This window comes from Pseudomonas sp. URIL14HWK12:I5, assembly GCF_900176445.1.
GTDB classification, from domain to species: domain Bacteria; phylum Pseudomonadota; class Gammaproteobacteria; order Pseudomonadales; family Pseudomonadaceae; genus Aquipseudomonas; species Aquipseudomonas monteilii.
Window position 1 is genome coordinate 167,769 of the sequence record NZ_FWXQ01000001.1, and the last position, 55,402, is coordinate 223,170.

Sequence of the window (55,402 nt, forward strand, 5' to 3'; positions counted from 1 at the left end):
CGATATCGGGGAGCTTGAGCTGGGTCATTTGGCTTTCCAGATAAAAAGAGGCATCAACGGCAACCGCCAATCAAGCTGCAATGCAGGTTGAAGCGCTGCCCGCTGGAGCTGGATACGCGGTTCAAAGTGGTCCAGCCAACACGGCGGCTGTGGCCCACCCAGGCCTCACCATCGCTGGCCAGGCCGGTGAAAAAGGTCAACGTGCCGTAGCGGCTGTTGGTTTGTGCCCATAGTCGCCGGGTGGCGTGGTCGTAGCCGCGCAGGTAGAACGTACTGCCGTCGGTGCGCACGCTGTAGTAACTACCTTTGCTGTCCTGGCAGGCGAGCAGTGTGGCGCTTCGCGTACAAAGCGCCAGCGTACTGGCTTGTGGCATGGCCAACAGCACGTTGGGCACAGCGAGCAGCAGCAACGCCATGGCGCGTGACAGATACATGTTTTATCCCCGGTAAGCACTCGTCCGTCGAGAACGGCTTGGCGAAATTGTATTGTTACTTTATAACATTGTGCAATGCATCGTTTCGAATGCGTCCGCCTGAAGAGGTTCGCCATGCCCAATCGTCTCCCCGTCACCGTGCTGTCCGGCTTTCTTGGCGCCGGCAAGAGCACTTTGCTCAACCATGTATTGCGTAACCGTGAGAACCTGCGGGTCGCGGTTATCGTCAACGACATGAGTGAAATCAACATTGATGCCAGCGAGGTGCAGCGCAATGTGAGCCTCAACCGCGCTGAAGAGAAACTGGTCGAAATGAGCAACGGCTGCATCTGCTGCACATTGCGTGAAGACTTGCTTGAGGAGGTGGCGCGGCTGGCCGAAGAAGGGCGTTTCGATTATTTGCTGATCGAGTCTACTGGCATCTCGGAGCCACTGCCGGTGGCAGAGACATTCACCTTCCGTGACGAACAGGGCCGTAGCCTGTCCGATATGGCGCGCCTGGACACCATGGTTACGGTGGTCGATGGCTTGAACTTCTTGCGCGATTACCAGGCAGCAGACAGCCTGGCCAGCCGTGGCGAAACGTTGGGTGAAGAAGACGAGCGGTCGATCAGTGACCTGCTGATCGAACAGGTCGAGTTCGCCGATGTGCTGTTGCTGAGCAAGATCGACTTGATCAGCCAGCATGAGCGTGAAGAACTCATCGCCATCTTGCGCAGCCTCAATGCACGGGCGCAGATCGTGCCCATGGTCATGGGCCAGGTACCGCTGGCGCGTATCCTCGACACTGGCCTGTTCGACTTTGACCAGGCAGCCCAAGCGCCGGGCTGGCTGCGGGAGCTGCGTGGTGAGCATGTGCCGGAAACCGAAGAGTATGGAATCGCGGCCATGACCTGGCAGGCCCGACGTCCGCTTCATCCACAGCGCTTTTTCGACTTTATCCACACGCAATGGAGCAATGGGCGGCTTTTGCGTTCCAAAGGTTTTTTCTGGCTGGCCAGCAAGTACCAGGAAGCCGGTAGCTGGTCGCAGGCGGGCGGAATGATGCGCCACGGTCTGGCTGGCCGCTGGTGGCGTTTCGTGCCTCGCGAGCAATGGCCGCAGGATGTGGATAACACTGGCGCGATCTTGAAACACTGGACGGCTGAGACCGGTGATTGCCGCCAAGAGTTGGTGTTCATCGGGCAAAACATCGACTTCGAAAAATTATCCACAGCCCTTGATGCCTGCCTGTTGACGGACCAGGAAATGGATTTGGGCCACATGGGCTGGTTGCGTTTGCCCGACCCGTTCGGCCCATGGCACGAAGAGGTGGCAGCATGAACTTGGCACACCGGCCTGTGGATATCTTTCAGGTGTTCGGCGAAACCCCGCAAGTGCTGACAGAAGTACTGCAGGATGGTGTGAACCTGGCCGTTTGGCGCCGACGGTTGCCGGCGCAGCTGGAAGACTTTGCGGACCTGTTGATAAGTCTTGGTCAGCCCTTGGCTGATCAACGGGTAATCGATGTGGATGAGCAGCAAACACCGGTATTGCCCGACCTGATGCGTGAAGCGGCAGATTTACACGGCTACGAGGCGTTCGTTGCTGATGTGACCTGGCTGGTGGCGGCTTACACCTGCCTGGTTGGCGCTCGACGGGTTGGCTTGCGTCTGCGGGTACTGGCTGGCCCCATGTGCCCGCGTTTCCATGTGGATAACGTGCCGTTGCGGTTGCTCACCACTTACGTCGGCCCAGGCAGCGAGTGGTTGCGAGAGCAGGAAAGCCCGCGTGGGGAGTTACACACAGCCCAAGTTCCTGTGGGTAACATTCAGCATCTGCACGCTGGCGAAGTGGCCATACTTAAAGGTGAGAAGTGGCAAGGTAACGAAGGCGCAGGGCTGGTGCATCGTTCGCCTTCGGGCCAGCAGGGGCGTCTGTTGCTCAGCCTTGACTGGCTTGCCTGACAGCGCATAGTGAGGCATCGCCACCGCTTGAAGCCATGCCATGCTGCAGAACATACCCACCCACGTGATAGCCGGCCCGCTGGGGGCCGGCAAAACCACCCTGATCCGTCATCTGCTGGCTCAGCGCCCAGCCCATGAGCGTTGGGCTGTATTAATCAATGAGTTTGGCCTGGTAGGGCTGGATGCGGCCTTGCTCAGCCGTGACGAAGATGGCATCGCCATCGGGGAAGTCGCAGGCGGCTGCCTGTGCTGTGTCAATGGCATGCCGTTTCAGGTGGGCTTGGGTCGGTTACTGCGCAAATCCCGGCCTGATCGGCTGTTTATCGAACCTTCCGGGCTGGGTCACCCATTGCAGTTGCTTGCTCAGCTGCAACAGGCTCCTTGGGCCGGAGTGCTGACAATCAAGCCATTCCTGATGGTGGTGGATGCGCAATCCATAGCGCGTGACGAGCCGCTTCCAGAGGCTCAACAGCAGGCTTTCGATGTGTCTGAAAGCGTGGTTTTCAACAAATCAGAAGTTGTGGATGAAAAATGTAAGTTGTTGATAACTAATAAATTTAAAGACAAGAAAATCATCTGGGCCGTGCAGGGGAAAGTGCCATTCTCAAGCCTACCCGGCAGCCCTGAGCAGATTGTCGACAGCCCATTTGAGGAGGACCGGATTGTCGACAATCTTGAGAGTAGCCCAGGAATATTGTGGACAGACCCAGGTCAGCCTATCTGTCTTGCCCAGCAGGGGGAGGGTGGTTGGAGTATTGGCTGGCGCTGGCACCCGGGCCAACAGTTTTATCCACAGCGGGTACAGGCGTTCTTGCGCGCATGGCCCTGGCGTCGCGCCAAGGGTGTTATCCACAGCGTGGATGGCTGGCAATCATTCAATGGGCTGAGGGGAGACATGCCCGCCTGGCAGCCTAGCGACTGGCGCAGGGACTCCCGTATCGAGCTGATTTTCGATCAGCCGCAATCGCAACCCGCACTGCAAGCCGGGTTGAGCGAGTCCCGCGTCAGTTGATCAATTGCGCCAGCGGTTGTGCTCCTGGCGCCACTGCTGCATTTCGATGACGTTGTCGGTGCGCGGTGGTGTCTTGATTTCGAACGGATAGGGTGCGAGTTCGATCTGCACACTGTGGGCGCCGAACTGGGTCACCGTGCCGGGATGGCGCTGCTCGCCGGTAACGGTGAACTCGAAGGCGTAGATGCGCGCCAGGCGCTTGCGGCCGTTGGCATCGCGCACAAAGGCGATACGCTTGAGCGCGACGGCGTCGTCGAGCAATTCGAGGTCAAGCTTGGCGCAATGCTGTTTCACCCGTTCCAGGGCTTTTTCGCGCAACCCATGGTTGTGCCACAACCAGGCGCCTGCCGTGGCTACCAGCATCAGGACGAAGAGGTTCTCCAGGGTCAACATTTGCATATGCTCCAAACAGGTAGATCCAGCTTAACTGCGTCCCTGGCCTGTCGTACAGGTGGCAATCGAGTTCATACTGCGCTGCGCACAATCCTTGAAACAGCTTTGGAAACCTCCCGCATGAAACGTACCCCGCACCTGCTCGCCATTCAGTCCCATGTGGTGTTCGGCCACGCCGGCAACAGTGCCGCGGTATTTCCCATGCAGCGTATCGGGGTCAATGTCTGGCCGCTCAATACCGTGCAGTTCTCCAATCACACTCAGTATGGCCAGTGGGCCGGCGAAGTGCTTGCTCCGGCGCAAATTCCTGCGCTGGTGGAAGGCATTTCCAACATCGGCGAACTGGGTCACTGCGATGCGGTGCTTTCCGGCTACCTGGGCAGTGCCGAACAAGGGCGAGCGATACTGGCCGGCGTCGAGCGGATCAAGGCAGTAAATCCGAAAGCGTTGTATGTGTGCGACCCGGTCATGGGGCACCCTGAGAAGGGCTGCATCGTGCCGCCGGAAGTCAGCGAGTTCCTGCTTGAGGAGGCGGCCGCCCGCGCGGATATCCTGTGCCCGAACCAGCTGGAGCTGGACAGCTTCTGTGGGCGCCGTGCGCAGTCGCTGGAAGACTGCGTGAATATGGCGCGCAGCCTGCTGCAGCGGGGGCCGCAGGTGGTGGTGGTCAAGCACCTGGCTTATCCAGGGCGTGCGGAGGACCAGTTCGAGATGCTGCTGGTGACTGCCGAGCACAGCTGGCTCCTGCGCCGCCCGCTGCTGGCGTTTCCACGTCAGCCGGTGGGGGTGGGCGACCTGACCTCGGGCTTGTTTCTGGCCCGCGTGCTGCTCGGCGACAGCTGGGTACAGGCACTCGAGTTCACCGCGGCGGCGGTGCATGAAGTGCTGCTGGAAACCCAGGCCTGCGCCAGCTACGAACTGCAACTGGTGCGGGCCCAGGACCGCATCGCCCACCCGCGGGTGCGCTTCGAGGCGCAATTGCTGGCGCTTTAAATGGCGTCGGTCTTCAGGTCCTGGTAGCGCTTTTCCAGCTCCTGGCGGATCTGCCGGCGCTGCTGGCCCTGCAGGAAGCGGCGCTTTTCTTCACTGCTTTGCGGCTGGCGCGGCGGCACCGCTACCGGGCGACGGTTGTCGTCGACCGCGACCATGGTGAAGAAGCAACTGTTGGAGTGGCGTACCGAGCGCTCACGGATGTTCTCGGTCACCACTTTGATGCCAACCTCCATCGACGTGTTGCCGGTGTAGTTGACCGACGCCAGGAAGGTCACCAGTTCACCCACGTGTACGGGTTCACGGAAGATTACCTGGTCGACCGACAGCGTCACCACATAGCTGCCGGCATAACGGCTGGCGCACGCATAGGCCACTTCGTCGAGGTATTTGAGCAGGGTGCCGCCATGTACGTTGCCAGAAAAGTTGGCCATGTCCGGGGTCATCAGGACGGTCATGCTCAGCTGGGCGTTTCCAGGTTCCATAGTGTGCTCACGGTGAGGTTGCGCTGAATCGGGCGAATGGGGGGCGTTATCTGCTGACACTTCTGTTCCCCTCTTTTGAATTTGCCTTGCTGATACGGGACGTTGCCTGACGCCCCGCCGTCACGCTGATCATGCCATCAGCGGCGCTTTTCCAGCCGATCTGTTTCTGCATATTGCACCGGCTTTTTGCGGCGGGGTGCGATGTTAACCTGAGTACGCCCATGCAACATGGGCATTCCTGCATTCAATACAGTATGTACTTGCTGCTCGCTCGGGTTTGCCTTGGCAGAGGAGCGGTCTGCCCAGGCATCCAGAAAACGACGAGAAAAGGAGTATCACGCCATGCATGCCATCAGTTTCATCCAGGACCTGGCAGTCATCATGCTGGTCGCTGGCGTGGTCACCATTCTTTTTCATCGTCTCAAGCAGCCGGTGGTGCTGGGCTACATCGTCGCCGGCTTCATCATTGGCCCGCACACTCCGCCGTTCGGCCTGATCCATGATGAAGACACCATCAAGACCCTCGCCGAGCTGGGGGTGATCTTCCTGATGTTCTGCCTGGGCCTCGAGTTCAGCCTGCGCAAGCTGTTCAAGGTGGGCGCGACGGCGTTTATCGCGGCGTTCCTGGAAATCGTGCTGATGATATGGATCGGCTTCGAAATCGGCCGCTGGTTCGGCTGGAGCACCATGGATTCGCTATTCCTTGGCGCTATCCTGGCCATTTCTTCGACCACCATCATCGTCAAGGCGCTCAACGACCTGAAGATGAAGAACGAGCGTTTCGCCCAGCTGATCTTCGGTGTGCTGATTGTGGAAGACATCCTCGGTATCGGCATCATCGCCCTGCTGTCGGGCATCGCTGTCAGTGGCACGGTCAGCTCCGGTGAAGTGTTCTCCACCGTCGGCAAGCTGTCGCTTTTCATGATCGTTGCCTTGGTCATCGGCATCCTGCTGGTGCCACGGCTGCTGGCCTATGTGGCCAAGTTCGAAAGCAACGAGATGTTGCTGATTACCGTGCTGGGCCTGTGCTTTGGCTTCTGCCTGCTGGTGGTAAAGCTGGAATACAGCATGGTGCTGGGCGCCTTCCTGATTGGCGCAATCATGGCTGAATCGCGCCAGTTGCTGAAGATCGAACGCTTGATCGAGCCGGTACGCGATCTGTTCAGCGCCATCTTCTTCGTAGCGATTGGCTTGATGATCGACCCGCAGGTTCTGATCGACTACGCCTGGCCGATCGTGGTCATTACCTTGGCGGTGGTATTGGGCAAGATGCTGTCCTGTGGCTTGGGGGCGTTCATTGCCGGCAATGACGGGCGCACGTCATTGCGGGTGGGCATGGGGCTTTCGCAGATTGGCGAGTTCTCGTTCATCATCGCCGCGCTGGGCATGACCCTGCAGGTGACCAGCGATTTCCTGTACCCGGTAGCGGTCGCGGTATCGGCAATCACCACGCTGCTGACACCGTACCTGATTCGCGCGGCCGACCCCTTGTCGCAGAAGCTGGGCAATGTGGTGCCTGGCCGCCTGGCGCGGGTACTTTCCTTGTATGGCGAGTGGTTACGCAACATTCAGCCGCAGGGCGAGGGTGCCATGCTGGCGGCGATGATTCGGCGCATCCTGTTGCAGGTGGGGGTGAACCTGGCGCTGGTGATCGCCATTTTCTTCAGCGGTGGTTACTTCGCAGGGCGTATTGGCAACTGGCTCAGTGAGTGGGTCAGCGATGCCAGCCAACAGAAGGCGCTTATCTGGGGGGCGGCGTTGTTGCTGTCGCTGCCTTTCCTGATCGCGGCCTATCGCAAGCTCAAGGCACTGTCGATGCTGCTGGCAGAGATGGGCGTCAAGCCGGAAATGGCCGGGCGGCATACCCAGCGGGTGCGGCGAGTGATCGCCGAGGTGATCCCGCTATTGTCGCTGTTGGTGATTTTCCTGCTGCTGTCGGCGCTTTCGGCAAGCATTCTGCCAACCAGCGAGTTGCTGCTGGTGATTGCCGTGGTGGCTGCGGTGGTGGTGGCCTTGCTGTGGCGCTGGTTTATCCGCGTGCACACGCGCATGCAGATTGCCTTGCTGGAGACACTGGAGAACAGCCGCGAGAATTCACACTGAGGGTCAATGCTCCCTGCGCAAGATTTCACCGTCGTCCGAGGGGATGGAGCGGTAGCGATGTCGCCAGGCGCAGAAAGCCTGGCGATTTTAACTGCATTGATGGCGCTAGGCCATTATTTTTCCTGTGCCGGTGGCATTCCAGCAACGGCTGGAATCAGCTCTCCAGCCAGACATCCCGCGCCCAGTGCCACACCGACTCCCAGCTGTCTTCGCCGACAATTTCGTCTTCCGCCTCCCACAGCACCACGGTGCCGTCTTCTTCGACGCAATAGTAGTTGTCGCCGTCCTGGCACAGCGGAATCAGGTCGCGCGGCACGCCGGCATCCCAAGCGTTGGCGGCGACGTCGGGCAGGTAGGTATGCGACTGTGGATCGGTGACAGTCACCGGTTCCAGCGAGCCGTACACCACGTCACTGACAGTCAGTAGAAACTCTTTGAACACGAACGGAATGTTGATGAACAGCTCTTCTTCGATCTCGACCAACTGGTCCTCGTCGGGAAGCTCAAGGGGCACCGGTACTGGCTGGTTGGCTTCACGGAGTTGTTCGATCACTTCTTCCACGGTTCACTTCCTCTGACCTAGATGACAACGCTGCGCGTTATACCCTAGTAGGCCACTCTGGCAAAAGCAAAAACCCCAGGACAGCGCCTGGGGTTTTTTGTGCAGCCTGCAGCGGTTAGCCGTTTTGACGGATACCGGCAACCAGCCAAGGCTGGTTTTCGCCCTGGGCGCGAACCATGTGCCAGCTTTCGCTGAACACTTCGCCCTGGTCGAAGCGCGAGTTCTTAGACACGCCACGGAAGGTCAGGGTGGCATCGGTGCGATCGCTGCGATCGTCTACACCGTCCAGCTGCACTTCGAGGTTATCGATGTAGGTGGACTGGAAGCCATCACCCAGTTCAGCGCGTTCACGCTTGAGGAACTCGAGCATTTGCGGGGTGACGAATTCGGCGATCTTGTCCATCTCGTTGGCATCCCAGTGCTGCTGCAGCGACTGGAAGTGGTTACGGGCAGCAGCCAGGAAGCTTTGCTCGTTGAACCAGGCCGGGGCATTGATCACCGGGGCAGCAGGTGCGGCCGAACCACCGAAGATCGAAGGCTGGGCAGGCTGAGCGTGAGCCTCACGCTGCATTGGCGCATGGCCTGGCATGGCCATTTGCGGCTGCTGCTGGCGGCGGCGAGCGGCGATGAAACGGAACACCAGGAAGGCGATAAGCGCCACGATCAGGAAGTCCATGATCTGGAAGCCTTCGAAACCGTCACCCATGAACATGGATGCCAGCAGACCACCGGCGGCCAGGCCTGCCAGTGGGCCCAACCAGCGCGAAGCACCGCTGGCGGCCGGGGCCGCACGACCAGGTGCGGCGGCCGGCGCGGCGGCAGGCGTGGTTGGCGTAGCCTGACGGGTCTGGTGGATAGGCGCGGAGCCCGAGCTCTTGCCGCCGCCGAAACGCTTGGCGTTGGCGTCCAGGCTCAGCGTCAGGCCGACGCAGAGCGCCAGAGCGATGCTAAGAAAACGTTGCATAAGTGGGATATCCCCTGTTGTGGATTGCACGCGCGTCATGTTGCACAGGTTCCCGTGCACATGACCAGCGACAGAGTGTTTCGAGCTTTTGCCTGAATGTTACAAGGCTGCTACAGGGCTTCGAGCTTGGCATACCCCAGCATCAGCCACTTGCTGCCTTCGGCAAAGTTCACCTGTACCCGCGCCTGCGCGCCGGATCCCTCGAAGTTGAGGATCACGCCTTCCCCGAATACCGCATGTTGCACACGCTGGCCCAGGTTGAACGCGGTCTGCGGAATGCTGGCATTGGCGAACAAGTTGCTATTGGTCGCCGTCTTGACCCCACTGAACGGCCGGCTGACGCTGTTGGACAGCCGCACCTCCTGGACCAGGCCCGCCGGAATTTCACGTACGAAACGCGACACCTTGTTGTAGGTCTCGCTGCCATACAGGCGACGTGTTTCAGCGTAGGTCATGACCAGCTGGCGCATGGCGCGGGTAATTCCCACATAGGCCAGGCGGCGTTCCTCTTCGAGGCGGCCGGGTTCTTCCAGGCTCATCTTGTGCGGGAACAGGCCTTCTTCCATGCCCACCAGGAACACGTAGGGGAACTCCAGGCCCTTGGCGCTGTGCAGGGTCATCAGCTGGATGCTGTCTTCGTGCTCGTCGGCCTGGGCATCGCCGGCTTCGAGCGAGGCATGGCCGAGGAAGGCCGATAAGGGCGAAAGGTCGGCGTCTTCGTCGGTGGATTCGAAGTTGCGCGCCGCACTGACCAGTTCCTCAAGGTTTTCTACCCGTGCCTGGCCCTTTTCACCTTTTTCTTCCTGGTGATAGATGATCAGCCCGGATTGCTCGATGGTGGTCTGGGTCATGGTATGCAGCGGCATGTCCACGACCTTGGCGGCCAACCCCTCGATCAGCTCGATGAAAGCCCCCAGCGCACTGGCGGCGCGGCCTTTGAGGGCCTTGGCGGCGAGCAGCTGGCACATGGCGTCCCACATCGATGCCTGGCTGTGGCGGGCATGCTCGCGGATGGCTTCGACGGTTTTTTCGCCAATGCCGCGTGGCGGTACGTTGATTACCCGCTCCAGGGCAGCATCGTTGCCGCGCCCTTCGATCAGCCGCAGGTAAGCCATGGCGTTCTTGATTTCGGCACGTTCGAAGAAGCGCTGGCCGCCATAGATACGGTAGGGAATACGCTCGCGCAGCAGGGCTTCTTCCAGCACGCGCGACTGGGCGTTGGAGCGGTACAGGATGGCGATTTCGTTGCGCGCATTGCCCTGCTTGACCAGGCTCTCGATGGTTTCCACCACGTAGCGCGCTTCGTCGTGCTCGTTGTAGGCCGCGTACAGGGTCAGCGGTTCGCCTTCGCCCATGTCGGTCCACAGCTCTTTACCCAGGCGATCGCTGTTGTTGGCAATCAGGGCGTTGGCCGCCTTGAGGATGCCGCCGGTAGAGCGGTAGTTCTGCTCCAGGCGGATCATTTCGGCGTCGGGGAAGTCGGCGGTGTACTGGTGAATGTTTTCGATCTTGGCACCGCGCCAGCCGTAGATCGACTGGTCGTCATCACCCACCGCCATCAGGCTGGCACCCCCGCGCGCCAGCAGGCGCAGCCAGGCGTACTGCACGGCGTTGGTGTCCTGGAACTCGTCTACCAGCACATGCTGGAAGCGCCGCTGGTAGTGCTCAAGCAGGCCCGGGTGGTCGCGCCACAGGTCCAGGGCACGCAGTAACAGTTCGGAGAAATCGATGACCCCGGCACGCTCACACGCCTGTTCATAGGCGGTATAGACGTCACGCATGGTCGCCAGGAACAGGTCGCCACCGGCCTGGATATGCTGCGGGCGCAGGCCTTCGTCCTTCTGCCCGTTGATGAACCACTGTGCCTGGCGTGCCGGCCATTTCTGTTCATCCAGGCCCAGCTCGCGCATCACCCGCTTGATCAGGCGCTGCTGGTCGTCACTGTCGAGAATCTGGAAGTTCTGCACCAGCCGCGCTTCCTGCCAGTGGGCCCGCAGCAAGCGATGGGCCAGGCCGTGGAAGGTCCCTACCCACATGCCCGCCGGGTTGATCCCCAGCAGTTGTTCGATTCGCTGGCGCATTTCTGCTGCAGCCTTGTTGGTGAAGGTCACCGACAGAATCGAGTGCGGCGATGCCTGCTCCACCTGGATCAGCCAGGCGATGCGGTGCACCAGCACGCGGGTTTTACCGGAACCGGCGCCGGCAAGCACCAGTTGACGCCCAAGCGTGGCCGCTACGGCCTGGCGTTGGGCATCGTTGAGGGAATTCAGCAGGAGGGAGAGGTCGTCTGTGTGCATCGGGCCATTCTAGGGCGCGGCAGGAAATGGGGCAAACCTCCACTGTATAAATATTCACCTTGGCGCATGGCCGTTCATCGACCCGATGACAGTGGGTCAGCCCTGCCAGTGCCTGCCATGACGCGCCAGCAGGCTGTTGGCTTGCTCTGGCCCGTTACTGCCCGCCGGGTAAGGGCGTGGCGCCTGAAAGTGCTCTTCGCAACCCCTGATGATCGGGTCGGTCCAGGCCCAGGCTGCTTCCACTTCATCGCGGCGCATGAACAGCGTCGAGTCGCCCTCCAGTACATCCAGCAGCAGGCGTTCGTAGGCTTCCCAGCGGCGGGTCTGGCTGAACACCTGGGCCAGGTTCAGGTCCAGGTCCACCGGTTCCAGGCGCATGCCCTTGCCCGGGCTTTTGGTCATCATGCGCAGGCTGATGCGTTCCTCCGGTTGCAACTGGATCAGCAACTGGTTGACCTGGCCACCGTTGAATAGCTCGTGGGGTACCGGTTTGAACTGAATGACGATCTGCGACGAGCGCCGTGCCATGCGCTTGCCGGTGCGCAGATAGAATGGCACGCCCGCCCAGCGCCAATTGTCGATGTGCGCTTCGATGGCGATGAAGGTTTCGGTATCGCTGTCGTTGTCGACATCCTTTTCGAAGTAGTAGGCCGGTACTTCCTGGCCGCCGATGTGCCCGGCGCCATACTGGCCGCGCACGGTCTTGTCCTGCACATCCTGGCCGGTGATCGGCTTGAGGGCGCGCAGGATCTTCACTTTTTCGTCGCGTACCGCTTCGGCCTCGAACTGGGCGGGGGGCTCCATGGCCACCAGGCACAGCAGCTGCAGCAGGTGGTTCTGCAGCATGTCGCGGATTGCCCCGGCGCGGTCGTAGTAGGCGCCCCGGTTCTCTACACCCAGCGTCTCGCAAACACTGATCTGTACGTGGTCGACCTGATTGTTGCGCCACACCGGCTCCAGCAGGGCATTGGCGAAGCGCAGGGCCATCAGGTTCTGCACGGTTTCCTTGCCCAGGTAGTGGTCGATCCGGAATACCTGGTTTTCCTCCAGCACTGCGCCAATCGCTTCGTTGATGGCGGTAGCCGATTCCAGCGAGTGGCCGATCGGCTTTTCCAGCACGATGCGCGCTTCGGCGTCGGCCAGGCCGGCGTTATGCAAGTGCTTGGCAATCGGTACGAACAGGTTGGGGGCGGTGGCCAGGTAGAAGATGCGCGTCAAGCCGCCGGGCTCGCCCAGGTAGCGCGCCAGGCGGCCAAAGTCGGCGCTTTGCGAAGCATCCATGGCGAAATAGTCGATCCGCGCGGAAAACCGCTGCCAGACCTCTTCTTCGAAGTCGTTGCGGGCGATCTGTGCCCGGCAATGGCGTTCGGCGAGCTTGAGATAATCGTTACGTGGCAAGTTGCGGCGCGCCAGCGCGATGATCCGCACGGCAGGGTCAAGACGGGCCTCGCGAAACAGGTGGTAGAGCGCCGGAAGCAACTTGTGCAGGGCCAGATCGCCGGTGCCGCCGAAGACCAGAATGTCGCAAGGAATAGTCAAACCGCCACTCTCCACGTTCGTTTAACTGGGCGGGTTGGCGTCCATGTAGTATAACTACAAGAAAGCTACAACCCGGCCAGCCGATCATAACCGAGTCCAGCCTGTGAATCTGTTGCAACATATCGCCCAATCGCGCCACCTGCTGCGCAAATCGGAACTCAAAGTGGCCGACCACGTGCTGCTCGACCCGGCTGCCGTCATGCACAGTTCCATGGCCGACCTGGCACACAGCGTGGGTATCAGCGAACCGACCATCGTGCGGTTCTGCCGGGCTATCGGTTGCTCGGGCTTTCAGGACCTCAAGCTGAAGCTGGCGCAGAGCCTGGCAGCGGGGGCCAGTTTCGGGCAGTTCGCCATTCATGAAGACGACTCGGTTGCCGACTACAGCCTGAAGATCTTCGACACCACCCTGCATACCCTGATGGAAGTGCGTGAGCACCTCGACCCGCAGGCGCTGCAGCAGGCGGTGAGTGCCATGGCCCAGGCGCAACGCGTGGAGTTCTATGGCTTTGGCGCGTCCGGTGCGGTGGCGGCCGATGCCCAGCACAAGTTCTTCCGCCTGTTGCTCAGCGCCGCCGCGTATTCCGACCCGCACATGCAGGCGATGTCGGCGGTTACCCTGAAACCGGGTGATGTGGCGGTGTGCATTTCCCAGTCGGGCCGCTCCAAGGACTTGCTGATCACCGCCAACCTGGTGCGTGAGAGCGGTGCCAACCTGATTACCCTGTGCCCCAGCCAGACACCTCTTGCCGAGTTGTCGACGGTCAACCTGGCGATCGACGTGCATGAAGACACCGAAATCTACACGCCGCTGACCTCGCGTATCGCTCACCTGGTGGTGATCGACGTGTTGGCCATGGGCGTGGCGATGGCGCGTGGGCCGAGCCTGGTCAACCACCTGAAAAGCGTTAAACGCAGCTTGCGCAGCCTGCGTTTGTCGCCCAAGTCGATCAAGGCTACAGACGACTGATCTGCATTGCCTGTACTGGCCCTGTCGCCGGCACAGGCAGTAAAAATTCATTGTTTTGTCACCATTCCACCGCCAAACCGTAAACCATCCAGGCCAGTCTGAAACTCCCGCATCCTATCTGGGAGACAGGCAATGGCACGCGACCACGAAGGTACTTACCAACCCAACGCCAAGGCTCGCAAACAGCAGGAAAAGGATCAGCGCCGCATGGAGTACCGCCGCGCGATCGAGGTCTATTGCGACCAACGCCAATTGCTCCGCGACCTGGCAGACTACCCCGAGCTGCAAGCGCTCACGGTATGGCAGACGTCGTCGGCAGCTTCCCCGAAAAACGTTCAACAAGCGCGCTGATCAACGCACGTTCGCTGCGGATGAACGCCAAAAACGCCAAGGCCACCGGCGACTGCCGCTTGGCCTTGGCCTGCACCACGCACCAGCTCCGGTATAGCGGCAGTTCTTCTACGGGTAGCTCCCTCAACACACCAGTGGCCAGCTCCAGGTTGACTGCATGGCGGGTCAGCAAGGCGACACCCAGGCCGGCGATCACGCATTCGCGCTGGGCATCGGCAGAGGCCACTTCCAGCGTCTGCGTAAAGTGTACGCGCTTGTCCTTGAAGTACTCCTCGCACGCCTTGCGTGTGCCCGAACCTTGCTCGCGGACCAGCAGGGTATGAGGCTCCAGGTCCTGCAGGCGCAACTGCTCCAGTTTGCACAGCGGATGTTCGGGCGGTGCCACCGCCACGATTGGGTTGTTGAGGAATGGCAGAAATTCCAGGCCCATGTCCTGCGGCACCATCGACATGATGATCAGGTCGTCGCGGTTATCCGAAAGGCGACGAATGGCCTGGGCGCGGTTGACCACCGTCAGGGTCAGGTTGACCTCCGGGTGACGCTGCTTGAAGGCGGCGAACAGGTGTGGCACGAAGTACTTGGCACTGGACTCGATCGCCAGTTTCAGCTGCCCCTGCAGTGAGCCCTGCATGTCCGACAGCTGCATGTCCAGGCTCTCCAGCCGCCCGAAGATGTCGCGGCTGGCGCGTTGCAAGGCTTCGGCCGCCTCGGTCAGGTACAGCTTCTTGCCTACGTACTCGAACAGTGGCTGGCCAATCAGCTCTTCGAGCTGGCGGATCTGTAGACTAACGGCGGGTTGCGTCAGTGCCATCTCTTCCGCCGCGCGGCTGTACGAGCGCAAATCGCACACCTCGTTGAAGATCTGCAATTGACGCAAAGTCATACGCATCAAGGACTTACGCATTTTTATCGACTCGTTGGCAACACCTTGTAACCGCACTATAAGCTTTTGCTAATACAGCCTCTAACAAATATTGATTTTTGTTTATCGACCTACAGCGCTAGGGTGAATACGCGACTGGCCAGCAACGTCTGGTCACGCGCCGACCGGTAGAACCGGCTCGACTGTTCCTACGGCTTTGGGAAGACTCCAGTGATAAAAAAAATCCTGATCGCCAACCGAGGTGAAATCGCAGTTCGGATCGTGCGTGCCTGCGCCGAGATGGGCATTCGCTCGGTAGCGATCTATTCCGACGCCGACCGTCACGCCTTGCACGTCAAGCGCGCCGATGAGGCACACAGCATTGGTGCCGAGCCGCTGGCTGGCTACCTGAACCCGCGCAAGCTGGTGAACCTGGCTGTGGAAACCGGCTGCGATGCCCTGCACCCAGGCTATGGTTTCCTGTCGGAAAACGCCGAACTGGCGGAGATCTGCGCAGAGCGCGGGATCAAGTTCATCGGCCCGGCTGCCGACGTGATTCGCCGCATGGGCGACAAGACCGAAGCGCGCCGCACCATGATCGCCGCCGGTGTGCCGGTAACCCCGGGTACCGAAGGCAACGTTGCCGATATTCATGAAGCCCTGAGCGAAGGTGACCGCATCGGTTACCCGGTGATGCTCAAGGCCACTTCCGGTGGTGGCGGCCGTGGTATCCGCCGCTGCAACAGCCGTGAAGAACTGGAACAGAACTTCCCACGGGTTATTTCCGAGGCCACCAAGGCCTTTGGTTCGGCCGAGGTGTTCCTGGAAAAGTGCATCGTCAACCCCAAGCACATCGAGGCGCAGATCCTCGGTGACAGCTTTGGCAACGTGGTGCACCTGTTCGAGCGCGACTGCTCGATCCAGCGCCGTAACCAGAAGCTCATCGAAATTGCCCCAAGCCCGCAGCTCACCCCCGAGCAGCGCGCCTACATCGGCGACCTGGCAGTGCGTGCGGCCAAGGCCGTGAACTACGAGAACGCCGGTACCGTGGAGTTCCTGCTCGCCGATGGCGAGGTGTACTTCATGGAAATGAACACCCGGGTGCAGGTGGAGCACACCATCACCGAGGAAATCACCGGTATCGACATCGTCCGTGAGCAGATCCGCATTGCTTCGGGCCTGCCGCTGTCGGTCAAGCAGGAAGATATCCAGCACCGCGGATACGCGCTGCAGTTCCGCATCAACGCCGAAGACCCGAAAAACAACTTCCTGCCCAGCTTCGGCAAGATCACCCGTTACTACGCCCCCGGCGGCCCGGGCGTGCGTACCGACACGGCAATCTATACCGGCTACACCATTCCGCCGTTCTACGACTCCATGTGCCTGAAGCTGGTGGTGTGGGCGTTGACCTGGGAAGAAGCCATGGACCGCGGCCTGCGGGCCCTGGACGACATGCGCGTGCAAGGGGTGAAGACCACTGCCGCGTACTACCAGGAAATCCTGCGCAACCCGGAATTCCGTAGCGGCCAGTTCAATACCAGCTTCGTCGAAAGCCACCCTGAACTGACCAACTACTCGATCAAGCGCAAACCCGAAGAGCTGGCCCTGGCCATCGCCGCCGCCATCGCCGCCCACGCAGGCCTGTGAGGAACCCCATAATGTCCAAGAAAATCCACGTTACCGACACGATCCTGCGCGACGCCCACCAGTCCTTGCTGGCCACCCGCATGCGCACCGAAGACATGCTGCCGATCTGCGACAAGCTCGACAAAGTCGGCTACTGGTCGCTGGAAGTCTGGGGCGGCGCCACCTTCGACGCCTGTGTGCGCTTCCTGAAAGAAGACCCGTGGGAGCGCCTGCGCAAGCTGCGCGCAGCCCTGCCCAATACCCGCCTGCAAATGCTGCTGCGCGGCCAGAACCTGCTGGGCTACCGCCATTACAGCGACGACGTGGTCAAGGCCTTCGTCGCCAAGGCAGCGGTCAACGGCATCGACGTGTTCCGCATCTTCGACGCCATGAACGACGTGCGTAACCTGCGCGTGGCCATTGAAGCGGTCAAGGCCGCTGGCAAGCACGCCCAGGGCACCATCGCCTACACCGTCAGCCCCGTGCACACCATCGACGCCTTTGTAGCCCAGGCCAAACAGATGGAAGCCATGGGTTGCGATTCGATCGCGATCAAGGATATGGCCGGCCTGTTGACGCCGTTCGCCACTGGCGAGCTGGTCAGGGCGCTGAAGGCCGAGCAATCCCTGCCGGTATTCATCCACTCCCACGACACCGCCGGCCTGGCTGCCATGTGCCAGCTGAAGGCAGTTGAAAACGGCGCCGACCACATCGACACCGCCATCTCCAGCTTCGCCTGGGGCACCAGCCACCCAGGCACCGAGTCGATGGTGGCTGCGCTCAAGGGCAGCGAATTCGACACCGGCCTGGACCTGGAACTGCTGCAGGAAATCGGCCTGTACTTCTACGCCGTGCGCAAGAAGTACCACCAGTTCGAAAGCGAGTTCACCGCCGTGGACACCCGCGTGCAGGTCAACCAGGTGCCGGGCGGCATGATCTCCAACCTGGCCAACCAGCTGAAAGAGCAGGGTGCGCTTAACCGCATGAACGAAGTGCTGGCCGAGATCCCACGTGTACGTGAAGACCTTGGCTTCCCGCCGCTGGTAACCCCGACCTCGCAGATCGTTGGCACCCAGGCATTCTTCAACGTGTTGGCTGGCGAGCGCTACAAGACCATCACCAACGAGGTGAAACTGTACCTGCAAGGCGGTTACGGCAAGGCCCCGGGCGTGGTGAATGAGCAGCTGCGCCGTCAGGCAATCGGCAGCGAAGAAGTGATCGACGTACGCCCGGCCGACCTGCTCAAGCCGGAAATGGCCAAGCTGCGTGCCGACATCGGCGCCCTGGCTCATTGTGAAGAAGACGTGCTGACGTTCGCCATGTTCCCTGACATTGGCCGAAAGTTCCTCGAAGAGCGCGAAGCCGGCACCTTGACGCCAGAAGCCCTGCTGCCGATTCCGGAGGCCGGCGCCGTAGCCGCCCCGGGCGGTGAAGGCGTGCCGACCGAGTTCGTCATCGACGTGCACGGCGAAACCTACCGCGTCGATATCACCGGCGTGGGCGTTAAGGCCGAAGGCAAGCGTCACTTCTACCTGTCGATCGACGGCATGCCGGAAGAAGTGGTGTTCGAGCCACTCAACGAGTTCGTTGGCGGCGGCGGCAGCAAGCGCAAGCAAGCCACCGACCCAGGCCACGTCAGCACCACCATGCCAGGCAACATCGTCGATGTGCTGGTCAAGGAAGGCGACCTGGTCAAGGCCGGCCAGGCCGTGCTGATCACCGAAGCCATGAAGATGGAAACCGAAGTGCAGGCGGCCATCGCCGGCAAGGTCGTCGCCATTCATGTGGCCAAGGGCGACCGTGTAACGCCGGGTGAAATCCTGATCGAGATCGAGGGCTGATTTAAGCGCTCATCTACAAGCGGTTTACCTCTGGGGAGCGAATGCTCCCCTTTTTTTGTACTGAACCTGATGGCCCATACAAGACTCAGCCTTTGCGGCATGCCTCAAGTGTCTGCACCTGCCCACTCGGCTGCTGGTTTTCCTCTCCCAGCCACCGCTCGAATCCGGCAGCCACCGCTGGCCACTCTTCATCGGTAATCGAATACCAGGCCGTATCGCGGTTATGGTCCTTCACCACCAGGTGCTTGCGGAACACCCCTTCGTAAACGAAGCCAAACCGCTCCGCCGCCCGCTTGGAGCGGGCGTTGGCGTTGTTGCACTTCCACTCCAGCCGGCGGTTGCCCAGTTCGAAGGCCAACTTGCCCAGCAGGTACACCGCCTCGGTTCCTTTAGGTGTGCGCTGCATGGCGGCGCCGAAGGCGATATGGCCGATTTCGATACGCCCGTGGTCGGGTACGATGGACATCAGGCTCAGAATGCCCTGTGCCTGGCCGCTGGGGCGGTCGATGACGGTGTAGAACAGCGGATCGCGGCCTGCGGCGTTGCCCTCCAGCCAACGGTCGAAGGCGGCACGCTCGGTGAACGGCCCATAAGGCAGGTAGTCCCATAGCACCGGGTCGGATGCCGGGCCTTGCAGCACGTCCCAAAGGGCGTCGCCATGGCGCGCCGGGTCGAGCTTTTCCAGGCGGATGAAGCGGCCTTCAATGGGTTCGGCCTGGGGCGTTGCGGCGGGTTTCCAGTTCAATGCGTCTGTCATGTTCGGCCTACAAACCTTTGCGGAATTGGATGAAGCCCGAGCGTTCGGCAACCTGCTGATACAGGCTGATGGCGCTGGCATTGGTTTCGTGGGTCAGCCAGTGCACCTTGATGCAGCCGTCGGCCTTGGCTCTTGCGTAGACGTGCTCGATCAGCTGGCGGCCAATGCCCAGGCCCCGCTGCGCACTGTCCACGTACAGGTCCTGCAGGTAGCAGGAATTCTCGATGCTCCAGTTGGAACGATGGTAGATGAAGTTGACCATGCCTACCGCCTTGCCATCGGCCCAGGCCAGGGTCGAATGGGTGGGCTCCTTCGGATCGAGCAGGCGTTGCCAGGTGCTCAGGCTGACTTCATCGGCCAGTTCGCTTTCGTAGAAGTGCAGGTAGGCCTGCCACAGGGCGAGCCAGGCCGCGTGATCTTGGGCAGTGACAGGGCGTAGGGTAACGCTGGACATGGGCTATTCCTTCAGAGTTGGCGCATGTGCGCCGCGAGTTGGTTGTCCAGCTGATCGGCGCTGGCGCTCAGGCCTTCGCGCACGCCAGCGATGTCTTGATCGGAACGGTTCTGGCTGAGCTTGCGTGCCCCTTGCAGACGGGCGACGGGCAGGCGGATGCCGACGATGGCGCGGAGCATGCCATCGAGGTAGTCGGCAGGGGCGTCCGTGACTTTCCACGGTTCGCTGCGGCCCTGTTCATGGCGGTCGGTCAGGCGGCTGACGATCGCCAGCAGCGGCTCGGTATCATGGATCACCTCGGCTGTGCCGTAGGCGTGCACGGCCAGATAGTTCCAGGTAGGTACGACTTTGGGGTTATCAGCCTTGCTCGGGTAGTAGCCGGGGCTGACATAGGCATCGGCGCCGGGGAATACCAGCAAGGCTTCGGCACCCTGTGCCAGGTCCTGCCATTGGCGGTTGGCCCGGGCCAGGTGGGCATAGACCGTACCGAATTCGCCTTCGGTGGTATCGACCAGCACTGGCAGGTGCGTGGCCAGCAGCCCCTGATCGCCGTGGCTGACCAGGACAGCCAGGCGGGTGTCGAGCATGTGCTGGTGCAGGCGGCCGAGGTCGTGCTCCTGATGCGGCTTGCTGTTGTACATAGGGCTTGGTCCTTGTCGAATGGTTCCATCCTAGGCAGGCTATTGGTTCTGGGTAAGAGCCATTACTGCCTGATTTGATAGGTCCAATGCCATGAGCGAGCGCCCCTTCACACTGCCATTCGACCCTGCCGGGATCGCCCTTGATCGACGCCGTGGGCTGAGTCAGCAGCTGTACCAGGCATTGCGTGCGCGGGTGCTGGATGGGCGCCTGAGCAGTGGAACACGGCTACCAGCCACTCGCGACCTGGCCGTCATGCTGGCGCTGTCACGCAACAGTGTGGTGCGCGCCTATGACCAATTGTATGCGGAGGGCTACATCGAAAGCCGAGTTGGAGATGGTACTTACGTAAGTCGGCTGCCAAAAATATCCACACAAATATCCACAGGGTTATCCCGAGGCTTATCAACAGGGTTATCCACATTTTCCGCAGAAAATACTGAGGATTTATCCAGCGAACGGCGTTTATCTGCGCCTTTACAGCGCCTGAAAAGTAACCACTTACCCTCCCCAAGAAGTGGTGCGCCCCGTGCCTTTCGGGTCGGCATTCCGGCATTCGACTTGTTCCCTTTTGACGTCTGGGCCAAGCTGCAGGCGGGTTTTTGGCGTAAACCATCCCCTGCGCAGCTGGGTTACGGTGACCCGGCAGGCGAGCCGGCTTTGCGCGAGTTGATCGCGGCCTACCTGCGCCGTTCGCGTGGGCTAAGTTGTATGGCTGAACAAATTGTGATCACCAGTGGTGCACAACAAGCCATCAGCCTTTGTGCACAGCTGTTGTTGCAGCCGGGTGACGGTGTGGCTGTGGAAAACCCCGGCTACCGCGCGGCCGGGCATGCCTTTGCGCTGGCTGGCGCCACGTTGCATGGCGTGCCTGTGGACGAAGAGGGCATGGACTGCCGTCTGCTCGGTCAGCAGGCGAACTGCCGGCTGGCGTATGTCACGCCGGCCCATCAATACCCGACCGGGGTCACCATGAGCCTGGCGCGGCGCCTGGCGTTGCTGGCGTGGGCCGAACGCAACGATGGCTGGATCATCGAGGACGACTATGACGGCGAGTACCGCTACAGCGGTGCGCCCTTGGCTCCGTTGGCGGCGCTCGACCGGCACGGTCGGGTGCTGTACGTCGGCACCTTCGGCAAGATTGCGTTCCCCGCGTTGCGCCTGGGTTACCTGGTGCTGCCGCCGCAACTGGTGCAGGGATTCAGTCAGGGCAAGGCGTTGGCCGTGCGGCATTCGGAAGTCAGCAGCCAGTGCGTGATGGCCGAATTCATGGCGCGCGGGCATTTCCAGCGGCATATCCGCCGTATGCGCAAGGCCGCTTTGAGTCGACGTAACGTACTCAAGGCTGGCTGGCCTGTGGATATTCCCGGGTTGGGCGAGATGCCGGAAGTGGCGGCCGGGCTGCATGTGAAGGTGGATGTGGATAACTTTGCGCGGGAGCAGGAACTGGTGGCAAAGGCTGAAGCAGTGGGTTTAGAGGTGACGCCGCTAAGTAATTTCTGGTTGGCGGACAGCGAGGTGCCTGTGGATAAGCGAGCGGGGCTGGTGCTGGGGTTTGCGGCGGTGCCGGAGGGGGAGATTGCCGAAGCCTTGATGAAATTGCGAAAGGTTTGGAAAAAGTGAATTGGGGCCGCTGTGCGGCCCTTCGCGGGCACGCCCGCTCCCACAGAGTCCGGTTGTAATGCGATCAATGTGGGAGCGGGCATGCCCGCGAAGCAGGCGACTCAGGTTCCGGACTTGATCCTGGTCCAGGCCCGGGTTCTGGCCCGCTCTGCGTCCCGTGCCAAGGGCTTGAGGGTATAAAGCTTGGCCATCGCTTCCGCCGTCGGGTACAGGTTGGGATTGTTGCGAATCGCCGGACTGACCTTTTCAGTCGCATCCTTGTTCGGGTTCGGATAACCGACAAAGTCGCTGATCGGCGCAATCACCTCAGGCCGTAGCAAGTAATTGATGAATGTGTGGGCATCTTCCGGGTTGGCCGCATTCTTTGGAATCGCCAGCATGTCGAACCAGATCGGCGCACCCTCCTTGGGCAGGCGCATGTCCACCACCACGCCGTTCTTGGCATCGCGCGCGCGGTTGGCGGCCTGCGAGAAACTGCCGCTGTAACCCACCGCCACACAGATATCGCCATTGGCGATGTCTGCCATGTACTTCGAAGAATGGAAGTAGGTGATGTGTGGGCGGATCTTCAGCATCAACGCTTCGGCCTTCTTGTAGTCGGCCGGTTTGTCGCTGTTCGGCGGTAAACCCAAGTACTGCAGGGCCAGCGGCAGAATCTCCGAAGGCGAGTCGAGCAGCGCCACGCCGCACTGCTTGAGCTTGGCGATGTTCTCCTCCTTGAAGATCAGGTCCCAGCTGTCCACCGGGGCGTTGTCGCCGAGCGCTGCCTTGACCTTGGCCGGGTTGAAGCCGATCAGCACGGTGCCGTACATGTAGGGCACCGCGTACTTGTTACCCGGGTCGTTGGCCTCGATCAGCTTCATCAGCGCCGGGTCCAGGTGTTGCCAGTTCGGCAGTTTGCTGCGGTCCAGCGGCTGAAACACCCCGGCTTCGATCTGCTTGGCGAGGAACACGTTGGACGGCACCACCACGTCATAGCCGGAGTTGCCGGTGAGCAGCTTGGCCTCCAGCGCCTCGTTGGTATCGAAGATGTCGTAGATCAGCTTGACCCCGCTGTCCTGCTTGAAATCGGTCAAGGTCTGCGGGGTGATGTAGTCGAACCAGTTATACACACGCAGTGTGCGCTGCTCGGCTTGAGCATGCAGGGCACCGGTGAACAAGGTGGCAGCGATGAACGGGGCGAGTAGACGCTTGAGTCGGACCATTACCGGGCTCCTGGCTGGGCGCGCTGGAAGCCTTCCAGCACATTGACCGCGTTGATACCGATTTCTTCCACAGCGTAGCCGCCCTCCATCACGAACAGGGTCGGCTTGCCGAGCTGGCCGATACGTTTGCCCATTTCCAGGTAGTCCGGGCTGTCCAGCTTGAACTGCGAGATTGGGTCGTCCTTGAAGGTGTCCACACCCAGCGAGATCACCAGTACGTCGGCGTCATAGCGGGCAATGCGCTGGCAGGCATCCTCCAGGGCTGCGCTCCAGGCCGCCCAGTCGCTGCCGGCCGGAAGCGGGTAGTTGATGTTGCAGCCCTCACCGGCACCTTCGCCGGTTTCGTCGGCATAGCCCAGGAAGAACGGGAATTCGTCCTGCGGGTCGCCATGGATCGAAGCGAAGAATACGTCGTCGCGGCTGTAGAAGATGTCCTGGGTGCCGTTGCCGTGGTGGTAGTCGACGTCGAGGATGGCGACCTTGCGCTTGCCTTGGTCCAGGAAGGCCTGGGCGGCGATGGCGGCGTTGTTCAGGTAGCAATAACCGCCCATGACTTCGCCTGCGGCGTGGTGCCCCGGTGGGCGGCACAGGGCAAAGGCCGAATGGGCGCCCTGCTGGATTGCCGCCTGGGCCGTGAGGGCGACCTGGGCGGCGCTGTAGGCGGCCTGCCAGGTACCGGCGGTGATCGGCGCGCCGGCATCGAAGCTGTAATAGCCCAACTCGCCATGCAGGCCGGTGGGTTTTACCTGGCGCAAGGTGCGAGCAGGCCAGGTGAACGGCAGCAGGTCGCCTTCCTGGCCCAGTGCGGCCCAGCGCGCCCAGGCGCCTTCGAAGAAGTCGAGATAGTCGGCGCTGTGGATGCGCAGCAACGGCGCGCGACCGAAGTCGGTAGGGCCTTGGATGTCGCCAAGGTTGCGTTTTTTTACCTGGTCGAGCACATGGTCAGCGCGCGAAGGCATTTCGAAGCAGGGCATCAGCTTGCCGTCGATCAGCTCGCAGCGGCCGTGGTGGAGGCGGTGATCATCGGAATAGATCGTCAGCATTGTTGTTCTCCGTTGGATACTGGCGTGGGTCCATTGTCATGGACAGGTCAGTAGTGGAGAACGACGCAAACGGCCAAAAGGGGATCGATGTGGCCAAGCTCTTTGGCCGGCGCTGGTCAACCGCGGAAGTGGCTGGGCGCTACACCACTCCAACGCTGGAACGCATGCCGAAAACTGGCGGTCTCGCTGAACCCCAAGGTCTCGGCAATGCGATAGATCGGCATCTGTTCATCAGCCAGCAACTGCTTGGCCCGCTCGAACCTCAACTCGTCCAGCAGCTGTTGATAACTGCTGCCCAGCGCCTGCAAATGCCGGCGCAGGGTGCGCGACGAGCAATTCATCTGTCGCGCCAACCCTTCCAGCCCAGGCGCGGCGTCCAGTTGCTGTGCCAGCAGCTGGCGAATCCGCCCCAGCCAGGCCTGCCGGCCCGTGAACTCAAGGTTCAGGCGCCGGCAGCGTTCGCTCATGGCCTTGTGGGTAATCGAATCGGCCAGCGGCAGTGGCCTGTCCAGCCAGCGCCGTTCAAACGCCAAGGCATTGTCCTGAGCGTCGAAACCCACCGGGCACTGGAATGCACCGGCATAGAGCGCGTGGTAACCGGGCCGCGAGTGTTCGAAACGGGCGCCTAGCAGAGGCAGTGGGCGCCCAAGCAAGTCGTCGCAGATGACTTTCAGCGACACCAGGCAGAACTCCGCGTTGAATGCGCTCAGCGCCGGGCTGTCGTGGCAGTCGCTGGCACTTAGCCAGACCCGCTGGCCGTCCTCGATCAAACGTAGCTTGAACACTGTTCCCAGCAGTGCCGGATATGCCAGCGCCAGGCGCAAGGCGTCACCCAAAGTGGCACTGGAGAGCAATGCGTAACCGAGCATGCCGTAGCACGACACGTGCATGCGCCGGCCCAGTTCAAGGCCGATGTCCTCGCGCCGGGCCACAGCGTTGGCGCACACCTGCAGTTCCTGCTGGGTGGTGATGCGCGCATCGGCGTGCCCCAGGTCTGACGGGCCAATGCCGCTGCCGGCCAGCAGCGCTGATGCCTCGCAACCGTCTGCCTGGAAGACGTTGAGGATCAGCGAAACCGCGTTGAGGGTGGTGAGGTGGCTGTGCAGCATGCTGGGTAATCCCGTTGGGCTGGGACGCATTATCGAGCAAGTAGTGTGCCGATATCGGCAAGCGGTCTTCGCGCCGCTTGTTTTGCGGGCAAAAAAAAGGCCCGAAGCATAGGCTCGGGCCTTGAAAGGTTGAGAGGTGTCTAGTCCCTTAACCTGGTGAGACTGTTTGCAGCAGCCGGGTTACGCCTTCAGCGGAACCAGACGGGGAGCGATCATGTTTTCCGGACGCAGGATGTCGTTGAGCATCTCTTCATCCAGCAGCTTCTCTTCGCGCACCAGTTCCAGTACGCCACGGCCTGTTTCCAGGGCAACGCGGGCGATACGGGTGGCGTTTTCGTAGCCGATGTACGGGTTCAGGGCGGTGACCAGGCCGATCGAGTGCTCGACCAGTTCACGGCAGCGCTGTTCGTTGGCGGTGATGCCGACGATGCAGTGTTCGCGCAGCATGTCCATGGCGCGTTGCAGCAGGCGGATCGAGTCGAAGATCTTGTAGGCGATCAGCGGTTCCATCACGTTCAGCTGCAGCTGGCCACCTTCGGCGGCGACGGTCAGGGCCAGGTCGTTGCCCATGATGGCGAAGGCCACCTGGTTGACGGCTTCCGGGATAACCGGGTTGACCTTGCCTGGCATGATCGAGCTGCCTGGCTGACGTGCTGGCAGGTTGATCTCGTTGATGCCGGTGCGCGGGCCGCTGGACAGCAGGCGCAGGTCGTTGCAGATCTTCGACAGCTTGACGGCGGTACGCTTGAGCATGCCGGAGAACAGCACGAAGGCGCCCATGTCGGAAGTGGCTTCGATCAGGTCGGCAGCCGGCACCAGCGGCTGGCCGCTGATGATTGCCAGGCGCTGTACGGCCAGGGCCTGGTAGCCAGGGTCGGCGTTGATGCCGGTACCGATGGCAGTACCACCCAGGTTGATTTCGGTCAGCAGTTCCGGAGCCAGCGAGCGCAGGCGCTGCAGGTCTTCGGTCATGGTGGTGGCGAAGGCGCGGAACTCCTGGCCCAGGGTCATCGGCACGGCGTCCTGCAGCTGGGTACGGCCCATCTTCAGTACGTGGTCGAATTCCTTACCCTTGGCAGCGAAGGCCTGGATCAGGCTGTCGAGGCTGGCCAGCAGCGCGTCGTGACCCAGCAGCAGGCCCAGACGGATAGCGGTCGGGTAGGCGTCGTTGGTCGACTGCGCCATGTTCACATCGTTGTTCGGGTGCAGGTACTGGTACTCACCCTTCTGGTGGCCCATGGCCTCCAGCGCGATGTTGGCGATGACTTCGTTGGCGTTCATGTTGGTGGAAGTACCAGCACCGCCTTGAATCATGTCCACCACGAACTGCTCGTGGTAGTCGCCCTTGATCAGTCGTGCGCAGGCTGCGCTGATCGCGGCGTGCTTGGCATCGCTCAGGTGCCCCAGCTCACGGTTGGCGTCAGCAGCTGCCTGCTTGACCATCGCCAGGCCGACTACCAGTTTCGGATAGTGCGACAGCGGAACGCCGGAGAGGTGGAAGTTGTTGGCAGCGCGCAGGGTCTGGATGCCGTAGTAGGCATCAGCAGGAACTTCAAGGGTACCCAACAGATCTTTTTCGACGCGGAACGATGCAGCGGAGGACATGATGTATATCATCTCGATTTTGACCCGGCACATGCCGGAATGGCGCCAATCCTAGGCCTGAAGGTGATTTTGCGGCCAATGCTGTTGCACGCTAACCTATGCACAAACGGCATAGTGTTTCATGTGACGCCAATTGACATTCGAGCGTGTTCCATTTTGGTGCATGCCGGGAGATGTGCTTCGTGAACCTTGAAAGCAAATGGCTGGAAGATTTCAGCGCGCTGGCTGCCACCCGCAGTTTTTCCCAGGCTGCAGAGCGGCGTTTCGTCACCCAACCGGCCTTCAGCCGGCGCATTCGCAGCCTGGAGGCGGCGTTGGGCCTGCAGTTGGTGAATCGTTCCCGCACACCGATCGAACTGACTGAGGCCGGGCAGCTTTTTCTTGTCACGGCGCGTACGGTTGTCGACCAGTTGAGCGAGATTCTCCGCCATTTGCATCACCTTGAAGGTGGGCAGGGCGAGGTCGTTCAGGTGGCGGCGGCGCACTCCCTTGCATCGGGCTTTTTCCCCCGCTGGGTGGCCCAGTTGCGCAACGACGGTTTGAACATCGCCACCCGCCTGGTTGCGACTAACGTCGGGGATGCCGTGCATGCATTACGCGAAGGTGGCTGCGACCTGATGCTGGCGTTCTATGACCCGGACGCGGCCTTGCAGATGGATGCCGAGATCTTCCCGTCGCTGCACATGGGCACCACCGAAATGTTGCCGGTGTGCGCCGTGGACGCCGAAGGCAAACCGTTGTTCGATCTGGAAGGCGAGGGCAGCGTGCCGCTGCTGGCCTATACCGCAGGCGCGTTCCTGGGGCGTTCGGTCAATTTGCTGCTGCGCCAGCGTAACCTGCGCTATACCACCGTCTACGAAACCGCCATGGCCGACAGTCTCAAGAGCATGGCGCTGGAAGGCATGGGCATCGCCTGGGTGCCGCGCCTGTCGATGCGCGGCGAGCTGGAGCGGGGCGAACTGGCCATCTGCGGCGGCAGTCAGTGGCATGTGCCGCTGGAGATCCGCCTGTACCGCTGCGCCCTGGTACGCAAGGCCAACGTACGGCTGTTGTGGCGCAAGCTGGAAGGTGCGGCGGCGGTTGACCCCAAAGTCAGCCAAAGCCCCGAAAAATAAGGGGCGACAGTTGGTCGCCGGGGTGCCTTAAACGCAACACCTTACGGTATACTGCGCGGCCTTTCGACCGGATGCGTCCGGTCCTGATCAGCAAACAAGCCACGCCGGTCGTCCCGCGTGGCTTGTTGTTTTTTGACGCGCCCAAGGGCGCACAAGCGAAGAGGCTCGACGATGAGTGCACTGGTTGGCGTGATCATGGGCTCCAAGTCCGATTGGTCCACCCTTAGCCACACCGCCGATATGCTGGAAAAACTCGGCATTCCCTACGAAGTGAAGGTGGTTTCCGCCCACCGCACCCCGGATCTGCTGTTCCAGTATGCCGAGGAGGCCGAAGGCCGTGGCATCGAGGTGATCATCGCCGGTGCCGGTGGCGCAGCTCACCTGCCAGGCATGTGCGCCGCCAAGACCCACCTGCCAGTGCTGGGCGTACCCGTCCAGTCGTCGATGTTGTCGGGCGTCGATTCGCTGCTGTCGATCGTGCAGATGCCAGCCGGCGTGCCGGTTGCCACCCTGGCCATCGGCCGTGCCGGTGCCGTCAACGCTGCGCTGCTGTCGGCCAGCATCCTGGGCGCCAAGTACCCACAGTTCCACGCGGCGTTGAAGCAGTTCCGCACGGAGCAGACCGACACCGTGCTGGACAACCCAGACCCGCGCCAGGCTTGAGGCTCAACCCATGAAGATCGGTGTAATCGGTGGCGGCCAGCTGGGCCGCATGCTGGCTCTGGCGGGCACCCCGCTGGGCATGAACTTCGCCTTCCTCGACCCGGCGCCGGACGCTTGCGCCGCGCCCCTGGGCGAGCACCTGCGTGCCGACTATGGCGACCAGGATCACCTGCGCCAGCTGGCCGACGAAGTCGACCTGGTCACCTTCGAGTTCGAAAGTGTCCCGGCCGAGACCGTGGCCTTCCTCTCGCAGTTCGTGCCGGTCTACCCCAGCGCCGAAGCGCTGCGCATCGCCCGCGACCGCCTGTTCGAAAAAAGCATGTTCCGCGACCTGGGTATCCCGACCCCGGCCTTCGCCGACATTCTCTCGCAGGCAGACCTGGACGCCGCAGTGGCCAGCATCGGCCTGCCGGCCGTGCTGAAAACCCGCACCCTGGGTTACGACGGCAAGGGCCAGAAGGTACTGCGTACGCCTGAAGACGTGGTAGGCACCTTCGCCGAGCTGGGCAGCGTGCCGTGCCTGCTGGAAGGCTTCGTGCCGTTCACCGGCGAAGTGTCGCTGGTGGCCGTGCGTGCCCGCGATGGCGAAACCCGCTTCTACCCGCTGGTGCACAACACCCACGAAAGCGGCATCCTGCGCCTTTCGGTGGCCAGCCAGGCGCACCCGCTGCAGGCCCTGGCCGAAGACTACGTGGGCCGCGTGCTGCAAAAACTGGACTATGTAGGTGTGATGGCCTTCGAGTTCTTCGAAGTCGACGGTGGCCTCAAGGCCAACGAAATCGCCCCGCGCGTGCACAACTCCGGGCACTGGACCATCGAAGGCGCCGAATGCAGCCAGTTCGAGAACCACCTGCGCGCCGTTGCCGGCCTGCCGCTGGGCTCGACTGCCAAGGTGGGCGAAAGTGCGATGCTCAACTTCATCGGTGAAGTGCCAGCTGTAGATAAAGTGGTCGCCATTGGTGACTGCCACCTGCACCACTATGGCAAGGCCTTCAAGGTCGGCCGCAAAGTTGGCCACGCCACCCTGCGCTGCCACGACATGGCTACCCTTGAGCGCAAGATTGCCGAAGTAGAAGCCCTGATCAGCAACTGATCGAACTTCTACCACCGGCTTGCCCTCTGAAGATGGCAACAAGCCAAAACGCTGCCTAGGCTTTGGCTTGTTCCATCTTCGAACTGCAGAGGGATTGCCATGGGCATCATTGGAACCATCTTCATCGGCCTCATCGTCGGCCTGCTGGCCCGCTTCATCAAGCCGGGCGACGACAGCATGGGCTGGATCATGACCATCCTGCTGGGTATTGCCGGCTCCCTGTTGGCCACCTATGGCGGCCAGGCGTTGGGCATCTATCAGGCCGGACAGGCAGCGGGCTTCTTTGGCGCGCTGGTCGGTGCCGTGGTCCTTCTGGTGATCTACGGATTCATCAAGAAACGCTGAATACTGGTTAGAATGCCCGGCAATTCATCCGAGTTGCCGAGCATTTCCATGCGTGCCTTTTTCCTTGTCCCCCTGCTGTTGGCCAGCGCCCTGGCCCATGCCGAACTGCCTGAAACCGACTGGCTGGAGTTGATGCCCAAGTCGGACCAGAAGGCGCTCGAGCAAATGCCCGAAATCGACCACAACTCACCGGAAGCCATGGGCACTTTTACCGACAAGGGTGGCCTGAAACAGAGCAAGGGCCTGCCGGCGGTGATGTACTCGACCAAGACCGTGGCAGCCATGAACGGCAAGGACATTCGCCTGGGCGGCTACCCCGTGCCGTTGGAAAGCGACGCCAAGGGCAACAGCACGCTGTTCTTCCTGGTGCCGTACCCTGGGGCGTGCATCCATGTGCCGCCACCGCCGCCGAACCAGCTGGTGCTGGTGCGCTACCCGAAAGGACTGAAGATCGATGACATCTACACACCGCTGTGGGTCAGCGGCACGCTTAAGGTGGAAAAGGTCAGCAATGACCTGGCCGACGCGGCCTATGCGCTGGATGCGGGGAAGGTGAGGGTGGTGGAGGATGCAGACCTCTGATTGCCTGCACCGGCCTCTTCGCGGGCAAGCCCGTAAAGAGGCCGGCAAAACCACTGTAAAACTCAGATCATTTCACAGCCGATCACGACGCCTAGCGAGTGACTCGCCCCTGGCCTCAGCTCCACCAGGTCATCCCACACATTCGCCGTCTCGATGCACAGCATCCGCTGCCAGCCGTCATCAGCCATGTCTGCCAGCTCCTTGGCCCGCTCGGTCCATGGGTTCCAGATCACCGCCGAGCGCGACCCGCTGCTGGTCAAGGTAATCCGCCGGCTCCAATGCGGGTCGACAATGCTCAGCGTCTGCGGGGTATCGAGGTAGATCCGGTCCGTCTCCCCGGCAAACGCCAGCGGCCCTTGCTGCTGGCGCTGTTCCCAGTCAGCCAGGGTCTCGATATAGCCCAGCCCCTCGACCCCTTCGACCCGCGCCTGACGCACATCGCTAACTGCAAAGTAACTATGCAGCGCCTGGCTGATGGTAACCGGGGTATTGCCCATGTTGCGGCTGGTCAGGCTCAGCTTCAGCTCGTCACCCAGCTCCACCACCAGCTTCAGCTCGACGTCATGGGGCCACCCGGGCAGGTCGCCCTGCGCCTCAGGCAGCTCGAACCCGATACGCAGGCCGTCGCCCGCTTCCTCTATACCCAGCAACTGCCAGTCACGTGAGCGCGCCAGCCCGTGAGCTGGTGCCTGCTCGCCGTGGTACATGGCCTGCACGGCCTGGGGGTTGCGCTGCAAGTTGCCAAACCACGGCCAGCACACCGGCACCCCGGCGCGAACCGACTTGCCCTGGCGGAAGATGGCCTGGTCGCTCAGCCACAGCAGCGGCGGCTCGCCGACCCGCTGGTAGCTGAGGATCTGTGCGCCTTGCTGGGCGATCAGGAGTTCGGCGCGGTCGCTGCTGATACGCCAGCAGTTCAGTTCGCCATGTTGCTCGGTTACGACCTGGTAGGTAGCCATTGCATTCATCTCATTGGTTGCCAGTGGGCCTTGGACCCGGGCACATGCAATGAGTTTACCGCCGGCGAGGCTTAGCGACGAGGCACAGACCGGGTACGACCACTGCCGTCGATGGCGACGAAGACGAATACCGCTTCGGTAACCTTGCGCCATTCGCTGGACAGCGGGTCGTCGCTCCACACTTCGACCATCATCCGGATCGAGCTGCGGCCGATCTCCAGGGTCTGGGTATAGAACGACAGCTGCGCGCCGACCGCGACCGGTACCAGGAAGGCCATGCGGTCGATGGCCACGGTAGCCACGCGGCCACCGGCGACGCGGCTGGCCATGGCGGTGCCGGCCAGGTCCATCTGGGCAACCAGCCAGCCGCCGAAGATGTCGCCGAAGCCGTTGGTCTCGCGCGGCAATGCTGTGATCTGCAAGGCCAGGTCGCCTTGTGGGATTGGATCTTCTTGTTCGAGCTCAATCATGCGATGGGGCCTCTGACCCGTGACGCTTTTCGTTGGTGTGGCGCAAAGGCCGGGTAAACGATTCAGCTTGAAACATACTACGCCGATTTCGTTTCACTGGGCGGCCGTAGGGAAACTCTGCGAAACCGTCTGACAATACTGACCGGCGTTTTCGCACAACATCCCACGTTAGGGGCAACCTTTTCCTACGAACTGCCAGTATATAGAGCATAACGGCCAGCGACGACCGCGCATTCATGAATATGTGTAGGGATTTTGTATCGCTTTCAGCGCAGCTCGGCTATTTGCTATCTTCGCGTGTCCCCTAATCCAGAAGCCGCGTGCCAAGCGGCCTGCATGCCCTACAAAGAGAACAACGAGCGATGACTTCCGTGCCCAGCAGTATCGAGCAGCCCTCGCGGCCGCTGACCCGCAGTGACTACAAGACCCTTTCACTGTCCGCCCTGGGCGGTGCGCTGGAGTTCTACGACTTCATCATCTTCGTGTTCTTCGCCACAGTGGTCGGCAAGCTGTTCTTCCCGGCCGACATGCCCGAGTGGCTGCGCCTGATGCAAACCTTCGGCATCTTCGCCGCCGGCTATCTGGCGCGGCCGCTGGGCGGCATCATCATGGCCCACTTCGGTGATTTGTTGGGGCGCAAGAAGATGTTCACCCTGAGCATCTTCATGATGGCCCTGCCGACCCTGATCATGGGCCTGCTGCCAACCTATGCCCAAATTGGCATGTGGGCGCCGATCCTGCTGCTGCTGATGCGCGTGATCCAGGGCGCGGCCATCGGTGGCGAGGTGCCGGGCGCCTGGGTGTTCGTGTCCGAACACGTGCCTGCGCGCAACACCGGCTACGCCTGCGGCACCCTGACTGCAGGCCTGACGGCGGGCATTCTGCTGGGTTCGCTGGTGGCGACCCTGATCAACAGCGTGTACAGCGCCGAAGAAGTGGCCGATTACGCCTGGCGGATTCCGTTCCTGCTCGGCGGTGTGTTCGGCCTGTTCTCGGTGTACCTGCGCCGCTGGCTGCACGAAACGCCAGTGTTCGCCGAAATGCAGCAGCGCAAGGCGCTGGCCGAGGAATTGCCGCTGCGGGCCGTGCTGCGTGACCACCGTGGCCCGATCATCCTGTCGATGCTGCTGACCTGGATGCTGTCGGCCGGCATCGTGGTGGTCATCCTGATGACCCCGGCGCTGTTGCAGAGCTTCTACCACATCAGCCCGACCGACTCGCTCAAGGCCAACAGCCTGGCGATCGTGCTGCTCAGCCTTGGCTGCATCGGCGCCGGCAGCCTGGCCGACCGCTTTGGTGCGGGCCGCGTGTTCGTGATTGGCAGCCTGTTGCTGCTGGCCAGTTCCTGGGCCTTCTACCACAGCCTGCCGACCCGGCCTGAGCTGTTGTTCCCGCTGTACGCGGTGACTGGCCTGTGCGTGGGCGTGATTGGCGCTGTGCCCTATGTGATGGTCAAGGCGTTCCCGGCGGCGGTGCGCTTCAGCGGGCTGTCGTTCTCGTACAACGTGGCCTACGCGATTTTCGGCGGGCTGACACCGATGGTGGTGACGGCGCTGCTGAAGGTGAGCCCGATGGCGCCGGCCTACTACGTGGCGGGGCTGTGTGCCGTTGGTCTGGCCGTGGGCCTGTACTTGCTCGCCAATAAGCGCTGATCTGCTTCGAGGCTACCCGCGAAAAGGCCAGACCTGCTTACAGTGATGGCCTTTCATCCAATTGTCACAATGAAGTCATATCGTGTTCATGCGGCCTGCCGATACTTGGGCCCGTTCCATCCAACACCCCCATATTCCTGCTAGGAGCAAGGCATGAAACTGAAGCGTTTGATGGCGGCCCTCACCTTTGCCGCCGCTGGCGTTGCAACCGCCAACGCGGTAGCCGCTGTCGATCCTGCGATCCCGACCTACACCAAGACCACCGGTGTTTCGGGCAACCTCTCCAGCGTTGGCTCCGACACCCTGGCGAACCTGATGACGCTGTGGGCCGAGGCCTACAAGAAGGAATATCCGAACGTAAACATCCAGATCCAGGCGGCCGGCTCCTCCACCGCGCCACCCGCGCTGACCGAAGGCACCGCCAACCTCGGCCCGATGAGCCGCAAGATGAAGGACGTCGAGCTGCAGGCCTTCGAGCAGAAGTACGGTTACAAGCCGACCGCCATCCCGGTTGCTGTCGACGCCCTGGCCGTGTTCGTGCACAAGGACAACCCGATCAAGGGCCTGACCATGGCTCAGGTCGACGCCATCTTCTCTTCCACTCGCCTGTGCGGTGGCAAAGCCGAAATCAAGACCTGGGGCGACGTGGGTGTGACCGGCGACCTGGCCAACAAGCCAATCCAGCTGTTCGGCCGCAACTCGGTATCGGGCACCTACGGCTACTTCAAGGAAGAAGCCCTGTGCAAAGGCGACTTCAAGCCTAACGTCAACGAACAGCCTGGCTCGGCTTCGGTGGTGCAGTCGATCAGCTCTTCGCTGAACGGCATTGGCTACTCGGGTATCGGTTACAAGACTGCCAGCGTCAAAACCGTAGGCCTGGCCAAGAAAGAAGGCGGCGAGTTCGTTGAAGACAACGAAACCAACGCCCTGAACGGCACCTACCCGCTGTCGCGCTTCCTGTACGTGTACGTCAACAAGGCCCCGAACAAGCCTCTGGCCCCGCTGGAAGCCGAGTTCGTCAAGCTGGTGCTGTCGCAAGCTGGCCAGCAGGTCGTGGTGAAGGATGGCTACATCCCGCTGCCGGCCAAAGTCGTCGACAAGACCCTGGCTGACCTGGGCCTGTCGCACGCCGGTAACGTTGCAAAGAAGTAAGTAACTGAAGAAGAGGCCGGTGCCGATGCCCGGCCTCTTCCACGAAATTCCAGTCCGAAGCCAGGTTCCCTGTGCGGCGGGCTTTCGCGCGTCACCACTTTGTAATGTTTTTGTCACACGGGACCGCTAGGGTGTGCGCATGAATGATCTGGCCAATTCCAACATGACCCAAAACTCCCAGCCCGTGCGCATTGATTTCAATACGCCCGAGTTGCAACGCAAGCGCCGCATGCGTGCGCTCAAGGACCGCCTGACCCGCTGGTATGTACTGGTGGGCGGGCTTGCCGTTCTGGCGGCCATCACCCTGATCTTCTTCTACCTGGCCTATGTGGTGCTGCCACTGTTCCAGGGCGCCGAGCTGACCAGCAAGAAAGCCCTGGCGCCAACCTGGCTGCAGCAGGATGCCGGCAAGCCGCTGATGATCGCGCTAGAAGAGCAGAACCTGGTGGGGATGCGAGTTTCGGACAAGGGCCAGGCATTGTTCTTCGATACCAAGACCGGTAACGAGCTCAAACGTGTCGACCTGCCTGTGCCGGCAGGCACCCAGGTTACGTCGATCAGTGCCGACCAGCCGGGTAGCCCGCTGGTGGTGCTGGGCTTGTCCAATGGCCAGGCGCTGGTGTTCCACCACACCTACAAGATCACCTACCCGGACAACAAGAAAACCATTAGCCCAGGCATCGACTACCCGTACGGCGAGCAGCCGTTCGTGCTCGACGAACAGGGCCGTGCGCTGGAGCACGTCAGCGTCAACGTCAATGGCGACACCTTGCTGCTGGCCGGCTCCACCGGCGCGCATCTGCAGGTGCTGGAGCTGACCCGCACGGAAAACATGATGACCGAAGAGGTCACCACCGAGCAGAACCGCATCGAACTGCCGCAAATGACCGAAGTGGTGAAGAACATCTTCATCGATCCGCGCCAGCAGTGGTTGTACGTGATCAACGGCCGCGCCACTGCCGACGTGTTCAGCCTGCGCGACAAGAGCCTCAACGGCCGTTACAAGCTGTCTGAAAGCGGCGATACCGAAATCACCGCCACGGCCCAGCTGGTTGGCGGCATCTCGCTGATCATCGGTGACTCCAAAGGCGGCCTGGCCCAGTGGTTCATGGCCCGCGACCCGGATGGCGAGTCACGCTTCAAGCAGATTCGTACCTTCCAGATGGGCAAGGCGCCTATCGTGCAGATCGACGCGGAAGAGCGCCGCAAAGGCTTCATCGCGCTGGACGCAGACGGCAAGCTGGGCGTGTTCCACAGCACCGCGCACCGCACCCTGCTGGTCGAGCCGGCTGCCGAAGGCCCAGGTATCCTGGCCCTGTCGCCACGCGCCAATCGCATCATCATCGAAGAAGGCGGCAAACTGCTGCCCTTGAGCCTGCGCAACCCGCACCCGGAAATTTCCTTCAGCGCGCTGTGGGGCAAGGTGTGGTACGAGAACTACGACGAGCCGAAATACGTCTGGCAGTCGACCGCCTCGAACACAGACTTCGAGCCCAAGCTGAGCCTGTCGCCGCTCACCTTCGGTACCTTGAAGGCCGCGTTCTACGCGATGATCCTGGCCGCCCCGCTGGCCATCGCCGCCGCCATCTACACCGCCTACTTCATGGCCCCGGGCATGCGCCGCAAGGTCAAGCCGGTGATCGAACTGATGGAAGCGATGCCCACGGTAATCCTTGGCTTCTTCGCCGGCCTGTTCCTGGCCCCGTACCTGGAAGGCCACCTGCCGGGCGTGTTCAGCCTGTTCCTGCTGATGCCGGTTGGCATCCTGCTGGCCGGCTTCGCCTGGACCCGCCTGCCGGAGTCGATTCGCCTGCGTGTGCCGGATGGCTGGGAGGCGGCGATCCTGATTCCGGTCATTCTGTTCACCGGCTGGTTCGCCCTGACCATGAGCCCGCACCTGGAAAGCTGGTTCTTCGGCGGCGACATGCGGCTGTGGATCACCAACGATCTGGGCATCACCTATGACCAGCGCAACGCCCTGGTCGTGGGTATCGCCATGGGCTTTGCAGTCATCCCGAACATCTATTCCATTGCCGAAGACGCCGTGTTCAGCGTGCCGCGCAGCTTGACCCTGGGCTCGCTGGCCCTGGGCGCGACGCCCTGGCAGACCCTGACCCGCGTGGTCATCCTCACCGCCAGCCCGGGTATCTTCTCGGCGCTGATGATCGGCATGGGCCGTGCGGTGGGCGAGACCATGATCGTGCTGATGGCCACCGGCAACACCCCGGTGATGGAGATGAACCTGTTCGAGGGCATGCGCACCCTGGCCGCCAACGTGGCCGTGGAAATGCCGGAATCGGAAGTCGGCGGCAGCCACTATCGCGTGCTGTTCCTGGCCGCTCTGGTGCTGCTGATGTTCACGTTCGTGATGAACACCTTGGCCGAGCTGATTCGCCAGCGTCTGCGCAAGAAATACTCGTCGCTTTGATAGAAAGGTAGCGATCCGTGAAAAAGGATTCCCTCAAAGGCTGGTTCAAGAGCGGCGCCCCCGGCGTCTGGATGAGCGGCGGCGCGGTGGCCATGGCGGTGATCATGACCGTCGGCCTGCTGGCGGTGATTGCCGTGCGCGGCCTGGGCCACTTCTGGCCGGCCGATCTTGTACAGGCCACCTACAAGGTGCCGGGCCAGGCTGACCACGTCGTCATCGGCGAAGTGGTACAAAAGGAAGAAGTGCCACGCGCCCGCCTGAAGGGTGCCGGCCTGCCGGTACCAGACCAGGGCCCGGAGTTCATGACCCGTGAACTGATCAAGATTGGTAACCGCGACCTCAATGGCAGCGACTTTACCTGGGTGGTCGGCGACTGGCTGGTTGACGAAAAACGCCCGGCCGACCTGATCGCCCTGGAACGCCGCGAGTGGGGCAACTTCTACGGCTACCTGGTCAGCGTCAAGGAAGAAGGCCGCGTGGTGGCCGAAGGCCCTGCCGCCTGGCACGAACTGCAGGCCCGCCTCAAGCGCGCCAACCAGCTCAACGGCGAGTTGCAGCAGCTTGAGAAGAAGGACATCGGCGCCATCAACCATGGCCTCGAGCGCCTGCGCCTGCAGGCCCGCAAGCTGGAGCTGGACGGCAAGCTGGACGCCGCTGCCCAGGCCGACATGGACGCCGACCGCGCCGAGCTGAACAGCCGCTACAAGGCCATCGAAGACCGCCTGACCGGCCTGCACCAGGCCTTTGCCCGCGACAGCCTGGTGGCCCGCGATGGCAACGGCCGTGAAGTGGAAATCAACCTGAGTAAGGTGGTGCATGCCATCCAGCCGAACGGCATGTCCGGCTTCACCAAGCTGGGTACCTACTTCGCCAAGGTCTGGGAGTTCCTCAGCGACGACCCGCGTGAAGCCAACACCGAGGGCGGTATCTTCCCGGCCATTTTCGGCACCGTGATGATGACCCTGATCATGGCCGTGATCGTCACCCCGTTCGGCGTTCTGGCTGCGGTCTACCTGCGTGAGTACGCCAGGCAGGGGCCGGTGACACGGCTGATCCGCATTGCCGTGAACAACCTGGCCGGCGTGCCGGCGATCGTCTACGGCGTGTTTGGCCTGGGCTTCTTCGTCTACGTGCTGGGTGGCTCGATCGACCGCCTGTTCTTCCCTGAAGCGCTGCCGGCACCGACCCTGGGTACCCCGGGCCTGCTGTGGGCATCGCTGACCCTGGCACTGCTGGCCGTGCCGGTGGTGATCGTGGCCACCGAAGAAGGCTTGGCGCGTATTCCGCGTACCGTGCGCGAAGGCTCGCTGGCCCTGGGCGCGACCAAGGCCGAAACGCTTTGGAAGATCGTCTTGCCCATGGCCAGCCCGGCCATGATGACCGGCATGATCCTCGCCGTGGCCCGCGCCGCTGGTGAAGTCGCGCCGCTGATGCTGGTGGGTGTGGTGAAGCTGGCGCCGTCGCTGCCGGTGGACGGTAACTACCCGTACCTGCACCTGGACCAGAAGATCATGCACCTGGGCTTCCACATCTATGACGTCGGCTTCCAGAGCCCGAACGTCGAGGCCGCGCGGCCGCTGGTGTATGCCACTGCGCTGTTGCTGGTGCTGGTGATCGCGACCCTCAACCTCTCGGCCGTGTGGATCCGTAACCACCTGCGCGAGAAGTACAAGGCCCTCGACAGCTGACCCTGATTGCAAGCGTGCCGCCCACCAGCCGGGCGGCCCTTTGAAACGAATTGATAGCGTATGGAGTAGACCATGCAGCAAGATTCCCATACCCACGGCATCGACATGTCTGCCCTGGGCCGCAACAAGCAGAGCCTGCGCCTGGCCGAAGAAACCGTGGCCATCGAAGTACCTGGCCTGAGCCTGTTCTACGGCGACAAGCAGGCGTTGTTCGACGTCAGCATGAACATCCCCAAGCAACGCGTGACTGCCTTCATCGGCCCGTCCGGCTGCGGCAAGTCTACCCTGCTGCGCACCTTCAACCGCATGAACGACCTGGTTGACGGCTGCCGCGTGGAAGGCGCCATCAACCTGTACGGCAACAACATCTACCGCAAGGGCGAGGACGTGGCCGAGCTGCGCCGCCGTGTGGGCATGGTGTTCCAGAAGCCCAACCCGTTCCCCAAGACCATCTACGAGAACGTGGTCTACGGCCTGCGTATCCAGGGCATCAACAAGAAGCGTGTGCTCGACGAAGCCGTCGAGTGGGCGCTGAAGGGCGCAGCCCTGTGGGACGAGGTCAAGGACCGCCTGCATGAGTCGGCGCTGGGCCTGTCCGGTGGCCAGCAACAGCGTCTGGTCATCGCCCGCACCATCGCCGTGGAGCCGGAAGTGCTGCTGCTCGACGAACCGTGCTCGGCGCTGGACCCGATTTCGACCCTGAAGGTCGAAGAGCTGATCTACGAATTGAAATCCAAGTACACCATCGTCATCGTGACCCACAACATGCAGCAGGCGGCCCGTGTTTCGGATTACACCGCGTTCATGTACATGGGCAAACTGGTCGAATTCGGGGATACCGACACCCTGTTCACCAACCCGGCGAAGAAGCAGACCGAAGACTACATCACCGGTCGCTACGGTTAAGCGGCGCTCGTGATGAGCACCTGGCCTCCTACAGGGCTGCGTTACCAAAGGACAAAACGATGATCAACAAAGAAAGCCTTACGCACCACATTTCCCAGCAGTTCAACGCCGAGCTCGAAGAGGTGCGCAGCCACCTGCTGGCCATGGGCGGGCTGGTTGAAAAGCAGGTCAACGACGCGGTCACCGCGCTGATCGAAGCCGATTCTGGCCTGGCCCAGCAAGTGCGCGAGGTTGACGAGCAGATCAACCAGATGGAGCGCAACATCGATGAGGAGTGCCTGCGTATCCTTGCCCGCCGCCAGCCGGCCGCCTCGGACCTGCGCCTGATCATCAGCATCTCCAAGTCGGTGATCGACCTGGAGCGCATTGGTGACGAGTCGACCAAGATCGCCCGTCGCGCCATCCAGCTGTGCGAAGAAGGTGAATCGCCGCGTGGCTACGTCGAGGTTCGTCATATCGGTGACCAGGTGCGCAACATGGTCCGTGATGCACTGGACGCCTTTGCCCGCTTCGACGCCGACCTGGCGTTGTCGGTGGCCCAGTACGACAAAACCATCGACCGTGAATACAAGACCGCGCTGCGCGAGCTGGTGACCTACATGATGGAGGACCCGCGCTCTATTTCGCGGGTGCTGAGCGTGATCTGGGTTCTGCGCTCGCTGGAGCGAATTGGCGACCATGCGCGCAACATCTCCGAGCTGGTGATCTACCTGGTGCGCGGCACCGACGTACGTCACATGGGCCTCAAGCGCATGACAGCAGAAGTGCAGGGCACAGCTGTCGCTGATGGCGAAAAGGCTAATGTTTCGGGCGAATCTGACGATAACTAAGGTTGCTCCCGAGCATCGACGCCCGGCCTTGGCCGGGCGTTTTCGTTTGCGGTCGAGCGCCTGCAGGCACCCGCGAACGATGTGAAGAAGTCCCGGCGTGACCAGGTTGTAGCAAATGGCCATTATTTGGCAGTAGGCTAGTCGGGGTTCAAAAGGAGTATCGATGAGTAAAGTGAATGTGCTGGTCGTGGATGACGCGCCGTTTATCCGTGACCTGGTCCGCAAATGCCTGCGCAGTGCCTTCCCGGGCATGGCCATCGACGACGCGGTCAACGGTCGCAAGGCCATGGCCATGCTGGACAAGGAAGCGTTCGACCTGGTCCTGTGCGACTGGGAAATGCCGGAAATGTCGGGCCTGGAACTGCTTACCTGGTGCCGCCAGCAGCCTGCGCTGAAAAACCTGCAGTTCATCATGGTGACCAGCCGTGGCGACAAGGAAAACGTCATTCAGGCGATCCAGGCGGGTGTTTCCGATTTTGTCGGCAAGCCGTTCACCAACGAGCAACTGCTGACCAAGGTAAAAAAGGCCCTGACCAAGATCGGCAAGCTCGACAGCCTGATGGCCAGCGGCCCGGCGCGGGTGAATTCGGCGTTTGCCAATGATTCGCTGAGTGCCCTGACAGGGGGCAAACCAGAAGCGGCCAAGGTGTCGGCCCCCGCACCGGCCCCGGCTGCCATCAAGCCATTTGCCGCAGCCCCCACGCCACCTGCCCCCGCACCGACCGGGCGTGGCCAGGGCCAGTTGCGACTGGCCAGCGGCATGCAGCCCTGTGTGATCAAGGCACTGAGCTTGAAGGAGGCCTTGCTGGTGGTACGCCGCAGCGAAGCGCTGCCGCAGGTGCTGGAAGGTGCGGTGCTGGACCTGGAGCAGGGTGAGAGCGCTGAAGTCGCGCGGTTGAACGGCTACCTGCATGCTGTCGCGGCATTGGAGCCCAAGCCCGACAGCGACTGGCTGCAGTTGACCTTCAAGTTCGTCGATCAGGACGCCCAGAAGCTCGATTACCTGTCGCGCTTGATTGCCCGTGGCACTGCACAGAAGCATTTCACCCCCGGCGCTTGACGCCAAAGCAGGGGCAGCACAGTGCTGCTCCTGCGCCATCCGACCAACTGCAATACCCGCCGCAAAACCCGCTGCTAGGCTTCGAGACATCAAAACTGTCAAAAAGCCACCATCATGCCCACGCGCCTGCTGCTGTTCTGTGCATTGCTCATGGTCTCGGCGTCGAGCCTGGGTGTGACCCTCTACAAGATCACCGACGATTCCGGTGTGGTCTCCTATTCCGACCGGCCAGGCCCGGGCGCCAAGCCCTTGGTGCTGCGCGAGCCCATGGTCGAAACGCTGGAGGGCCAGGTGCTGTTGAACGCCAGGACCTTCGACGGTGGCGTGAGCTTTTCGGCGCGCAACGAACTGCATGTACCCGTGGAGGTCGAGTTGCGACTGGACAATCTGGTGAACGCGCAAGGCGGTGATGCTCCGCGCATCGTGCGCCGCTTGCTGCCGCCGCGTACCACGCAAATGCTCAGTGTGCTCCGGGGGCGCCCCGGGCTGCTGCTGAACTACCGCTCGACCCTGCTGCAGGCCATGGGGGACCCGGGCATGCGGCCACAGGGCTTCCGTTACACATTCCCTTGGATTGGCGGGCCGTTCCGCGTCACTCAGGGCCCTAACGGGCGTGTCAGCCACTTTGGGCCAAAGGGGCGCTACGCCATGGACATCGCCATGCCTGAAGGCACCACCATCATTGCGGCGCGCGAAGGCGTGGTGGTGAAGACGGAAAACACCCAGAGCGGGCGGGGAACCAACCCTTCAGGGAATTTCGTCAGGATCCTGCACCCGGACGGCACCATGGGCGTGTACTTGCACCTGATGCGCGGTTCAGTGGTGGTGGCGCAGGGGCAGCGGGTACGGCAGGGGCAGGTACTGGCCAAGTCGGGCAATACTGGCAACAGCACCGGGCCGCACCTGCATTTCGTGGTGCAGCGCAATGTGGGGCTGGCGCTGGAGTCGATACCTTACCGGTTCGACAGGCCGATCAGCGGGTTACCGGACTTCACTGCCGGCAACCCCTGACCGATATCGTCATCAGTCCAGCTTCAGCACCTTGGCCAGCACGATCTTGGGCCCTTTCATCTTCTTGATGATGATGCGCAGCCCCTCGACCTCAAGCACTTCCTCTTCTTCAGGCACGCGCTTGAGCGTTTCGTAGACCAGCCCGGCCAGGGTCTCTGCCTCGATGTGGTCGAGGTCGACCCCCAGCAGGCGCTCGACTTTGAACAGCGGTGTGTCGCCGCGTACCAGCAGTTTGCCTGGCTGGTAAGCGAGGATGCCGCGTTCGGTCTTGCGGTGCTCGTCCTGGATATCGCCTACCAGCACTTCCAGCACGTCTTCCATGGTCAGGTAGCCGATAACCTTGCCGTCGGCTTCCTCCACCAGCACGAAGTGCGCGCCGCCCTTGCGGAACTGCTCCAGCAACTGGGCCAGCGGCATGTGCCGCGACACGCGCTCCAGGGGGCGGGCAAGGTCTTCCAGGTCGATGGTTTCGGGCAAGTGCTCCAGCTCGGCCAGCTCCAGCAGCAGGTCCTTGATGTGCAGCAGGCCGGTGAACTCTTCGCGCTCGGCGTCATACACCGGATAGCGGCTGAACTTGTGGCGGCGCACCAGGGCCAGGATCTGCTTCAACGGCGCATGGGCGTCGATGCTGACCATGTCCTCACGCGAGTTGGCCCAGTCGACCACCTCCAGCTCGCCCATTTCCACGGCCGACGCCAGTACGCGCATACCCTGGTCGCTTGGGTCCTGACCACGGCTGGAGTGCAGGATCAGCTTCAGCTCTTCACGGCTGTAATGGTGCTCGTGGTGCGGGCCAGGCTCGCCTTGGCCGGCAATACGCAAAATGGTGTTGGCGCTGGCATTGAGCAGGTAGATGGCTGGGTACATTGCCCAGTAGAACAGGTACAGCGGCACCGCGGTCCACAGCGACAGCAGCTCTGGCTTGCGGATGGCCCAGGACTTGGGCGCCAGCTCGCCGACCACGATGTGCAGGTACGAGATGACGAAGAAGGCGACGAAGAACGAGACGCCTTTGATCAGCTCGGGCGAGTCGACCCCGAAGTACGCCAGCAGCGGCTCGAGCAGGTGGGCAAACGCCGGTTCACCGACCCAGCCCAGGCCCAGCGAGGCGAGGGTAATGCCCAACTGGCAGGCTGACAGGTAGGCGTCGAGCTGATTGTGAACCTTGCGCAGGATGTTACCGCGCCAGCCGTGCTGCTCGGCGATGGCCTCGACGCGGGTGGCGCGCAGCTTGACCATGGCGAACTCGGCGGCAACGAAGAAGCCGTTGAGCAGCACCAGCAGGAAGGCAAAGATGATCATGCCGAAATCGGCGAATAACGAGGTGAGGCTGATACCAGGGGAAGGGTCCATGATGGAGTTTTTACGGGGTCCGTCTTAGAGATAGAGAGAAAAAAAGTGCCAGCTTTTGCTGGCACAGGGGATCCAATGTAGCGGCTGGAGCCGTAAAAGCAAAGGGTGGCGGATTTATTGCGGTCGCTGTGGGAGCGGGCGCGCCCGCGAAGGGCTGCACCGCAGCCCCAATATCAAACCTCGCCGTTGGCCAATTGTGCCGGCGCAAAGTGACAGGTAAAGGTGCTGCCATGCCCCGGCACACTGCTGATTTCCAGCTTGCCGCGATGGCGCATCAGCACATGCTTCACAATCGCCAGCCCCAGCCCGGTGCCACCGGTATTCGACGCGCGGCTGGAGTCCACCCGATAGAAGCGTTCGGTCAGGCGGGGCAAGTGCTTCGCGTCAATGCCCACCCCCGAGTCTTGCACCGACAAATGCGCACCCTGGGCATCGACCCACCAGCGGATGCGGATGTTGCCTTCGTCCTGGGTGTACTTGACGGCGTTGAATACCAGGTTGGAAAAGGCGCTGCGCAGCTCCGACTCGCTGCCCTTCAGTTTGACGCCGGGCGCAGCTTCCAGGCTGATGCGCTGGTTGCGTGGCCCGGACAGAGCCTGGGCGTCATTCTTGATGGCGGTGAGCAGGGCATCGATGGCCACCGGCTGGTTGTCCGACGGATAATCGGTGGCTTCCAGCTTGGCCAGCAGCAGCAGGTCGTTGAGCAGCGTTTGCATGCGTGAGCCTTGCTGGCTCATCTGCTGCAGGGCGCGGCTCCAGCGCGGGTTCACGTCCTCGACGTTGTCCAGCAAGGTTTCCAGGTAGCCGGTGATGACCGTCAGCGGCGTGCGCAGCTCGTGCGACACGTTGGCGACGAAGTCCTTGCGCATCTGCTCCAGCTGGTGAATGCGGGTGACATCGCGCACCAGCATCAGGTGTTCGTTGTTGCCGTAGCGGGTGATGTGCAGTTGCACGCGCATGCGGTCGTTGATGGGCGAGGGGATTTCCAGCGGTTCGAGGTAATTCTCCGCTTCGAAGTATTCCTTGAAGCGCGGGTGACGCACCAGGTTGGTTACCTGCTGGCCGCCGTCCTGTGGGGTTTTGAAGCCCAGCAGGGTCTCGGCGGCGCGGTTCCACCACTCCAGGTTGCCATCGCTGTCGAGCATGATCACGGCGTCGCGCAGCGCGGCGGTGGACTCCTGTACCCGGTCGATCACGGCCTGCAGGCGGCCACGCACGCGCTGGTCGCGGCGTTGCAGGTGGTAGATGCTGTCGAACACCTCGCCCCAGAGGCCGTAACCATCGGGCGGTGCCTCATCGGGTTGGTGATTGCGCAGCCAGTCGTGCAGGCGCAGCAGTTGCTTGAGGGTCCAGCCCAGGTAGAGGGCCAGGCCAATGGCCAGGCTCCAGCCATAGTAGCCGCTGGCCAGCCCGCCGATCAGGCAGACGGTAATCAGCAACAGCAGATGGCGAATCAGGGTCGCGTGCCAGTTTTGGTTCAATTGACGGTCCTTGTACAACAACGTGCAGCGTGGCGCTTTTGAACTCGATCAGCTCTTGGTCGAGAAGCGGTAGCCAGTGCCCCGGACGGTTTGTACCAGATTTTCATAGGCTTCACCCAGCGCCTTGCGCAGGCGACGGATGTGCACGTCGACCGTGCGTTCCTCGACATAGACGTTGCCGCCCCATACCTGATCCAGCAACTGGCCGCGGGTGTAGGCACGCTCCTGGTGGGTCATGAAGAACTGCAGCAGGCGGTATTCGGTCGGGCCCATCTCGGCCGGCTTGCCGTCGATGGTGACGCGGTGGCTGATCGGGTCCAGCAGCAGGCCGCCAACTTCGATCGGCGCCTCGCTGTCGCTCGGACCGGTACGGCGCAACACGGCTTTCAGGCGCGCCACCAGCTCACGCGGCGAGAACGGCTTGGTGATGTAATCGTCGGCACCCACTTCCAGGCCCTGGATCTTGTTGTCCTCTTCACCCTTGGCGGTAAGCATGATGATCGGGATGTCGCCGGTCAGCTCGTCGCGCTTGAGGCGGCGGGCCAGCTCGATGCCGGAGGTGCCTGGCAGCATCCAGTCGAGCAGGATCAGGTCCGGTTTGCGGTCGACGATGATCGCATGGGCCTGTTGGGAGTTTTCCGCTTCCAGGCAGTCATAGCCGGCCATTTCCAGGGCAACGGCGATCATCTCGCGAATGGGCGCTTCGTCGTCGACGATCAGAATGTTCCTGCCTACCATGCTCAAACCTCTCCTGGATACGGTGTCTTGGCCCGCATTAGATAACGGAATTATTGCAGCTGTGTGACAGGGTGTTGGCCGTTCTGGCGACATTCCGTGACTGAACTAGGCTTGAGAGGGCCGCAGTTGCGGCGACTCGAACTCAATCCCCCCGAAATAATGGTGAATCCAATGACACGACAAACGCTGAGCTGGATGGCCCTTTTCGCTGCGCTGGCGCTCCCGGGGGTGGCGTCGGCCCAACATGCCATGGAGAAGGACGGCATGTGGGTCGATCATGCCGGCATGACCCTGTACACCTTTGACAAGGATGCGGGAGGCAAGTCGATGTGCAATGGCGATTGCGCCACCAACTGGCCGCCGTTGAAGGTGATGGATGGCGAAAAGGCCGAGGGCAAGTGGACGCAGATCAAGCGTGATGACGGTTCGATGCAGTGGGCCTACGACGGCAAGCCGCTGTACACCTTCGTCAAGGACAAGAAGGCCGGTGACATGACCGGTGATGGCGTGAAGGACGTCTGGCACGTCGCCAAGCCTTGAGATTGTCGGGGCCGCTTCGCGGCCCCGACATATTCAGCGCAACGCGTAATCCAACACTACGCCAATGAACACCAGCATCCCCGCCCAGTGGTTGTGCAGAAACGCCTTGAAGCACGACTCCCGGTCCAGCTTGCGCGTCGACCAGTACTCCCACGCAAAGCACGCTGCCGCACCCAGCAGTCCCAGGTGGAACCAGCCCCCCAGGTCGAAGCGGCTGCCTGCCAGCAACAGGCAGCCCAGCGACAGCAGCTGCAAGGTCAGGATAATGGTGCGGTCGGCGTCGCCAAACAGGATCGCGGTCGACTTCACACCGATCTTCAGGTCGTCATCGCGGTCGACCATGGCGTAGTAGGTGTCATAACCCACCGTCCACAGCAGGTTGGCGATATACAGCAGCCACGCGCTGGCCGGCAGTTCGCCACCCGCTGCCGTGAACGCCATGGGAATGCCCCAGGAGTACGCCGCCCCCAGCACCACCTGCGGGTAATAGGTGTAGCGCTTCATGAACGGGTAACAGAACGCCAGCGCCACCGCGCCGAACGACAGCCATACCGTGCGGCTGTTGGTGCACAGCACCAGCAGGAAGCTCACCCCGACCAGGATGGCGAACAGCGCCAGCGCTTCGCGTGGCCGTACTCGACCACTGGCCAGAGGCCGGTCGGCAGTGCGCTTGACGTGGCCATCCACCTTACGGTCGGCGAAATCGTTGATGCAGCAGCCCGCAGCGCGCATCAGCACCACGCCAAGGCCGAAGATCAGCACATTGGCCACGGTAGGTGAACCGTTGCCGGCAATCCATACCGCCGACAGGGTTGGCCACAGCAGCAGGTAGATACCGATCGGCCGGTCCATGCGGCTGAGCTGGACGAAGTCCCAGGCCCGCGGGTGCAGGCGGTTGAGCGACTTGAGCAGTTGCAGGTACATCAGCGGTTGTCCTCCTTGGCCGCTTGCCACAATGCCGGCAGGAACACTTCTGCCACCAACAGCTCCAGGCCGCCCCGTTCGAAGCGCGAGCGGCGGCCCCACAGTGCTGCGCGGGTGGCTTCGGTCGGCAGCCAGGCCTGTGGATAACTGCACACTTCAATCGGGTGGCGGATGAACGCCTGGTCGCAGAACAGCAATTCGCCTAGCGAGCGGCTGCCCAGGGTTTCCAGGTCCAGCCCGCCGCGCTCCAGGGCGCTGCGGCTGGCGACGCTGCGGGCGAACACCCAAGGTTGGCCATGGCCACGCAGGTACACCTCGCGCACCCAGCCTTCGGCGCCAGCGGCAATGCCCAGCGCCTGGCATTCGTCATCGCGCAGTGGCTGCCAGCCCTCGAACAGCGGGGTGACGGAAAAGTGATCGTTGGAGAGGCGGGTCAGGCGGCGGGTCAGCGAGCCCTCGTCGAACAGCCAGTCAAGGGTGGGCTGGTCGATGCCGGTCGCCAGCTGTGAATACGGCAGCCACGCGACAGCGGCTGCTTGCGGGGATTCGTACGACACGTCGGTCTGCTTGTTACAACCAGAGAGGCGGCGAGCTTAGCATGATTGCCCTGACTGCTTGCATAATGCATGAAACAGGGCCAGCTACCGGCCCGATAAAGCCTGAGTTCCACCAAGGAAAAAGACCTGATGAAAAAGTGGCAATGTATTGTCTGTGGCCTGATCTACGACGAAGCCGAAGGCTGGCCCGACGACGGCATCGCCCCCGGCACCCGTTGGGAAGATGTGCCTGAAGACTGGCTGTGCCCTGACTGTGGGGTTGGCAAAAGCGACTTTGAAATGATCTTCATCGGCTAACCGAGGAAAGCACGACATGACGTCCCCTGTGGTAATCATCGGTACCGGCCTTGCGGGTTACAACCTGGCGCGTGAATTTCGCAAGCTCGATACGCAGACGCCGTTGCTGCTGATCACCGCCGACGATGGTCGTTCCTACTCCAAGCCCATGCTCTCCATGGGCTTTGCCAAGCAGAAAGACGCCGACGGCCTGGTCATGGCCGAGCCAGGCGCAATGGCCGAACAGCTGAATGCCGAGATCCGCACCCATACCCGTATCAGCGGCATCGACCCAGGCCACAAGCGCCTGTGGATCGGCGAAGAGGCCGTGGAGTACCGCGACCTGGTGCTGGCCTGGGGGGCGCAGACCGTGCAGGTGCCGATAGAAGGCGACGGCGGCCATCTGGTATTCCCGATCAACGACCTCGAAGACTACGCGCGCTTCCGTGCTGCCGCTGTCGGCAAGCAGCGCGTGCTGATTCTCGGTGCCGGCCTGATCGGCTGCGAGTTCGCCAACGACCTGAGCCTGGGTGGCTTCCAGGTGGAGGTAGTGGCGCCATGTGAGCAAGTGATGCCGACCCTGCTGCACCCGGCCGCTGCGGCGGCTGTGCAAGCCGGGCTGGAGGGCTTGGGGGTGTGCTTCCACCTGGGCCCGGTGTTGACCCGCTTGCAGCAGGTGCCCCAAGGCCTGGAGGCGCACCTGTCGGATGGCAGCGTGATCGCCTGCGACCTGGTGGTTTCGGCCATCGGCCTTCGCCCGCGCACCGACCTGGCTGCCGCAGCCGGCTTGCAGACCAACCGTGGCGTCAGCGTAGACCGCGAGTTACGTACATCCCACGCCAACATCTTCGCCCTCGGCGACTGTGCCGAGGTCGATGGCATCAACCTGCTCTACGTGATGCCACTGATGAGCTGTGCCCGGGCGCTGGCGCAAACCCTGGCCGGCAAGCCGACGGCGGTCGCGTATGGGCCGATGCCGGTCACGGTAAAAACCCCGGCCTGCCCGCTGGTGGTTTCGCCGCCGCCCATGGGCCACGAAGGCACTTGGCAGGTGGATGGTCAGGGCAGTGACCTCAAGGTGCTCTGCCACGGCCCAGACGGCAACTTGCTGGGCTACGCCCTGACCGGGAAAGCGGTGATGGAGAAGCTGGCGCTGAATCGTCAGTTGCCAGCCCTAATGGCGTAAATAGAGGGTGTTCTGTCGGTTTTATCCTGTTGTTGCCCACACAATGGCCGCCCAGATACTGGCGCGTCCCCGGAGCTCGTGCCATTCTCACTTCCGTCTGCCGCAGATTAGAGCCTGCGGTGCCTTGAGCGCTGCTCCCAAAGGCAGCACGGCATAACAACAAGAATTCCGTCAAAGAGGCTTCACTATGCGCAAACCAGAACTCGCCGCCGTCATCGCCGATAAGGCCGATCTGACCAAGGAAAAGGCCAATCAGGTTTTGAACGCGATTCTCGACAGCATCACCGGCGCCCTGGACAAGGACACCGTGACCCTGGTCGGTTTCGGCACTTTTGAAAAACGTCATCGCGGCGCGCGTACCGGCAAGAACCCGCAAACCGGTGAGCCGGTCAAGATCAAAGCCAGCAACACCGTGGCGTTCAAGCCAGGCAAAAACCTGCGCGACAGCGTCAACACCCCGGTCAAGCCGGCCAAAAAAGGCAAGTGATCGCCTTCTGACAAACCCAGTGTCAGCCAAGCGGGCGCCTCAGGGCGCCCGTTGTGCTTTCTGTAGGCAAAATGTTTCGAACTTGCATAAATAGTTCTGGAAAAGTATAGACTGCGCGCCTCAGTCACTTTTCATTCGAGGCGCGTTGATGAAGTTCCGCTTTCTTCTCTGGGCCATGGGGCTGTTGATGGCCAGGGCCAGCCGTAACAACCCGGCATTCCAGCAGCAGCTCAAGGGCAAGGACCTGGTGTTCCAGATGCAGACCTTGGACGGCAAGGTCGCCCGGCACTTCATCGTCAATAACGAACGCATCAGCAGCAAGGGCGGCGCACACCCGCAGCCTGCCTTCGCCATTGCCTTCAAGGACGCGGCCTATGGCTTTGCCACGATGCAGGCGGGTAACAAGCAATTGGCGTTCATGCAGGGGATTCAGGACAAGCACATCCAGATCAAGGGCAATCCGGCGTTGGTGATGTGGTTCCAGGGGTTGATGAAGTACCTGAAGCCGAAGAAGAAAGGCTGAAATTGCCGGGGCTGCAAAGCAGCCCCAGAAAAATCAATGCGGTGCGTGAAACTGCGAAGCCAGTTCGCGCAACAGGTTCTCGGCCTCGAGCACTTTGTTCACCACATCTTCCGCCTTGTCCCGGGTAATCTCCAGGCGCTCCAGCAACTCGTCAGGGATCTCCTCCATCGGCCCCGAACCAATGCCTCGCGAGCGCAGCAGCCGGGTGGCCAGGCACACCAGGTTGGGGAATGCCGAGTACTCGCCGTCATAGGCCGGGTCGTGCTGGAAACGCAGCGCGGTCGACAGTTCTTCCGGCATGTCCCACAACTTCATCAGCCAAGCGCCGATCTGTTCGCGGCTGATGCCCAGCAGGTGCTGTTCCACGTAGGTGTGGTTCAGGTGCGGGTTCACCTCCAGATGGCGGCAAATCAGCGAGAAGTGCGGTGGGAACACGTGCGCCAGTAGCAGGTAGCCGAAGTTGTGCAGCAGCCCGGCCAGGTAGGTTAGCCCGGCCTCGGGGCGTTCTGCCCTCGGCATGGCACGGGTCAGGCCTTCGATGATTGCGGCGGTGTAGATCGACTGCTGCCAGTACGGTGTGGCCTGCTGCGGGTGGTCTTTAGGCAGGCTCAACGTCTTGCCCAGCGCCAGGCCCAAGGCCAGGTTGATCACCAGATCGAAGCCCAGCACGCGCACGATGGCATCTTCCACCGAGCGGATCTTGCCGGGTGAGGCGTAGTACGGCGAAGCCGCCCAGCTCACCACCTGGGCCGCCAGCGCCGGGTCGGTTTCGACCACGCCGGTGATGTCATCGATGCTGGCGTTGGGGTCTACCCGCAGCTTGATGATCTTTTGCGCGGTATCGGCCAGCGGTGGGATCTCGATGGTTTCTTCCAGGCGCTTCTGGATGCGTCGGGCCGTGAAGGCCTGCACGGCATTGGTGATTTCCCGGGTGTCGTCATCGGGGCGGTCGAGGTTGGGGCTGATGGCCTCGATTTCCTGACCGAAGCTGCTGGCGCTGGCTTTGGCCAGCATGCGCTTGAAGTGCGCGCGTTCGATTTCCAGCAGCAGGCCGGTTTCGCCCGACTGGATATAGACGGTTTCGGCGTCGAGCAGGCTCTTCTCGTACTGGCACGGTGAGCTGGTGAGCGCCGGAATGCCTGGCAGGGCCTTGAGCTGGTGTTTGTCGAGCATCTGCTTCAAGCGCGGCACCGACACGGCGGTAAGCTTGCGCCCGGTCAGTTCGGCCAGGCGGTTGAGGTCCAGCAGTTGGCTCTGCGGGAACAGCACCATGAGGGCGCCGACCTCGTCGTCGAGAAGCACTGCTTGCACCCGCGAAGTCGCAGGAAGGTGCGGGTGCTCGGCCACCTCGCGGTAGGCGACGCCGACCTTGTCGAGCAGCAGCCTGATGACAGAGGGTGCGTGTGGGGTTGCGGTGTCCAGGGCAACTTCAGTCATGGTCCGTATCCACTGATTCTTTTAAACGCGAAGTATAACCAGCCTGCGAGCAAATCTGGATCCATTCTGGGACTGGCGTCACACTTGCCCATATTGCTGTCCATGACGCAGCCAGCGGTCGAGCAACGGGCTGACATGTTCCGGCCAGCGCGCGATCAGGGCCTGGGCGGCGTCGCGCACCGCTGGCAACAGGTCGGCGTCACGCATCAGGTCGGCGACCTTGAACTGTAGCAGGCCGGTCTGGCGGGTCCCCAGCATCTCGCCCGGGCCGCGCAGCTCCAGGTCCTTTTCGGCGATGATGAAGCCGTCGTTGGTCTCGCGCATGATCCCCAGGCGCTCGCGGCCGATCTGCGACAGTGGCGGGTGGTACAGCAGCACGCAATGGCTCACGGCACTGCCCCGGCCAACCCGGCCGCGCAGCTGGTGCAACTGGGCCAAGCCAAGGCGCTCGGGGTTTTCGATGATCATCAGGCTGGCGTTGGGCACGTCCACGCCTACCTCGATGACCGTGGTCGCAACCAGCAACTGCAATTCACCGGCCTTGAACTGCGCCATGATCTCGGCTTTCTCCGCAGGCTTCATGCGACCGTGGATCAGGCCCACACGCAGTTCGCCCAAGGCGCTGCCAAGTTCTTCATACGTGCTTTCGGCCGCCTGGCAGGTCAGCTCTTCAGACTCTTCGATGAGGGTGCAAACCCAGTAAGCCTGGCGGCCCTCGGCGCAGGCGGCGCGTACCCGTTCGACCACTTCGAAGCGGCGGCTATCGGCTACCAGCACGGTGTTCACCGGGGTGCGCCCAGGCGGCAGCTCGTCGAGTACCGAGGTGTCCAGGTCGGCGTAGGCGCTCATCGCCAAGGTGCGCGGAATAGGCGTGGCGGTCATGATCAACTGGTGCGGGCACAGCTCGCCGGCCACGCCCTTCTTGCGCAGGGCCAGGCGTTGCTGCACGCCAAAACGGTGCTGTTCATCGATGATCGCCAGGGCCAGGTGCTTGAACTTCACCTCTTCCTGAAACAGCGCGTGGGTGCCGACCACCATCGGTGCGCCGTTGGCGATCTGTTCCAGGGAAGCTGCCCGGGCCTTGCCCTTGAGCTTGCCGGCCAGCCAGGCCACTTCGATGCCCAGTGGTTCGAGCCAGCGCTTGAAGGTGATGTAGTGCTGTTCGGCGAGGATCTCGGTGGGTGCCATCAAGGCCACCTGATAGCCGGCTTCCAACGCCTGCAGCGCGGCCAGCGCGGCGACCACGGTCTTGCCTGCCCCCACATCGCCCTGCACCAGGCGCATCATCGGCTCGTGCTGGCTGAGGTCATAGGCAATTTCGTTGGCCACCCGCTGCTGCGCGCCAGTCGGCTGGAAGCCCAGGTTGGCCAGGTACTGCGCTTGCAGACGCTTGGCCTTGGGCAGTACCGGTGCGCGCAGGCTACGCAGGCTTTCGCGCAGGCGTTGCTGCGACAGCTGGTGGGTCAGCAGTTCTTCGAAGGCCAGGCGGTGCTGGGCCCAGTGCTGGCCTTCGGCGAGCTCGTCGAGGTCGGCATCGGCCGGCGGGTTGTGCAGGTAGCGGATGGCATCGTCCAGCGGCGCCAGTTGGTAGTCCCGGGCCAGCTCGTCAGGCAGCCAGTCAGGCAGGCTGCGCGGGCCAAGCAGGCCCAGGCTCTGCTGACACAACAGGCGCAGGCGTTGCTGGGTGAGGCCTTCGGTGGACGGGTAGATCGGTGTCAGCGTCTGCTCGACCGGGGGCGGTGGTTCGTCGCCATTCAGTGCACGGTATTCCGGGTGGTAGATTTCCAGGCCCGAAGCGCCGGGGCGGGCTTCGCCGTAGCAGCGCAAGTGGGTGCCGCGTTTCAGGCTTTCTTTCTGTGCGTTGCTGAAGTGGTAGAAGCGCAGGCTCAGCACGCCACTGCCATCTCCCAGTCGCACCACCAGGCTACGTCGCTTGCCCATGGTCACGTCGGCGCCGCTGACCACGCCCTCGATCACGGCATCCTGGCCGGGGCGCAATTGGCCAATCGGCACCACGCGGGTGCGGTCCTGGTAGCGCAGGGGCAGGTGGAACAGCACATCCTGCAGGTTCTCCAGGCCGACCTTGGCGAGTTTTTCCGCCATGGCCTCGCCAACACCCTTGAGTACCGTGACCGGGACCTTCGACAGCTCACTCATGACTCAGGCCGGTTGTTCCGCAGGGGCTTTGGCGACCGAGCACAGGCGGATCGAATCTGCGAGGATCTCGATGGCCTTCGGCCGCGGGAAGCTGGCACGCCAGGCGATGGCCACGGTGCGGAACGGCGCCGGCGCCGTCAGCGGGCGGACCTCGATGATGCCAGGGGCGTAGTGGTGGCTGTGCACCGCCGACAGCGGCAGGATCGAAACGCCAAGGCCTGATGCCACCATATGGCGGATGGTTTCCAGCGAGCTGGACTCGACCGTGGTGTGCTTGGAACCTTCACCGCCCTTGTTCAGGGTCGGGCAGGCTTCCAGTACCTGATCGCGGAAGCAGTGGCCCTCACCCAGCAGCAACAGGCTCTTGTCGTTGAGCATGGCGGTGTCGATGGTCTTTTTCGCCGTCCACGGGTGGTCGGCCGGCATCAGGGCGCAGAACGGCTCATCGTACAGCGGCAGGGTCAGCACGTCGGCTTCGTTGAACGGCAGGGCGATGATCACCGCGTCCAGTTCGCCATTGCGCAGCTTTTCGCGCAGTACGTGGGTGAAGTTTTCTTCGATGTACAGGGGCATCTGCGGCGCTACGCGGTGCAGTTGCGGAATCAGGTGCGGGAACAGGTAGGGGCCGACGGTGTAGATGGCACCGACCTTGAGCGGGGCGGTCAGCTGGTTCTTGCCGGCCTGGGCCAGTTCGCGAATGCCTTGGGCCTGCTCCAGTACCTTCTGCGCCTGGGCGACGATGCTTTCGCCGACCGGGGTCAGGCGCACCGCGCTCTTGCTGCGTTCGAAGATCAGAACGCCAAGCTCATCCTCGAGCTTCTTCACACCGACCGACAGGGTCGGCTGGCTCACGTGGCAGCGTTCGGCGGCATGGCCGAAGTGCTGTTCCTGGGCGAGTGTGACGATGTAGCGTAATTCTGTGAGGGTCATAACGTGCGTCCATGAAGTTGCGGGCCCAGCATAGCGGCTGCAATCGATA

The 55,402-nt window shown here is 62.0% G+C and carries 54 protein-coding genes (1 of these 54 running past the window's edge); 28 read left to right on the plus strand and 26 right to left on the minus strand.

Going from position 1 to position 55,402, the window contains the following annotated elements; translation table 11 throughout:
• Positions 1-28, minus strand: the 5' end (the start) of a protein-coding gene (folE2, locus tag B9A31_RS00815) for a GTP cyclohydrolase FolE2 (RefSeq protein ID WP_019099171.1). Its footprint begins 878 nt before the window's first position; the window shows 28 of its 906 coding nt (coding positions 1-28); the start codon lies at positions 26-28; the stop codon falls past the left edge of the window.
• A 25-nt stretch (positions 29-53) separates the two neighbouring features.
• Positions 54-434, minus strand: coding sequence for a hypothetical protein (locus B9A31_RS00820; protein WP_019099170.1), 381 nt, complete (start codon positions 432-434; stop codon positions 54-56).
• Between the two features lie 114 nt (positions 435-548).
• Between B9A31_RS00820 and zigA the strand changes: the two genes are divergently transcribed.
• From zigA to B9A31_RS00835, 3 genes are read left to right on the plus strand one after another with little or no spacing between them, the layout of a single operon-like run.
• Positions 549-1,757, plus strand: coding sequence for a zinc metallochaperone GTPase ZigA (gene zigA / locus B9A31_RS00825; RefSeq protein WP_019099169.1), 1,209 nt, complete (start codon positions 549-551; stop codon positions 1,755-1,757).
• A complete protein-coding gene (locus B9A31_RS00830) occupies positions 1,754-2,380 on the plus strand; it encodes a DUF1826 domain-containing protein (protein ID WP_019099168.1) in 627 nt (208 codons plus the stop codon). Before zigA ends, B9A31_RS00830 begins: the two co-directional genes overlap by 4 nt.
• Positions 2,381-2,420: 40 nt before the next feature.
• Positions 2,421-3,392, plus strand: a complete 972-nt coding sequence (locus B9A31_RS00835) for a CobW family GTP-binding protein (protein WP_027614804.1) — start codon at positions 2,421-2,423, stop codon at positions 3,390-3,392.
• Here the strand turns inward: B9A31_RS00835 and B9A31_RS00840 are convergent, their stop codons facing one another.
• Complete coding sequence (locus B9A31_RS00840; RefSeq protein WP_016712755.1) at positions 3,393-3,785, minus strand: DUF3301 domain-containing protein; 393 nt, start codon at positions 3,783-3,785, stop codon at positions 3,393-3,395.
• A gap of 120 nt (positions 3,786-3,905) precedes the next feature.
• Here B9A31_RS00840 and pdxY point away from each other — a divergent pair, with 120 nt between their 5' ends.
• Positions 3,906-4,778, plus strand: coding sequence for a pyridoxal kinase PdxY (pdxY, locus tag B9A31_RS00845; protein WP_019099166.1), 873 nt, complete (start codon positions 3,906-3,908; stop codon positions 4,776-4,778).
• On the opposite strand, the gene B9A31_RS00850 is transcribed toward pdxY, so the two are convergent.
• A complete protein-coding gene (locus B9A31_RS00850; RefSeq protein WP_016712753.1) occupies positions 4,775-5,260 on the minus strand; it encodes an acyl-CoA thioesterase in 486 nt (161 codons plus the stop codon). The genes pdxY and B9A31_RS00850 overlap by 4 nt on opposite strands.
• A 342-nt stretch (positions 5,261-5,602) precedes the next feature.
• Here B9A31_RS00850 and B9A31_RS00855 point away from each other — a divergent pair, with 342 nt between their 5' ends.
• Entirely contained in the window at positions 5,603-7,363 is a 1,761-nt protein-coding gene (locus tag B9A31_RS00855; protein WP_019099165.1) for a cation:proton antiporter, read from the plus strand.
• 154 nt (positions 7,364-7,517) lie between these two features.
• Here the strand turns inward: B9A31_RS00855 and B9A31_RS00860 are convergent, their stop codons facing one another.
• From B9A31_RS00860 to zwf, 4 genes are all read right to left on the minus strand, one after another.
• Positions 7,518-7,925 carry an SMI1/KNR4 family protein gene (locus B9A31_RS00860; protein ID WP_019099164.1) on the minus strand — a complete coding sequence of 136 codons (408 nt, stop codon included), beginning with the start codon at positions 7,923-7,925 and terminating at the stop codon, positions 7,518-7,520.
• Positions 7,926-8,040: 115 nt separating this feature from the next.
• Positions 8,041-8,889 (minus strand): Tim44 domain-containing protein, encoded by an 849-nt coding sequence (locus tag B9A31_RS00865; protein ID WP_084296600.1) that lies wholly within the window; start codon positions 8,887-8,889, stop codon positions 8,041-8,043.
• 110 nt (positions 8,890-8,999) lie between these two features.
• Positions 9,000-11,186 (minus strand): DNA helicase II, encoded by a 2,187-nt coding sequence (gene uvrD / locus B9A31_RS00870; protein WP_019098444.1) that lies wholly within the window; start codon positions 11,184-11,186, stop codon positions 9,000-9,002.
• Positions 11,187-11,282: 96 nt separating this feature from the next.
• Entirely contained in the window at positions 11,283-12,725 is a 1,443-nt protein-coding gene (zwf, locus tag B9A31_RS00875) for a glucose-6-phosphate dehydrogenase (protein ID WP_019098445.1), read from the minus strand.
• Between the two features lie 103 nt (positions 12,726-12,828).
• On the opposite strand from zwf, the gene hexR reads away from it, so the two are divergent.
• Both hexR and B9A31_RS00885 read left to right on the plus strand, forming a co-directional pair.
• Complete coding sequence (gene hexR, locus B9A31_RS00880; RefSeq protein ID WP_003253273.1) at positions 12,829-13,695, plus strand: transcriptional regulator HexR; 867 nt, start codon at positions 12,829-12,831, stop codon at positions 13,693-13,695.
• Positions 13,696-13,827: 132 nt separating this feature from the next.
• Positions 13,828-14,046: a PA3496 family putative envelope integrity protein gene (locus tag B9A31_RS00885; protein WP_080578095.1), complete on the plus strand. Its 219-nt coding sequence runs from the start codon at positions 13,828-13,830 to the stop codon at positions 14,044-14,046.
• Here B9A31_RS00885 and B9A31_RS00890 read toward each other — a convergent pair.
• Positions 13,988-14,935, minus strand: a complete 948-nt coding sequence (locus B9A31_RS00890; protein WP_161751335.1) for a LysR family transcriptional regulator — start codon at positions 14,933-14,935, stop codon at positions 13,988-13,990. The genes B9A31_RS00885 and B9A31_RS00890 overlap by 59 nt on opposite strands.
• 204 nt (positions 14,936-15,139) lie before the next feature.
• Between B9A31_RS00890 and B9A31_RS00895 the strand changes: the two genes are divergently transcribed.
• On the plus strand, positions 15,140-16,555 hold the full coding sequence (locus B9A31_RS00895) for an acetyl-CoA carboxylase biotin carboxylase subunit (RefSeq protein ID WP_016712746.1): 1,416 nt from the start codon (positions 15,140-15,142) through the stop codon (positions 16,553-16,555).
• Between the two features lie 11 nt (positions 16,556-16,566).
• Positions 16,567-18,375, plus strand: a complete 1,809-nt coding sequence (oadA, locus tag B9A31_RS00900; protein WP_019098447.1) for a sodium-extruding oxaloacetate decarboxylase subunit alpha — start codon at positions 16,567-16,569, stop codon at positions 18,373-18,375.
• An 85-nt stretch (positions 18,376-18,460) separates the two neighbouring features.
• Here oadA and B9A31_RS00905 read toward each other — a convergent pair whose 3' ends face one another.
• The 3 genes from B9A31_RS00905 to B9A31_RS00915 are packed head-to-tail and all read right to left on the minus strand — an operon-like array spanning position 18,461 to position 20,227.
• Positions 18,461-19,132, minus strand: coding sequence for a GNAT family N-acetyltransferase (locus B9A31_RS00905; RefSeq protein ID WP_019098448.1), 672 nt, complete (start codon positions 19,130-19,132; stop codon positions 18,461-18,463).
• Between the two features lie 7 nt (positions 19,133-19,139).
• Positions 19,140-19,586, minus strand: coding sequence for a GNAT family N-acetyltransferase (locus B9A31_RS00910; protein WP_084296601.1), 447 nt, complete (start codon positions 19,584-19,586; stop codon positions 19,140-19,142).
• Positions 19,587-19,597: 11 nt separating this feature from the next.
• Complete coding sequence (locus tag B9A31_RS00915; RefSeq protein WP_084296602.1) at positions 19,598-20,227, minus strand: FMN-binding negative transcriptional regulator; 630 nt, start codon at positions 20,225-20,227, stop codon at positions 19,598-19,600.
• Positions 20,228-20,318: 91 nt separating this feature from the next.
• Here B9A31_RS00915 and B9A31_RS00920 point away from each other — a divergent pair, with 91 nt between their 5' ends.
• Entirely contained in the window at positions 20,319-21,848 is a 1,530-nt protein-coding gene (locus B9A31_RS00920) for a MocR-like pyridoxine biosynthesis transcription factor PdxR (protein ID WP_019098450.1), read from the plus strand.
• Between the two features lie 101 nt (positions 21,849-21,949).
• On the opposite strand, the gene B9A31_RS00925 is transcribed toward B9A31_RS00920, so the two are convergent.
• The 4 genes from B9A31_RS00925 to aspA form a co-directional block, all read right to left on the minus strand.
• Positions 21,950-23,053 carry a polyamine ABC transporter substrate-binding protein gene (locus B9A31_RS00925; protein ID WP_016712740.1) on the minus strand — a complete coding sequence of 368 codons (1,104 nt, stop codon included), beginning with the start codon at positions 23,051-23,053 and terminating at the stop codon, positions 21,950-21,952.
• Positions 23,053-24,096 carry a histone deacetylase family protein gene (locus B9A31_RS00930; RefSeq protein WP_025754234.1) on the minus strand — a complete coding sequence of 348 codons (1,044 nt, stop codon included), beginning with the start codon at positions 24,094-24,096 and terminating at the stop codon, positions 23,053-23,055. Before B9A31_RS00930 ends, B9A31_RS00925 begins: the two co-directional genes overlap by 1 nt.
• A gap of 116 nt (positions 24,097-24,212) precedes the next feature.
• Positions 24,213-25,205 carry an AraC family transcriptional regulator gene (locus B9A31_RS00935; RefSeq protein WP_019098451.1) on the minus strand — a complete coding sequence of 331 codons (993 nt, stop codon included), beginning with the start codon at positions 25,203-25,205 and terminating at the stop codon, positions 24,213-24,215.
• Between the two features lie 180 nt (positions 25,206-25,385).
• Entirely contained in the window at positions 25,386-26,810 is a 1,425-nt protein-coding gene (gene aspA, locus B9A31_RS00940) for an aspartate ammonia-lyase (RefSeq protein WP_025754235.1), read from the minus strand.
• Positions 26,811-26,992: 182 nt separating this feature from the next.
• Here aspA and B9A31_RS00945 point away from each other — a divergent pair, with 182 nt between their 5' ends.
• The 5 genes from B9A31_RS00945 to B9A31_RS00965 all read left to right on the plus strand — a co-directional run bounded on the left by B9A31_RS00945 (position 26,993) and on the right by B9A31_RS00965 (position 30,608).
• The gene (locus B9A31_RS00945) at positions 26,993-27,925 is read left to right on the plus strand and encodes a LysR substrate-binding domain-containing protein (RefSeq protein ID WP_161751324.1); all 933 of its coding nucleotides are present in this window, start codon (positions 26,993-26,995) and stop codon (positions 27,923-27,925) included.
• A gap of 171 nt (positions 27,926-28,096) precedes the next feature.
• A complete protein-coding gene (gene purE / locus B9A31_RS00950) occupies positions 28,097-28,588 on the plus strand; it encodes a 5-(carboxyamino)imidazole ribonucleotide mutase (protein WP_009684500.1) in 492 nt (163 codons plus the stop codon).
• A gap of 10 nt (positions 28,589-28,598) precedes the next feature.
• Positions 28,599-29,681, plus strand: a complete 1,083-nt coding sequence (locus B9A31_RS00955) for a 5-(carboxyamino)imidazole ribonucleotide synthase (RefSeq protein ID WP_016502259.1) — start codon at positions 28,599-28,601, stop codon at positions 29,679-29,681.
• 99 nt (positions 29,682-29,780) lie between these two features.
• Positions 29,781-30,026, plus strand: a complete 246-nt coding sequence (locus tag B9A31_RS00960) for a GlsB/YeaQ/YmgE family stress response membrane protein (RefSeq protein WP_010955824.1) — start codon at positions 29,781-29,783, stop codon at positions 30,024-30,026.
• Between the two features lie 48 nt (positions 30,027-30,074).
• Positions 30,075-30,608: a DUF3299 domain-containing protein gene (locus B9A31_RS00965; protein ID WP_161751323.1), complete on the plus strand. Its 534-nt coding sequence runs from the start codon at positions 30,075-30,077 to the stop codon at positions 30,606-30,608.
• Between the two features lie 62 nt (positions 30,609-30,670).
• On the opposite strand, the gene B9A31_RS00970 is transcribed toward B9A31_RS00965, so the two are convergent.
• Both B9A31_RS00970 and B9A31_RS00975 read right to left on the minus strand, forming a co-directional pair.
• Positions 30,671-31,567, minus strand: coding sequence for a D-hexose-6-phosphate mutarotase (locus tag B9A31_RS00970; protein WP_025754237.1), 897 nt, complete (start codon positions 31,565-31,567; stop codon positions 30,671-30,673).
• Between the two features lie 71 nt (positions 31,568-31,638).
• Positions 31,639-32,037 (minus strand): acyl-CoA thioesterase, encoded by a 399-nt coding sequence (locus B9A31_RS00975; protein ID WP_016712731.1) that lies wholly within the window; start codon positions 32,035-32,037, stop codon positions 31,639-31,641.
• Between the two features lie 362 nt (positions 32,038-32,399).
• Here B9A31_RS00975 and B9A31_RS00980 point away from each other — a divergent pair, with 362 nt between their 5' ends.
• The 8 genes from B9A31_RS00980 to B9A31_RS01015 all read left to right on the plus strand — a co-directional run bounded on the left by B9A31_RS00980 (position 32,400) and on the right by B9A31_RS01015 (position 42,764).
• A complete protein-coding gene (locus tag B9A31_RS00980) occupies positions 32,400-33,689 on the plus strand; it encodes an MFS transporter (protein WP_019096627.1) in 1,290 nt (429 codons plus the stop codon).
• A gap of 153 nt (positions 33,690-33,842) precedes the next feature.
• Positions 33,843-34,841, plus strand: coding sequence for a phosphate ABC transporter substrate-binding protein PstS (locus B9A31_RS00985; RefSeq protein WP_016712729.1), 999 nt, complete (start codon positions 33,843-33,845; stop codon positions 34,839-34,841).
• Positions 34,842-34,980: 139 nt separating this feature from the next.
• Positions 34,981-37,269, plus strand: a complete 2,289-nt coding sequence (locus B9A31_RS00990; RefSeq protein WP_025754238.1) for an ABC transporter permease subunit — start codon at positions 34,981-34,983, stop codon at positions 37,267-37,269.
• A gap of 71 nt (positions 37,270-37,340) precedes the next feature.
• The gene (gene pstA, locus B9A31_RS00995) at positions 37,341-38,957 is read left to right on the plus strand and encodes a phosphate ABC transporter permease PstA (protein WP_156866896.1); all 1,617 of its coding nucleotides are present in this window, start codon (positions 37,341-37,343) and stop codon (positions 38,955-38,957) included.
• Positions 38,958-39,029: 72 nt separating this feature from the next.
• On the plus strand, positions 39,030-39,863 hold the full coding sequence (gene pstB, locus B9A31_RS01000) for a phosphate ABC transporter ATP-binding protein PstB (RefSeq protein ID WP_012274853.1): 834 nt from the start codon (positions 39,030-39,032) through the stop codon (positions 39,861-39,863).
• Between the two features lie 59 nt (positions 39,864-39,922).
• Complete coding sequence (gene phoU, locus B9A31_RS01005; RefSeq protein WP_019096631.1) at positions 39,923-40,693, plus strand: phosphate signaling complex protein PhoU; 771 nt, start codon at positions 39,923-39,925, stop codon at positions 40,691-40,693.
• A 163-nt stretch (positions 40,694-40,856) separates the two neighbouring features.
• Positions 40,857-41,753, plus strand: a complete 897-nt coding sequence (locus B9A31_RS01010) for a response regulator (protein ID WP_027614806.1) — start codon at positions 40,857-40,859, stop codon at positions 41,751-41,753.
• A gap of 114 nt (positions 41,754-41,867) precedes the next feature.
• Positions 41,868-42,764: a peptidoglycan DD-metalloendopeptidase family protein gene (locus B9A31_RS01015; RefSeq protein ID WP_019096632.1), complete on the plus strand. Its 897-nt coding sequence runs from the start codon at positions 41,868-41,870 to the stop codon at positions 42,762-42,764.
• A gap of 12 nt (positions 42,765-42,776) precedes the next feature.
• On the opposite strand, the gene B9A31_RS01020 is transcribed toward B9A31_RS01015, so the two are convergent.
• The 3 genes from B9A31_RS01020 to phoB all read right to left on the minus strand — a co-directional run bounded on the left by B9A31_RS01020 (position 42,777) and on the right by phoB (position 46,336).
• Positions 42,777-44,117: a hemolysin family protein gene (locus B9A31_RS01020; protein ID WP_016712723.1), complete on the minus strand. Its 1,341-nt coding sequence runs from the start codon at positions 44,115-44,117 to the stop codon at positions 42,777-42,779.
• Between the two features lie 173 nt (positions 44,118-44,290).
• Positions 44,291-45,598, minus strand: coding sequence for a phosphate regulon sensor histidine kinase PhoR (phoR, locus tag B9A31_RS01025; protein ID WP_019096633.1), 1,308 nt, complete (start codon positions 45,596-45,598; stop codon positions 44,291-44,293).
• A 48-nt stretch (positions 45,599-45,646) separates the two neighbouring features.
• Complete coding sequence (phoB, locus tag B9A31_RS01030; protein WP_003253341.1) at positions 45,647-46,336, minus strand: phosphate regulon transcriptional regulator PhoB; 690 nt, start codon at positions 46,334-46,336, stop codon at positions 45,647-45,649.
• A gap of 171 nt (positions 46,337-46,507) precedes the next feature.
• On the opposite strand from phoB, the gene B9A31_RS01035 reads away from it, so the two are divergent.
• Positions 46,508-46,876 (plus strand): COG4315 family predicted lipoprotein, encoded by a 369-nt coding sequence (locus B9A31_RS01035; RefSeq protein ID WP_016712721.1) that lies wholly within the window; start codon positions 46,508-46,510, stop codon positions 46,874-46,876.
• Between the two features lie 33 nt (positions 46,877-46,909).
• Here the strand turns inward: B9A31_RS01035 and ubiA are convergent, their stop codons facing one another.
• Both ubiA and B9A31_RS01045 read right to left on the minus strand, forming a co-directional pair.
• Positions 46,910-47,800: a 4-hydroxybenzoate octaprenyltransferase gene (ubiA, locus tag B9A31_RS01040; RefSeq protein WP_016712720.1), complete on the minus strand. Its 891-nt coding sequence runs from the start codon at positions 47,798-47,800 to the stop codon at positions 46,910-46,912.
• Positions 47,800-48,357, minus strand: coding sequence for a chorismate--pyruvate lyase family protein (locus tag B9A31_RS01045; protein ID WP_019096636.1), 558 nt, complete (start codon positions 48,355-48,357; stop codon positions 47,800-47,802). The genes ubiA and B9A31_RS01045 overlap by 1 nt, the downstream gene beginning before the upstream one ends.
• A gap of 129 nt (positions 48,358-48,486) precedes the next feature.
• Here B9A31_RS01045 and rubA point away from each other — a divergent pair, with 129 nt between their 5' ends.
• The 4 genes from rubA to B9A31_RS01065 all read left to right on the plus strand — a co-directional run bounded on the left by rubA (position 48,487) and on the right by B9A31_RS01065 (position 50,829).
• On the plus strand, positions 48,487-48,654 hold the full coding sequence (gene rubA, locus B9A31_RS01050) for a rubredoxin RubA (RefSeq protein ID WP_019096637.1): 168 nt from the start codon (positions 48,487-48,489) through the stop codon (positions 48,652-48,654).
• Between the two features lie 16 nt (positions 48,655-48,670).
• Positions 48,671-49,819 carry an NAD(P)/FAD-dependent oxidoreductase gene (locus B9A31_RS01055; RefSeq protein WP_027614807.1) on the plus strand — a complete coding sequence of 383 codons (1,149 nt, stop codon included), beginning with the start codon at positions 48,671-48,673 and terminating at the stop codon, positions 49,817-49,819.
• 187 nt (positions 49,820-50,006) lie between these two features.
• Positions 50,007-50,306 carry an HU family DNA-binding protein gene (locus tag B9A31_RS01060; protein WP_027609974.1) on the plus strand — a complete coding sequence of 100 codons (300 nt, stop codon included), beginning with the start codon at positions 50,007-50,009 and terminating at the stop codon, positions 50,304-50,306.
• Between the two features lie 148 nt (positions 50,307-50,454).
• Complete coding sequence (locus tag B9A31_RS01065; RefSeq protein WP_010955807.1) at positions 50,455-50,829, plus strand: SCP2 sterol-binding domain-containing protein; 375 nt, start codon at positions 50,455-50,457, stop codon at positions 50,827-50,829.
• Positions 50,830-50,862: 33 nt separating this feature from the next.
• Here B9A31_RS01065 and B9A31_RS01070 read toward each other — a convergent pair whose 3' ends face one another.
• The 3 genes from B9A31_RS01070 to B9A31_RS01080 form a co-directional block, all read right to left on the minus strand.
• Positions 50,863-52,266 carry an aminoacyl-tRNA deacylase and HDOD domain-containing protein gene (locus B9A31_RS01070; protein ID WP_019096640.1) on the minus strand — a complete coding sequence of 468 codons (1,404 nt, stop codon included), beginning with the start codon at positions 52,264-52,266 and terminating at the stop codon, positions 50,863-50,865.
• A 78-nt stretch (positions 52,267-52,344) separates the two neighbouring features.
• Positions 52,345-54,423, minus strand: coding sequence for an ATP-dependent DNA helicase RecG (gene recG, locus B9A31_RS01075; RefSeq protein WP_019096641.1), 2,079 nt, complete (start codon positions 54,421-54,423; stop codon positions 52,345-52,347).
• A 3-nt stretch (positions 54,424-54,426) separates the two neighbouring features.
• Entirely contained in the window at positions 54,427-55,353 is a 927-nt protein-coding gene (locus tag B9A31_RS01080) for a hydrogen peroxide-inducible genes activator (RefSeq protein WP_016712714.1), read from the minus strand.
• Between the last annotated feature and the right edge of the window lie 49 nt (positions 55,354-55,402).

Excerpts from the sequence above, each read along its gene's own strand:
- B9A31_RS00820 (WP_019099170.1), bottom strand. The coding sequence starts at position 434 with ATGTATCTGTCACGCGCCATGGCGTTGCTGCTGCTCGCTGTGCCCAAC.
- zigA (WP_019099169.1), top strand. The coding sequence starts at position 549 with ATGCCCAATCGTCTCCCCGTCACCGTGCTGTCCGGCTTTCTTGGCGCC.
- B9A31_RS00830 (WP_019099168.1), top strand. The coding sequence starts at position 1,754 with ATGAACTTGGCACACCGGCCTGTGGATATCTTTCAGGTGTTCGGCGAA.
- B9A31_RS00835 (WP_027614804.1), top strand. The coding sequence starts at position 2,421 with ATGCTGCAGAACATACCCACCCACGTGATAGCCGGCCCGCTGGGGGCC.
- B9A31_RS00840 (WP_016712755.1), bottom strand. The coding sequence starts at position 3,785 with ATGTTGACCCTGGAGAACCTCTTCGTCCTGATGCTGGTAGCCACGGCA.
- pdxY (WP_019099166.1), top strand. The coding sequence starts at position 3,906 with ATGAAACGTACCCCGCACCTGCTCGCCATTCAGTCCCATGTGGTGTTC.
- B9A31_RS00850 (WP_016712753.1), bottom strand. The coding sequence starts at position 5,260 with ATGGAACCTGGAAACGCCCAGCTGAGCATGACCGTCCTGATGACCCCG.
- B9A31_RS00855 (WP_019099165.1), top strand. The coding sequence starts at position 5,603 with ATGCATGCCATCAGTTTCATCCAGGACCTGGCAGTCATCATGCTGGTC.
- B9A31_RS00865 (WP_084296600.1), bottom strand. The coding sequence starts at position 8,889 with ATGCAACGTTTTCTTAGCATCGCTCTGGCGCTCTGCGTCGGCCTGACG.
- uvrD (WP_019098444.1), bottom strand. The coding sequence starts at position 11,186 with ATGCACACAGACGACCTCTCCCTCCTGCTGAATTCCCTCAACGATGCC.
- B9A31_RS00885 (WP_080578095.1), top strand. The coding sequence starts at position 13,828 with ATGGCACGCGACCACGAAGGTACTTACCAACCCAACGCCAAGGCTCGC.
- B9A31_RS00890 (WP_161751335.1), bottom strand. The coding sequence starts at position 14,935 with ATGCGTATGACTTTGCGTCAATTGCAGATCTTCAACGAGGTGTGCGAT.
- oadA (WP_019098447.1), top strand. The coding sequence starts at position 16,567 with ATGTCCAAGAAAATCCACGTTACCGACACGATCCTGCGCGACGCCCAC.
- B9A31_RS00905 (WP_019098448.1), bottom strand. The coding sequence starts at position 19,132 with ATGACAGACGCATTGAACTGGAAACCCGCCGCAACGCCCCAGGCCGAA.
- B9A31_RS00910 (WP_084296601.1), bottom strand. The coding sequence starts at position 19,586 with ATGTCCAGCGTTACCCTACGCCCTGTCACTGCCCAAGATCACGCGGCC.
- B9A31_RS00915 (WP_084296602.1), bottom strand. The coding sequence starts at position 20,227 with ATGTACAACAGCAAGCCGCATCAGGAGCACGACCTCGGCCGCCTGCAC.
- B9A31_RS00920 (WP_019098450.1), top strand. The coding sequence starts at position 20,319 with ATGAGCGAGCGCCCCTTCACACTGCCATTCGACCCTGCCGGGATCGCC.
- B9A31_RS00925 (WP_016712740.1), bottom strand. The coding sequence starts at position 23,053 with ATGGTCCGACTCAAGCGTCTACTCGCCCCGTTCATCGCTGCCACCTTG.
- B9A31_RS00930 (WP_025754234.1), bottom strand. The coding sequence starts at position 24,096 with ATGCTGACGATCTATTCCGATGATCACCGCCTCCACCACGGCCGCTGC.
- B9A31_RS00935 (WP_019098451.1), bottom strand. The coding sequence starts at position 25,205 with ATGCTGCACAGCCACCTCACCACCCTCAACGCGGTTTCGCTGATCCTC.
- aspA (WP_025754235.1), bottom strand. The coding sequence starts at position 26,810 with ATGTCCTCCGCTGCATCGTTCCGCGTCGAAAAAGATCTGTTGGGTACC.
- purE (WP_009684500.1), top strand. The coding sequence starts at position 28,097 with ATGAGTGCACTGGTTGGCGTGATCATGGGCTCCAAGTCCGATTGGTCC.
- B9A31_RS00955 (WP_016502259.1), top strand. The coding sequence starts at position 28,599 with ATGAAGATCGGTGTAATCGGTGGCGGCCAGCTGGGCCGCATGCTGGCT.
- B9A31_RS00960 (WP_010955824.1), top strand. The coding sequence starts at position 29,781 with ATGGGCATCATTGGAACCATCTTCATCGGCCTCATCGTCGGCCTGCTG.
- B9A31_RS00965 (WP_161751323.1), top strand. The coding sequence starts at position 30,075 with ATGCGTGCCTTTTTCCTTGTCCCCCTGCTGTTGGCCAGCGCCCTGGCC.
- B9A31_RS00970 (WP_025754237.1), bottom strand. The coding sequence starts at position 31,567 with ATGGCTACCTACCAGGTCGTAACCGAGCAACATGGCGAACTGAACTGC.
- B9A31_RS00975 (WP_016712731.1), bottom strand. The coding sequence starts at position 32,037 with ATGATTGAGCTCGAACAAGAAGATCCAATCCCACAAGGCGACCTGGCC.
- B9A31_RS00980 (WP_019096627.1), top strand. The coding sequence starts at position 32,400 with ATGACTTCCGTGCCCAGCAGTATCGAGCAGCCCTCGCGGCCGCTGACC.
- B9A31_RS00985 (WP_016712729.1), top strand. The coding sequence starts at position 33,843 with ATGAAACTGAAGCGTTTGATGGCGGCCCTCACCTTTGCCGCCGCTGGC.
- B9A31_RS00990 (WP_025754238.1), top strand. The coding sequence starts at position 34,981 with ATGAATGATCTGGCCAATTCCAACATGACCCAAAACTCCCAGCCCGTG.
- pstA (WP_156866896.1), top strand. The coding sequence starts at position 37,341 with ATGAGCGGCGGCGCGGTGGCCATGGCGGTGATCATGACCGTCGGCCTG.
- pstB (WP_012274853.1), top strand. The coding sequence starts at position 39,030 with ATGCAGCAAGATTCCCATACCCACGGCATCGACATGTCTGCCCTGGGC.
- phoU (WP_019096631.1), top strand. The coding sequence starts at position 39,923 with ATGATCAACAAAGAAAGCCTTACGCACCACATTTCCCAGCAGTTCAAC.
- B9A31_RS01010 (WP_027614806.1), top strand. The coding sequence starts at position 40,857 with ATGAGTAAAGTGAATGTGCTGGTCGTGGATGACGCGCCGTTTATCCGT.
- B9A31_RS01015 (WP_019096632.1), top strand. The coding sequence starts at position 41,868 with ATGCCCACGCGCCTGCTGCTGTTCTGTGCATTGCTCATGGTCTCGGCG.
- B9A31_RS01020 (WP_016712723.1), bottom strand. The coding sequence starts at position 44,117 with ATGGACCCTTCCCCTGGTATCAGCCTCACCTCGTTATTCGCCGATTTC.
- phoB (WP_003253341.1), bottom strand. The coding sequence starts at position 46,336 with ATGGTAGGCAGGAACATTCTGATCGTCGACGACGAAGCGCCCATTCGC.
- B9A31_RS01035 (WP_016712721.1), top strand. The coding sequence starts at position 46,508 with ATGACACGACAAACGCTGAGCTGGATGGCCCTTTTCGCTGCGCTGGCG.
- ubiA (WP_016712720.1), bottom strand. The coding sequence starts at position 47,800 with ATGTACCTGCAACTGCTCAAGTCGCTCAACCGCCTGCACCCGCGGGCC.
- rubA (WP_019096637.1), top strand. The coding sequence starts at position 48,487 with ATGAAAAAGTGGCAATGTATTGTCTGTGGCCTGATCTACGACGAAGCC.
- B9A31_RS01055 (WP_027614807.1), top strand. The coding sequence starts at position 48,671 with ATGACGTCCCCTGTGGTAATCATCGGTACCGGCCTTGCGGGTTACAAC.
- B9A31_RS01060 (WP_027609974.1), top strand. The coding sequence starts at position 50,007 with ATGCGCAAACCAGAACTCGCCGCCGTCATCGCCGATAAGGCCGATCTG.
- B9A31_RS01065 (WP_010955807.1), top strand. The coding sequence starts at position 50,455 with ATGAAGTTCCGCTTTCTTCTCTGGGCCATGGGGCTGTTGATGGCCAGG.
- B9A31_RS01070 (WP_019096640.1), bottom strand. The coding sequence starts at position 52,266 with ATGACTGAAGTTGCCCTGGACACCGCAACCCCACACGCACCCTCTGTC.
- recG (WP_019096641.1), bottom strand. The coding sequence starts at position 54,423 with ATGAGTGAGCTGTCGAAGGTCCCGGTCACGGTACTCAAGGGTGTTGGC.
- B9A31_RS01080 (WP_016712714.1), bottom strand. The coding sequence starts at position 55,353 with ATGACCCTCACAGAATTACGCTACATCGTCACACTCGCCCAGGAACAG.